At 53.0% G+C, this 55905-nt stretch carries 59 protein-coding genes and 2 tRNA genes (1 of these 61 cut by a window edge); 35 read left to right on the forward strand and 26 right to left on the reverse strand.

All coding sequences use genetic code 11. From position 1 onward, the window contains the following. Positions 1–117 precede the first annotated feature (117 nt). Positions 118–501 carry a hypothetical protein gene (locus AC1WNR_RS06210; protein WP_481643654.1) on the forward strand — a complete coding sequence of 128 codons (384 nt, stop codon included), beginning with the start codon at positions 118–120 and terminating at the stop codon, positions 499–501. A gap of 15 nt (positions 502–516) precedes the next feature. Here the strand turns inward: AC1WNR_RS06210 and AC1WNR_RS06215 are convergent, their stop codons facing one another. Together AC1WNR_RS06215 and AC1WNR_RS06220 are read right to left on the reverse strand one after the other, a co-directional pair. After that, positions 517–666 (reverse strand): hypothetical protein, encoded by a 150-nt coding sequence (locus AC1WNR_RS06215; protein ID WP_481643655.1) that lies wholly within the window; start codon positions 664–666, stop codon positions 517–519. A gap of 73 nt (positions 667–739) precedes the next feature. Beyond that, the gene (locus AC1WNR_RS06220; protein ID WP_481643656.1) at positions 740–1309 is read right to left on the reverse strand and encodes a TIGR04211 family SH3 domain-containing protein; all 570 of its coding nucleotides are present in this window, start codon (positions 1307–1309) and stop codon (positions 740–742) included. A gap of 172 nt (positions 1310–1481) precedes the next feature. Here AC1WNR_RS06220 and AC1WNR_RS06225 point away from each other — a divergent pair, with 172 nt between their 5' ends. Further along, positions 1482–2294 carry a mechanosensitive ion channel family protein gene (locus AC1WNR_RS06225; RefSeq protein ID WP_481643657.1) on the forward strand — a complete coding sequence of 271 codons (813 nt, stop codon included), beginning with the start codon at positions 1482–1484 and terminating at the stop codon, positions 2292–2294. 106 nt (positions 2295–2400) lie between these two features. Here AC1WNR_RS06225 and AC1WNR_RS06230 read toward each other — a convergent pair whose 3' ends face one another. The 3 genes from AC1WNR_RS06230 to mqo form a co-directional block, all read right to left on the reverse strand. Next, a complete protein-coding gene (locus AC1WNR_RS06230; RefSeq protein WP_481643658.1) occupies positions 2401–4578 on the reverse strand; it encodes an SLC5/6 family protein in 2178 nt (725 codons plus the stop codon). 16 nt (positions 4579–4594) lie between these two features. Further along, positions 4595–4900 (reverse strand): membrane protein insertion efficiency factor YidD, encoded by a 306-nt coding sequence (gene yidD / locus AC1WNR_RS06235; RefSeq protein WP_481643659.1) that lies wholly within the window; start codon positions 4898–4900, stop codon positions 4595–4597. 116 nt (positions 4901–5016) lie between these two features. Further along, complete coding sequence (gene mqo / locus AC1WNR_RS06240) at positions 5017–6507, reverse strand: malate dehydrogenase (quinone) (protein WP_481643660.1); 1491 nt, start codon at positions 6505–6507, stop codon at positions 5017–5019. A 262-nt stretch (positions 6508–6769) separates the two neighbouring features. On the opposite strand from mqo, the gene AC1WNR_RS06245 reads away from it, so the two are divergent. Further along, positions 6770–7303: a pyridoxamine 5'-phosphate oxidase family protein gene (locus AC1WNR_RS06245; protein ID WP_481643661.1), complete on the forward strand. Its 534-nt coding sequence runs from the start codon at positions 6770–6772 to the stop codon at positions 7301–7303. A gap of 13 nt (positions 7304–7316) precedes the next feature. On the opposite strand, the gene AC1WNR_RS06250 is transcribed toward AC1WNR_RS06245, so the two are convergent. After that, a complete protein-coding gene (locus AC1WNR_RS06250; RefSeq protein ID WP_481643662.1) occupies positions 7317–8702 on the reverse strand; it encodes a PhoH family protein in 1386 nt (461 codons plus the stop codon). A gap of 205 nt (positions 8703–8907) precedes the next feature. Here AC1WNR_RS06250 and ppnN point away from each other — a divergent pair, with 205 nt between their 5' ends. Next, entirely contained in the window at positions 8908–10275 is a 1368-nt protein-coding gene (gene ppnN, locus AC1WNR_RS06255; RefSeq protein ID WP_481643663.1) for a nucleotide 5'-monophosphate nucleosidase PpnN, read from the forward strand. A gap of 12 nt (positions 10276–10287) precedes the next feature. Here the strand turns inward: ppnN and AC1WNR_RS06260 are convergent, their stop codons facing one another. Further along, positions 10288–12687 (reverse strand): proline dehydrogenase family protein, encoded by a 2400-nt coding sequence (locus tag AC1WNR_RS06260; protein WP_481643664.1) that lies wholly within the window; start codon positions 12685–12687, stop codon positions 10288–10290. A gap of 119 nt (positions 12688–12806) precedes the next feature. On the opposite strand from AC1WNR_RS06260, the gene AC1WNR_RS06265 reads away from it, so the two are divergent. From AC1WNR_RS06265 to AC1WNR_RS06300, 8 genes are all read left to right on the forward strand, one after another. Next, entirely contained in the window at positions 12807–13976 is a 1170-nt protein-coding gene (locus tag AC1WNR_RS06265) for a M23 family metallopeptidase (protein WP_481643665.1), read from the forward strand. 32 nt (positions 13977–14008) lie between these two features. Further along, entirely contained in the window at positions 14009–14407 is a 399-nt protein-coding gene (locus tag AC1WNR_RS06270) for a bactofilin family protein (RefSeq protein ID WP_481643666.1), read from the forward strand. Positions 14408–14416: 9 nt separating this feature from the next. Continuing rightward, the gene (locus AC1WNR_RS06275; RefSeq protein ID WP_481643667.1) at positions 14417–15211 is read left to right on the forward strand and encodes a class II glutamine amidotransferase; all 795 of its coding nucleotides are present in this window, start codon (positions 14417–14419) and stop codon (positions 15209–15211) included. Between the two features lies 1 nt (position 15212). Beyond that, positions 15213–16850 carry a class I adenylate-forming enzyme family protein gene (locus AC1WNR_RS06280; RefSeq protein ID WP_481643668.1) on the forward strand — a complete coding sequence of 546 codons (1638 nt, stop codon included), beginning with the start codon at positions 15213–15215 and terminating at the stop codon, positions 16848–16850. 87 nt (positions 16851–16937) lie between these two features. After that, positions 16938–20834: an ATP-dependent RNA helicase HrpA gene (hrpA, locus tag AC1WNR_RS06285; RefSeq protein WP_481643669.1), complete on the forward strand. Its 3897-nt coding sequence runs from the start codon at positions 16938–16940 to the stop codon at positions 20832–20834. Between the two features lie 83 nt (positions 20835–20917). Next, a complete protein-coding gene (locus AC1WNR_RS06290; protein WP_481643670.1) occupies positions 20918–21631 on the forward strand; it encodes an MlaA family lipoprotein in 714 nt (237 codons plus the stop codon). A gap of 10 nt (positions 21632–21641) precedes the next feature. Then, a complete protein-coding gene (locus AC1WNR_RS06295; RefSeq protein ID WP_481643671.1) occupies positions 21642–22805 on the forward strand; it encodes a PP2C family protein-serine/threonine phosphatase in 1164 nt (387 codons plus the stop codon). Then, positions 22802–23290: an STAS domain-containing protein gene (locus AC1WNR_RS06300; RefSeq protein ID WP_481643672.1), complete on the forward strand. Its 489-nt coding sequence runs from the start codon at positions 22802–22804 to the stop codon at positions 23288–23290. Before AC1WNR_RS06295 ends, AC1WNR_RS06300 begins: the two co-directional genes overlap by 4 nt. Before the next feature lie 104 nt (positions 23291–23394). Here AC1WNR_RS06300 and AC1WNR_RS06305 read toward each other — a convergent pair whose 3' ends face one another. The 5 genes from AC1WNR_RS06305 to AC1WNR_RS06325 all read right to left on the reverse strand — a co-directional run bounded on the left by AC1WNR_RS06305 (position 23395) and on the right by AC1WNR_RS06325 (position 26924). Further along, on the reverse strand, positions 23395–24117 hold the full coding sequence (locus AC1WNR_RS06305; RefSeq protein WP_481643673.1) for a 5-oxoprolinase subunit PxpA: 723 nt from the start codon (positions 24115–24117) through the stop codon (positions 23395–23397). Between the two features lie 151 nt (positions 24118–24268). Beyond that, positions 24269–25219, reverse strand: a complete 951-nt coding sequence (gene tal, locus AC1WNR_RS06310) for a transaldolase (protein WP_481643674.1) — start codon at positions 25217–25219, stop codon at positions 24269–24271. A gap of 34 nt (positions 25220–25253) precedes the next feature. After that, positions 25254–26237, reverse strand: coding sequence for a tRNA dihydrouridine(20/20a) synthase DusA (gene dusA, locus AC1WNR_RS06315; RefSeq protein ID WP_481643675.1), 984 nt, complete (start codon positions 26235–26237; stop codon positions 25254–25256). A 106-nt stretch (positions 26238–26343) separates the two neighbouring features. Continuing rightward, positions 26344–26673, reverse strand: coding sequence for a type II toxin-antitoxin system PemK/MazF family toxin (locus AC1WNR_RS06320; protein ID WP_481643676.1), 330 nt, complete (start codon positions 26671–26673; stop codon positions 26344–26346). Continuing rightward, on the reverse strand, positions 26670–26924 hold the full coding sequence (locus AC1WNR_RS06325) for an AbrB/MazE/SpoVT family DNA-binding domain-containing protein (RefSeq protein ID WP_481643677.1): 255 nt from the start codon (positions 26922–26924) through the stop codon (positions 26670–26672). Before AC1WNR_RS06325 ends, AC1WNR_RS06320 begins: the two co-directional genes overlap by 4 nt. A gap of 235 nt (positions 26925–27159) precedes the next feature. Between AC1WNR_RS06325 and AC1WNR_RS06330 the strand changes: the two genes are divergently transcribed. Then, on the forward strand, positions 27160–27594 hold the full coding sequence (locus AC1WNR_RS06330; RefSeq protein ID WP_481643678.1) for a hypothetical protein: 435 nt from the start codon (positions 27160–27162) through the stop codon (positions 27592–27594). 78 nt (positions 27595–27672) lie between these two features. Beyond that, complete coding sequence (locus tag AC1WNR_RS06335; RefSeq protein ID WP_481643679.1) at positions 27673–27855, forward strand: hypothetical protein; 183 nt, start codon at positions 27673–27675, stop codon at positions 27853–27855. Here AC1WNR_RS06335 and AC1WNR_RS06340 read toward each other — a convergent pair. After that, positions 27852–28310 carry an ion channel gene (locus AC1WNR_RS06340; protein WP_481643680.1) on the reverse strand — a complete coding sequence of 153 codons (459 nt, stop codon included), beginning with the start codon at positions 28308–28310 and terminating at the stop codon, positions 27852–27854. The genes AC1WNR_RS06335 and AC1WNR_RS06340 overlap by 4 nt on opposite strands. A gap of 143 nt (positions 28311–28453) precedes the next feature. On the opposite strand from AC1WNR_RS06340, the gene AC1WNR_RS06345 reads away from it, so the two are divergent. Then, the gene (locus AC1WNR_RS06345) at positions 28454–28981 is read left to right on the forward strand and encodes a hypothetical protein (RefSeq protein ID WP_481643681.1); all 528 of its coding nucleotides are present in this window, start codon (positions 28454–28456) and stop codon (positions 28979–28981) included. Positions 28982–29249: 268 nt separating this feature from the next. Here the strand turns inward: AC1WNR_RS06345 and AC1WNR_RS06350 are convergent, their stop codons facing one another. After that, positions 29250–29756: a hypothetical protein gene (locus AC1WNR_RS06350; protein ID WP_481643682.1), complete on the reverse strand. Its 507-nt coding sequence runs from the start codon at positions 29754–29756 to the stop codon at positions 29250–29252. A gap of 170 nt (positions 29757–29926) precedes the next feature. Between AC1WNR_RS06350 and AC1WNR_RS06355 the strand changes: the two genes are divergently transcribed. The 3 genes from AC1WNR_RS06355 to trhO all read left to right on the forward strand — a co-directional run bounded on the left by AC1WNR_RS06355 (position 29927) and on the right by trhO (position 31533). Then, complete coding sequence (locus AC1WNR_RS06355; RefSeq protein WP_481643683.1) at positions 29927–30247, forward strand: hypothetical protein; 321 nt, start codon at positions 29927–29929, stop codon at positions 30245–30247. Next, complete coding sequence (locus AC1WNR_RS06360) at positions 30244–30474, forward strand: hypothetical protein (protein WP_481643684.1); 231 nt, start codon at positions 30244–30246, stop codon at positions 30472–30474. The genes AC1WNR_RS06355 and AC1WNR_RS06360 overlap by 4 nt, the downstream gene beginning before the upstream one ends. A gap of 72 nt (positions 30475–30546) precedes the next feature. After that, complete coding sequence (trhO, locus tag AC1WNR_RS06365) at positions 30547–31533, forward strand: oxygen-dependent tRNA uridine(34) hydroxylase TrhO (RefSeq protein ID WP_481643685.1); 987 nt, start codon at positions 30547–30549, stop codon at positions 31531–31533. Positions 31534–31605: 72 nt separating this feature from the next. Here trhO and AC1WNR_RS06370 read toward each other — a convergent pair whose 3' ends face one another. Together AC1WNR_RS06370 and AC1WNR_RS06375 are read right to left on the reverse strand one after the other, a co-directional pair. Further along, positions 31606–32460 (reverse strand): LysR family transcriptional regulator, encoded by an 855-nt coding sequence (locus tag AC1WNR_RS06370; protein WP_481643686.1) that lies wholly within the window; start codon positions 32458–32460, stop codon positions 31606–31608. A 227-nt stretch (positions 32461–32687) separates the two neighbouring features. Further along, positions 32688–32873, reverse strand: coding sequence for a hypothetical protein (locus AC1WNR_RS06375; RefSeq protein ID WP_481643687.1), 186 nt, complete (start codon positions 32871–32873; stop codon positions 32688–32690). A 3-nt stretch (positions 32874–32876) separates the two neighbouring features. On the opposite strand from AC1WNR_RS06375, the gene AC1WNR_RS06380 reads away from it, so the two are divergent. Both AC1WNR_RS06380 and AC1WNR_RS06385 read left to right on the forward strand, forming a co-directional pair. Beyond that, the gene (locus tag AC1WNR_RS06380; RefSeq protein WP_481645368.1) at positions 32877–33128 is read left to right on the forward strand and encodes a DUF4442 domain-containing protein; all 252 of its coding nucleotides are present in this window, start codon (positions 32877–32879) and stop codon (positions 33126–33128) included. Positions 33129–33162: 34 nt separating this feature from the next. Further along, positions 33163–33843, forward strand: a complete 681-nt coding sequence (locus AC1WNR_RS06385) for a LysE family translocator (RefSeq protein WP_174805067.1) — start codon at positions 33163–33165, stop codon at positions 33841–33843. Between the two features lie 134 nt (positions 33844–33977). On the opposite strand, the gene AC1WNR_RS06390 is transcribed toward AC1WNR_RS06385, so the two are convergent. Next, complete coding sequence (locus tag AC1WNR_RS06390; protein WP_481643688.1) at positions 33978–34460, reverse strand: Lrp/AsnC family transcriptional regulator; 483 nt, start codon at positions 34458–34460, stop codon at positions 33978–33980. 131 nt (positions 34461–34591) lie between these two features. Here AC1WNR_RS06390 and AC1WNR_RS06395 point away from each other — a divergent pair, with 131 nt between their 5' ends. After that, entirely contained in the window at positions 34592–35218 is a 627-nt protein-coding gene (locus tag AC1WNR_RS06395) for a LysE family translocator (RefSeq protein ID WP_481643689.1), read from the forward strand. 176 nt (positions 35219–35394) lie between these two features. Further along, positions 35395–36270 carry a DMT family transporter gene (locus AC1WNR_RS06400; protein WP_481643690.1) on the forward strand — a complete coding sequence of 292 codons (876 nt, stop codon included), beginning with the start codon at positions 35395–35397 and terminating at the stop codon, positions 36268–36270. Positions 36271–36351: 81 nt separating this feature from the next. Here AC1WNR_RS06400 and AC1WNR_RS06405 read toward each other — a convergent pair whose 3' ends face one another. Continuing rightward, complete coding sequence (locus AC1WNR_RS06405) at positions 36352–37305, reverse strand: GlxA family transcriptional regulator (RefSeq protein WP_481643691.1); 954 nt, start codon at positions 37303–37305, stop codon at positions 36352–36354. Positions 37306–37449: 144 nt separating this feature from the next. Here AC1WNR_RS06405 and AC1WNR_RS06410 point away from each other — a divergent pair, with 144 nt between their 5' ends. The 4 genes from AC1WNR_RS06410 to AC1WNR_RS06425 all read left to right on the forward strand — a co-directional run bounded on the left by AC1WNR_RS06410 (position 37450) and on the right by AC1WNR_RS06425 (position 40922). Then, a complete protein-coding gene (locus tag AC1WNR_RS06410) occupies positions 37450–38328 on the forward strand; it encodes an MBL fold metallo-hydrolase (protein ID WP_481643692.1) in 879 nt (292 codons plus the stop codon). Positions 38329–38371: 43 nt separating this feature from the next. Further along, entirely contained in the window at positions 38372–38914 is a 543-nt protein-coding gene (locus tag AC1WNR_RS06415; protein WP_481643693.1) for a cysteine hydrolase family protein, read from the forward strand. A 453-nt stretch (positions 38915–39367) separates the two neighbouring features. Continuing rightward, positions 39368–40261, forward strand: a complete 894-nt coding sequence (locus AC1WNR_RS06420) for a dihydrodipicolinate synthase family protein (RefSeq protein ID WP_481645369.1) — start codon at positions 39368–39370, stop codon at positions 40259–40261. A gap of 55 nt (positions 40262–40316) precedes the next feature. Then, the gene (locus tag AC1WNR_RS06425; protein WP_322853759.1) at positions 40317–40922 is read left to right on the forward strand and encodes a LysE family translocator; all 606 of its coding nucleotides are present in this window, start codon (positions 40317–40319) and stop codon (positions 40920–40922) included. 100 nt (positions 40923–41022) lie between these two features. Here AC1WNR_RS06425 and AC1WNR_RS06430 read toward each other — a convergent pair whose 3' ends face one another. Genes AC1WNR_RS06430 through gmtY form a run of 4 tightly spaced genes read right to left on the reverse strand, consistent with a single transcriptional unit; the run spans position 41023 to position 47100 of the window. Continuing rightward, entirely contained in the window at positions 41023–41289 is a 267-nt protein-coding gene (locus AC1WNR_RS06430) for a hypothetical protein (RefSeq protein WP_011783462.1), read from the reverse strand. After that, positions 41282–41917, reverse strand: a complete 636-nt coding sequence (gmtX, locus tag AC1WNR_RS06435) for a gamma-mobile-trio protein GmtX (RefSeq protein ID WP_011783463.1) — start codon at positions 41915–41917, stop codon at positions 41282–41284. The genes AC1WNR_RS06430 and gmtX overlap by 8 nt, the downstream gene beginning before the upstream one ends. After that, positions 41910–45731: a gamma-mobile-trio integrase GmtZ gene (gmtZ, locus tag AC1WNR_RS06440; protein WP_481643694.1), complete on the reverse strand. Its 3822-nt coding sequence runs from the start codon at positions 45729–45731 to the stop codon at positions 41910–41912. The genes gmtX and gmtZ overlap by 8 nt, the downstream gene beginning before the upstream one ends. Beyond that, the gene (gene gmtY / locus AC1WNR_RS06445; RefSeq protein WP_011783465.1) at positions 45721–47100 is read right to left on the reverse strand and encodes a gamma-mobile-trio recombinase GmtY; all 1380 of its coding nucleotides are present in this window, start codon (positions 47098–47100) and stop codon (positions 45721–45723) included. Before gmtY ends, gmtZ begins: the two co-directional genes overlap by 11 nt. A 244-nt stretch (positions 47101–47344) precedes the next feature. Between gmtY and AC1WNR_RS06450 the strand changes: the two genes are divergently transcribed. Together AC1WNR_RS06450 and AC1WNR_RS06455 are read left to right on the forward strand one after the other, a co-directional pair. Further along, on the forward strand, positions 47345–48046 hold the full coding sequence (locus AC1WNR_RS06450) for a pirin family protein (protein ID WP_481643695.1): 702 nt from the start codon (positions 47345–47347) through the stop codon (positions 48044–48046). 70 nt (positions 48047–48116) lie between these two features. After that, positions 48117–48494, forward strand: coding sequence for a DUF2237 family protein (locus AC1WNR_RS06455; RefSeq protein WP_481643696.1), 378 nt, complete (start codon positions 48117–48119; stop codon positions 48492–48494). Positions 48495–48511: 17 nt separating this feature from the next. Here the strand turns inward: AC1WNR_RS06455 and AC1WNR_RS06460 are convergent, their stop codons facing one another. Genes AC1WNR_RS06460 through AC1WNR_RS06470 form a run of 3 tightly spaced genes read right to left on the reverse strand, consistent with a single transcriptional unit; the run spans position 48512 to position 50323 of the window. Then, on the reverse strand, positions 48512–48832 hold the full coding sequence (locus tag AC1WNR_RS06460) for a DUF1905 domain-containing protein (RefSeq protein WP_481643697.1): 321 nt from the start codon (positions 48830–48832) through the stop codon (positions 48512–48514). A 24-nt stretch (positions 48833–48856) separates the two neighbouring features. Beyond that, a complete protein-coding gene (locus AC1WNR_RS06465) occupies positions 48857–49678 on the reverse strand; it encodes a M48 family metallopeptidase (RefSeq protein ID WP_481643698.1) in 822 nt (273 codons plus the stop codon). Positions 49679–49714: 36 nt separating this feature from the next. After that, the gene (locus AC1WNR_RS06470; protein ID WP_481643699.1) at positions 49715–50323 is read right to left on the reverse strand and encodes a dioxygenase family protein; all 609 of its coding nucleotides are present in this window, start codon (positions 50321–50323) and stop codon (positions 49715–49717) included. Positions 50324–50442: 119 nt separating this feature from the next. Here AC1WNR_RS06470 and AC1WNR_RS06475 point away from each other — a divergent pair, with 119 nt between their 5' ends. Both AC1WNR_RS06475 and gltX read left to right on the forward strand, forming a co-directional pair. After that, on the forward strand, positions 50443–51747 hold the full coding sequence (locus AC1WNR_RS06475) for a ferredoxin reductase family protein (RefSeq protein WP_481643700.1): 1305 nt from the start codon (positions 50443–50445) through the stop codon (positions 51745–51747). Positions 51748–51824: 77 nt separating this feature from the next. Continuing rightward, the gene (gene gltX, locus AC1WNR_RS06480) at positions 51825–53306 is read left to right on the forward strand and encodes a glutamate--tRNA ligase (protein ID WP_481643701.1); all 1482 of its coding nucleotides are present in this window, start codon (positions 51825–51827) and stop codon (positions 53304–53306) included. Positions 53307–53446: 140 nt separating this feature from the next. Here gltX and AC1WNR_RS06485 read toward each other — a convergent pair whose 3' ends face one another. Beyond that, positions 53447–54205, reverse strand: coding sequence for an IclR family transcriptional regulator (locus tag AC1WNR_RS06485; RefSeq protein WP_481643702.1), 759 nt, complete (start codon positions 54203–54205; stop codon positions 53447–53449). Positions 54206–54369: 164 nt separating this feature from the next. Here AC1WNR_RS06485 and AC1WNR_RS06490 point away from each other — a divergent pair, with 164 nt between their 5' ends. The 5 genes from AC1WNR_RS06490 to AC1WNR_RS06510 all read left to right on the forward strand — a co-directional run. Next, entirely contained in the window at positions 54370–54741 is a 372-nt protein-coding gene (locus AC1WNR_RS06490) for a diacylglycerol kinase (protein WP_481643703.1), read from the forward strand. A gap of 62 nt (positions 54742–54803) precedes the next feature. Continuing rightward, a tRNA-Glu gene (locus tag AC1WNR_RS06495) sits at positions 54804–54879 on the forward strand. A 30-nt stretch (positions 54880–54909) separates the two neighbouring features. Beyond that, positions 54910–54985 (forward strand) — tRNA-Ala (locus tag AC1WNR_RS06500). A 232-nt stretch (positions 54986–55217) separates the two neighbouring features. After that, complete coding sequence (locus tag AC1WNR_RS06505) at positions 55218–55697, forward strand: (2Fe-2S)-binding protein (RefSeq protein WP_481643704.1); 480 nt, start codon at positions 55218–55220, stop codon at positions 55695–55697. Positions 55698–55699: 2 nt separating this feature from the next. Continuing rightward, a protein-coding gene (locus AC1WNR_RS06510; protein WP_481643705.1) for a xanthine dehydrogenase family protein molybdopterin-binding subunit crosses the window boundary here: on the forward strand, positions 55700–55905 show its beginning. The gene runs 1996 nt beyond the window's last position; the window shows 206 of its 2202 coding nt (coding positions 1–206); its start codon is at positions 55700–55702; its stop codon lies beyond the right edge, outside the window.

Here is a 55905-nt window from a genome sequence, read left to right on the forward strand (position 1 = left end):
TGGAGAAGCGGTTCTTATTAACCCTTTCAGTCTAGCACCGAATCCAGAGACTGGCTGAGGTGGGGGAGTTGCTTTAAACTTGGCGCTCAGAACCAGTTTTCTTAAGAAGGCAATTGAGTGAAGTCCTACCTCTTTACGACTGATGATGGGCGCGGCGGCGTTATTCTCTGTGACATCGACACAATGGAGGATGTGGTACCGTATCTACAGCAACGCTTCAAAGGCGTTGTACGTGTGGAGCAGGGGCACTCGGAGTGGACCCTTGAAGGTGGTTTTGCCGAATTTACACCCGTACCAGTGACTGAGGCGATGGTAGATGGAGGAGTCAGTTCAGAGCCTGTGGACGGCGCTGAGTTGGAAGTACAGACCGGTGAAGGCGCTCTACAAGAGGCGGATCCGCAGCTCCAAGATGCCGGGATCAGGGTTCTGGAAGCAGAGGCAGTTGTACAACCTAGCCCAAGCGATCCCGAAGAGGACTCGATGACAGGATCGCTGTTCTAACTTTGAGTGCTAGGTTTATCGCCGGCGCTGACGCAACTGACGTTGACGTTGCTCATCCTCAATGCGAATAGGTTGCAGTGCCGCTTTTTCAGAGTTTGCCTTCAGACTTTTCAGACCAACCCAAACAACTGCAGCCAGAGCTGCTGTAACCAGTAACAAAGACATAATCGCCTCCATTGGATACTTCTCCTTATACCTAACTCTTTATCCCTAGCTTAGACCAACATCTGCAGTCGCGTTAGAACCACTCATCACGTGGCTTTCGGCGTTTCGGCAGGTTTGGAATGATCAAACCAATAATGACACCGGCTAGGGCGATGATGCCGCCATGAGTGAGCCAACGCATCAGATTGGACTGATCCATGTTCTGCAGTTCAAATTGCAGATCTCTAATTTGGGTATCACGCTTCACGACCTGTTCGGTGAAGTCACCATTTTCGCTCTCTAGTGTTGTAACGCGTGCGCGCAAAATTTGGATCTCGTCAGCCTGCTGTTTTACCTGCGCTTCGCGCTCTGAAAGCGTTTGCTGCAGCACCGGAAGCTGCTCCAGCGCGCTGCGGCCCTCTGCAACGTAGCGACTTGGGACCCAGCCCTCGCGTTCACTCTCGAGTCGGATCTTGGTGTAGTCTCCTGAGGTTTCGAGGATCTCCACCGCTTCACCGCTGCGTACACGCCCACTGATACGGTACTCGTAACTGGGTCCTGAGTGCATAAACAGTTGTACATCATCAGCGATGAAAGCAGCCTGAACGGGAGCTACAAACAGGGCGAAGGCGAGGGCAGAAGAGGAGATAAGACGTTTTAACATAAACAACCCAGAAAAAATTAACCAAGCAAATCAAACAACAATAATCGAAACTTTGAGTGACCAAACAGTTGTTGACTAAACTATACTGCGACGTATGAGTCAAACCTTAACAACATTTGCCGCATGCAGATAAGACAGACTATTTTAGCCCGACTGGAGATAGAAACGAACCATGCCTGAACTAGATGTGTTACTAGAGACTTACGTGGTGCCCTGGGGGATCAACTTTGGCCTGGCGCTCGTCATATTTATTGCCGGTCGTTGGATAAGCGGTCTGCTGGGCAAGGTGCTGAAGAGAGTGCTCGAGCGCACCAAGCTCGATCAGATGTTGGTGCGCTTTATTCTGTCGATAGTGTCTGTACTTCTGACACTGGTGGTCGTAGTTGCCTCGCTCGGACAACTGGGTGTTGATACTACTTCGCTGATCGCCTTGGTGGGCGCTGCAGGTCTTGCTATCGGTCTTGCGCTACAAGATTCACTGAAAAACTTCGCCGCGGGTGTGCTACTGATCTTCTTCCGTCCATTCAAAGAGGGAGACTTTGTTGAAGTTGCCGGTGTATCAGGCATTGCTGAAAGTATCACGATTTTTAGTACGGTAATGCGTACCGGAGATAACCGTGAAGTGATAGTGCCAAATGGAGCGATCTACTCAGATACTATTACCAACTATAACCGTCGCCCTACACGGCGTGTCGATATGGTGTTTGGCATTAGCTACGATGATGATCTGCGCAAAGCGAAAGCTATTCTGATGGAGATCGTAAAGGCAGATCCGCGAGTATTGCCTGAGCCAGAACCGGTAGTTGCGGTGGGTGCTCTAGCAGACAGCAGCGTTAACTTTATCGTGCGCCCCTGGGTGAACACTTCAGACTACTGGCCTACCTTCTGGGATATCACCGAGAAAGTGAAGCTGCGCTTTGATGAAGAGGGTATCTCAATTCCCTATCCCCAGATGGATGTGCACGTGAAACGCGACGCAGAGTAATTCTGTATGAGGGAGAAAGCGCGCAGCGCTATTTCCCGATTTGTCCCCCTGATGGTTATCGCGAAATAGCGCTACGCGCTACATCGTTCCTACTGATGTTGTGGCGTTACTCCGTGGGCTTGCCGCGCCGGTCCAGCTTCTTGATCAGATCCTCGCGCTCTACCTGCAGACGCTGGGCCGTCACTCGGTAATCGAAGATCTCTTTGTACTGACGGTCCACTGTCTCCTCAAGCTGTTCCACGCGACGCTGAAGGCTCTTGAGCTTCTGCGTCTGCTCTTCGTTGGACTCCTGCAGGCGGGCTAGCATATCAATCCCTTCGCCGTCTGAATCGTTCTCGATAACTGAGGCGTTAAGTTCGCTTGCGAGGTGGCTGAAGAGCGAGCGCAGATCAGCTGCTTCACGCTCAGAGTAGTCAATCGCCTCTTCAATCGCCGAGTGGGCCGAGGCCGCGCCTATAGAACCCGCTAGGCGCTGCTCGATCATGCGGTGAAGCTCCATTAGCTCGATAATAGTTAGGGTCGACTTGCTACCCAGTTGTAGGTCCTCACAGACGCTCTGCAACATGAGATCTGCTTTATCGCCGGTTAGGTAGCGTTTGAGTAGTTGCTCAACCTCAACCATCTTCGGTTCGCGCAGGATGTAGGACTCCAGGCCCGTCGGTCTGGCGTGGCGGAACACAGTAGACTCACCTTTCTCCATCGTATCGAAAAGTTCGACTCGTAGGCTGCGCTCCATCTTGTGGGGACGGTAAGCGAGGCTACCGACAATGTAGAAGAGAAGATTAAAGCCCAATGACCAGAATACTGAGTGCGCCAACGACGGTAGGCCTTCATAACCAAACAGGGCTTCGGGACGTAGCCAGAACTGGCCAAACAGGCCGTCGGTCATCAGCGAGGCATCAATCCAGCCCTCACGCACCATCGCGGGTATTACTAAAGTGAATGCCCAAAGACCGTAGCCCACGAGCAACCCTAGGGCTGCGCCGAGCGAGTTGCCTCCACGCCAAAACAGCCCTACCAATCCGGCAGGTACGAGTTGCAGGATAGCGGCAAAAGAGATTAGGCCAAGCGCGACTAGAATATAGCTCGCATGCAGGCTAGCGGCGAAACCGTAAGAGAGCATCAGTATCAGTACGACTAGCGCCCAGCGAATCTCTAGCAGTGAGCTGGCGAGGTTAGTACCGGGTCGCAAGCGGCGCCAGATAGGTATCACCAGGTGGTTGGATGCCATTGTGGCCAATGTCAGTGTGGTGACAATGATCATGCCGGTGGCTGCCGCAAAACCGCCGATATAGGCGATGAGAGTAAGCGCGGGTGAGTTAAGTAACTGCGGTATCAGCAGCACAAATTGATCTCCCTGTTCGGCCGGTAATCCGAGCAACAGGCCGGCGCCAGCGAGTGGGATAACAAACAGATTGATCAGAATCGTATAGAAGGGGAAAAGGCCGACCGCCGTGCTTAGATGTTCCGGGTTGGAATTTTCGACTACAGTGACGTGGAACTGACGCGGCAGTAACACAATGGCAGCGGCGCCAAGTAGGATCAGCGCTACCCAACTGTAGCCGGCACCCTCCGAGCCAAAGGAGTAGACCTGCTGCAGTCCGGCTTGGTCGAGTTGACGCAGTATATCGCTGAAGCCATCAAACACCCCGTAGGTGACATAGGCACCGAGTGCGAGCAGCGCAAAGAGCTTAACTAGGCACTCGGCAACCAGAACTGCGATGATCCCCTCGTGGCGCTCGGTCGGATCCAAGCGGCGTACCCCAAAGATGATAGTGATCAGCGCCATCATAAGTGTGATCAATACGCCATCAAGGCTCCAACCAATGGTTTCGGTGCTAGGCGTGAGTAGATCAACAGCACTGCCAATGGCACGCAACTGCAGCACAATATAGGGCATTAAGCCGATCAAACAGGCCAGAGTTACCAGTGCGGCGATCCGCTGAGAACGACGGTAGCGCGTAGATATCAGATCCGCTACTGAGGTGAGGCGCAGGTTCTGTTTTGCCAGAATCATCCGCTTAAGCGCTTTGGCACCGAAGATTAAGCCGGCTATTGCACCGACGTAGATTGCGAAAAACTGTAGGCCGTTATTAATCGCAAAGCCGACACTGCCGTAAAAGGTCCAACTGGTGAAGAAGACTGCCAGCGACAGTGCATATACCCAGGGCGAATTGGTAAAACCGCCACGCACGCGTGCGCGCTTCTCCACATAGACCGCCAAAACAAAGAGCAGCCCGAGGTAGCTAAGTGTGATGATCGACAGTGTTAGGGTTGAGAACATTGGTCGGCGTCCTTATTCAAGCATCGTCGCGAGACTTTTTGCGTTCATCACAGCAGGGCTCTTCACAGCTGGGCTCTTCAAGCCGGTACTGTTCTTCGGTGCCCGGTACCGGGTCAATGCCCCCATCCGAGCCAGGATGGCAGCGGCTGATCCGTTTGATTCCTAGCCATAGCCCTTTGAATGGGCCATAGAGTTCTATCGCTTCCATAGTATAGCTAGAGCAGGTTGGATAAAAACGGCAGTTCTGGCCCATGATTGGGCTAAGAAAGAGCTGATAACCACGTACCAGTAAGATTAGGAATGCGCTCAGTAGCTGCTTCAAAAGAGGATCTCCGCGTTGGCTCGTATATTAGCGGTAGGGACCCCAAATGCCAACGAGAGTTGCCAACGAGAGCAGCCAACGCAGAGGTGGTGGATTTGGACAGCAGATACAGCGGCTTAGTTAGCCGCTGAATCCAGTCGCAGTGTCGACAAGGTGTTCTGCCGGATGGAATTGAGCAGTTCAGCGTTCTCAGTCAGAGATTCACCGTAGGATGGCACCATCTCTTTGAGGCGCTCGCCCCAACCCTGGTCCAGACGCTCTGCAAAACAGCGCTCGATGATCGAGATCATCGTTCCAGCTGCCGTCGATGCACCCGGAGAAGCACCAAGCAAAGCGGCTAGAGAACCGTCCTGAGATGAGATCACCTCGGTACCGAACTCGAGTTTACCCTTGGTATCTACACCGGGCTTGATAATTTGCACGCGCTGGCCGGCGAATGAGAGCTCCCAGTCCTCCTCTTTCGCGTCGGGGAAGAAAGTGCGCAGCGCCTCAACCCGTGAGGTATGCGTCTGCATCACTTCAGAGACGAGGTATTTGGTGAGGTCGAAGTTGTTCTTCGCGACTGACATCATCGGTAGGAAGTTATCGGCACTGATCGACATCGGCAGGTCCATCAATGAACCTTTTTTCAAAAACTTGGTTGTGAAGCCGGCGAAAGGTCCAAACAGCAGCGCTTTCTTGCCGTTGATCACACGTGTGTCCAAGTGAGGAACCGACATCGGTGGTGCACCGATCGGAGCCATACCGTAGACCTTGGCTGCATGTTTCTCAATTACATCGTCATTCTTACAAATCAGCCACTGGCCGCTGACAGGGAAGCCGCCATAGCCGTTGCCCTCAGGAATGCCAGACTTCTGCAGCAGTGGCAGTGCACCGCCACCTGCGCCTAAGAAGACGAACTTGGCACGCACTTTCTCGGTTTCGGGTTTAGAGCTGTGCTTGAGGCCAACAGTCCAGGTTTTGTCGGCGTTCTGTTTCAGATCGGTTACGTAGCGACCGAGCATCAGTTCGAAGTTCTGTTTAAGCTCAAGGTAGTTAACCAGGTAACGCGCTAGTTCCCCGAAGTTGACGTCCGAGCCGTAACGTACACGTGTCGCTGCAATTGGTTCGCCGGCTGGACGGTTCTGCATGATCAGCGGCATCCACTGCTCAATCACCTCAGGATCGTCGCTGAACTCCATGTCGGCAAACTGATGATGTGCCGAGAGTGCAGCGTGGCGCGTACGCAAGAATTCGACGTTCTCCTGACCCCAAACAAACGAGCAGTGCGGCGTCGGGTTAATGAATTTGCTCGGGTAGGGCAGAGCGCCCTTGTTAACCAGATATGACCAGAACTGCAGGCTCACTTCGAACGACGCGTTGATCGCGTAGGCTTTATCGCAGTTTACGCTGCCATCGGCTTGTTTGGGTGTGTAGTTCAGCTCACAGTAGGCTGCGTGGCCTGTGCCAGCATTGTTGAGACCGTCCGTGCTCTCATAGGCAACATGATCAAGGCGTTCTACCATAGCAACTTTCAGCTCAGGATCTAACTCCTGCAGCATTACACCTAGCGTAGTGCTCATGGCACCGGCGCCCACTAGCAGGACGTCTACTTCACGCTCATTCATACCTGTTGTACCCCTTTGCAGTTACACAAGTGAGCTGGCTTAGTGTGGCGGTACACTTTTGATGCACGCTCGGCTAAACCACTCTTCGCGGGTTTGCGAATTTTGGCGCATTATATTGCGCCGCAGCATTGAGTATAAGTCGACTTATTATTGATATTTGTTATTAACCAAGTCTGAAAGAATCTAACGCCCGTATTTGTTGAGGTTACAGCTGTAATAAAGTTGATCTCTTACACCAATGTATAGTTCGTTCGGGGCGCTGATGGATCCTTTTTCGATCGCTAAACCTGACTTTCTCTGGGGGTATCTTGCTGATATCGCAGCGGATTCATCCAATTCAGCTCGAGTGATCACACTTGCGACGATCGATTGCGAAGGGCTGCCTCAAGCGCGCTCGGTGATACTGCGCGAGGCCGACGCTTGGTCGCTAACTGTATACACTGACAAGCGCTCACCGAAGGTGGATCAGCTTAGGCGTCAGCCTCGGGCGCAGCTACTGTTGTGGGATCGCGAGAAACGCTGGCAGTTGCGCTGTGAAGCAACGACTGAGGTGATCGCCCACGGTGTAGAGACTGATCAGCTTTGGGAGAGAATCAAGGATACTCACGCCGCTCAAGACTATCTGACGCCGCAAGCACCTGGTGAAATCTTGGACGTTAATTCTGTCGCTCACGTCGGCCCCCAGTTAGCGATTTTGAGGTTTCATCTGACCGAAATTGATTGGCTCGAGTTGCGACGCGAAGGGCACAGACGCCAACGCCTGACCCCGGATGGGATACAGGCGCTGGTTCCTTAGGCGTATACAGCGATTAGAGGTGCTCTTCGGCGTATTCGGCCAGAGGTGAGCGGAAGATACCCTCGAAGTGGATGCTCGCCGCACCCTCGTAGTCGCGGAAGCGCTCCACAATGTAGGTCAGACCCGAAGTGGTCGCTGTCAGGTAGTTTGAATCTATCTGTGCCAAGTTACCGAGGCAGACCATCTTAGTATTCTTACCACAGCGGGTCAGAATCGTTTTGAGCTGCTGTGGGGTTAGGTTCTGTGACTCATCGATCAGTACAATTGCGTTCTGAATTGAACGTCCACGAATGAAGTTGAGTGATTTAAACTGAATATTCGCCTTCTCGATCGCATACTTCACACTGCTCTGTGGGCGCTCATCCTGTTCGTGCATCGCTTCTAGGTTGTCCTGAATAGCGCTCAACCAAGGGGTCATCTTCTCCTCCTCGGTGCCGGGCAGGAAGCCGATATCCTCAGCGACGGGTGGCGTGGAACGGGTCACAATAATCTTGTTATAGCGCTGCTCTTCGATAACGAGCTCTAGGGCACAAGCTAGTGCGATCAAGGTTTTACCCGAACCTGCAGCACCGAGGAGTACGGCCAGATCGATCTCCTCATCAAGCATTGCCTGCATCGCGAACGCTTGCTGGATGTTGATCGGCGAGATCCCCCAGCAGCTCTGATTCATCAGGTGATCGTAGCCGAGATCTTCAAGAATGACGTTCTCACCATCGACAATCGAAGTACGTGCGGCAAAGTCTTTGGTGTCGTCGTAGATATACTCGTTAGGGTAAGTGTCCGGCAGCACAGAGCGGGCGACCTTGTGGTAGGTGTGTCCCTCTTTGTTGATGCTCTCGACGTTCTCTACATCCTCCCAGAAGGGGTGGTCGAGATGCTTATGTCCGGCGGGAAGTAGATCAATATCCGAAACCAACTGATCGGTGCGGTAATCCTCACAACGCTCAAGCCCTGCACCCAGGGCCTTCAAGCGCATGTTGATATCTTTCGTAACCAGTATCACTTCGCGCTGTGCTAGCGTCGACTGCAGGTGCAAAGCGCAATTGATAATGCGGTTATCTTTATTGTGATCACTCGGCAAAAACCCTTGGCGCGCGCCAAGCTCGTGGTCTGGGAAGATACTTAATTGGCCATGCTTGTCGGACGGTTGACCTTCAAAGCTGATCTGTACCCCCTTTTTGATCTGCTCGGGCTTGGTGGCTGCTGAGATAATGCGATCGATTTGGCGAATCGCAGCGCGCGCTTCGCCGGCAACACTTTTCTTTCGGTCTTTTATGTCGTCGAGCTCCTCGAGCACGGTCATTGGGATGCAAATGTCTTGCTCTTTAAACTCAAAAAGGCACTTGGGGTCATGGAGAAGTACGTTGGTATCGAGGATATACAGCTTGGTTGCAGCCATCAGCAGTTCCTTATCGGCGGTAGGCTAGGAGTGTTCCGTCACTTACAACCTAATCCAATGCAGCGACTTTTACAAATGTCATCTTAATGTAATTTTGATGGGCTTAACTGCGGCCTAAATAACTTGCTAAATAGTGCGCTTGAGTCATAGTTATAGAGAAGCGCAGCTTCGTATCGAGGGCTTTTTTGAGCCGAAGGAGAGATACATGAATGAAGCTTTTGTAAACGCCAGCGTCAAGCCGCTGGAAAGTCTGGATATGCTCTCGCCGCATGAGGTTGAACGCCTGCAGGATCGCAGCGATTCTGGGGTTTATCCGCTATTTCGTCAGTGTGCACTCGCGGTCCTAAATACCGGCAGTGATATGGATAGTACGCGTGAAGTCCTCGAGCTATTCAAAGATTTCGACGTCCACATCTCGCTCAAACACCAGGGCGTCCAGCTAGAGCTGGAGAACGCACCGGCGCGTGCTTTCGTTGACGGTGAGATTATTCAGGGTATCCGCGAGCACCTCTTTTCAGTCCTGCGTGACCTGATCTATGTGGTTGATGAGCTCGATGAGGTGGGGCAGGGGCTGGCTCAAAGTGCTCAGCTCACCAACTTGGTGTTCCATATTCTGCGTCACGCCGATGCGCTGGCGCCGCATGTGCATCCTAATATTGTTGTCTGCTGGGGTGGCCACTCTATTGGTGAGTTTGAGTATGACTACACCAAGAGTGTGGGTTACGAGTTGGGCCTTAGAGGCCTGAACATCTGTACTGGCTGCGGCCCTGGCGCGATGAAAGGCCCGATGAAAGGGGCGATGATCTCTCACGCAAAGCAGCGTGTTAAAGATGCGCGCTACATTGGCATCACGGAACCTGGGATCATTGCGGCGGAGTCCCCCAACCCGATTGTGTCTGAGCTGATTATCATGCCAGATATCGAGAAGCGCCTGGAGGCCTTTGTGCGCTTGGGCCACGGCATCATCGTATTCCCCGGCGGCGCGGGTACAGCTGAAGAGATTCTCTACATGCTTTCGATTCTGCTGCGAGAAGAGAACCGGGATATTCCCTATCCGTTTATCTTTACCGGTCCAGAGGGGAGCGAAGCCTACTTTGAACAGATCGATGAATTTATTGCTGCCACTTTGGGCGAGAGAGCACGTTCGATGTACGAAGTGGTCGTTAATGATCCAGCGCGCGTCTCCAAACTGATGAAGCAGGGACTGGATGCAGTCACCGAACATCGCAAGGCGGCTGGGACTGCCTACCACTACAACTGGGAGTTGTTTATCCCGGATGAGGTACAACATCCATTTGACCCGACTCACGCCAACATGGCGGGGCTGAATCTTCATAAAGATCAGCCTGATTACCTGCTGGCCTCAGAGCTGCGCCGAGCACTGTCAGGCATAGTCGCTGGCAACGTGAAAGAACCCGGTGTTCGGGCAATTGAGCAGTTTGGCCCGTTCCAGTTGGACGGTGATAAAGAGATCATGCAGGCGTTGGATAAGCTACTCAAAGCCTTTATCGAACAGCGCCGAATGAAGATCGACTACAGCTCGTACGTTCCCTGTTTCGAACTGGCCTGTTAGACCTTGCGTACCTTAAGAGCGCCTGTAGGTTACGACGGTGCGTTCGCTGGTGAAGTGGCGTAGATAGTGGGGGCCACCGATCTGCGGCCCAGTGCCCGATGGGCCTGTGCCCCCCATGGGCAGTGCGCCGCCACTGGCGCGTGGTTCAGGGTGATTGAAGTTGAGATTGCCGACGCGCACCTGACGCTCAATTTTGTGCCTCAATACTGGGTTGTCACTAAACAAGCTCAGACTCAACCCGTAGCCCGTACGATTGATCTCGTTGATGACGCGGTCGATATCGTCTCGACTGAAGCGGATCAGATAGAGTAGCGGGCCCGGAATCACCTCCTGCAGCTCATCGAGTGTGTAAAGTCGAATAACAGTTGGCGAGACATAGAGACCCTGTTCGTTCTGCTCCTGAGTGGGCTGCTCAGCTAAGATCCGACCTTTAACCCGCAGTCGCTCGATCAAATCATGCAGGGCGTTCATCCGATAGATACTGCTTACCGGGCCAAGGTCTGTCTGCAGACTCAGCGGTGAACCCAGCTGTATCAGTGACACCGCATTGATGATGGCTCTCTCGTACTCCTCAGCAATCTCCTCCTCGAGGTAGACAACATGTGAGCAGAGAGGGTACTGGCTCGATGCGCTGAAGGACTCGTGTAGCAGGCGTGGCAGGTTGGCGTGGATCTCCTGATCACGATCGATCATTACCAGTGACTGACCTTCGGAGTTAACGGCTACAGGGATCAGCTGGGCGCCGGGTCGGTTAGCCAGTTGTGCACTGATCTCTGAGCCCTTGACCCCCAGCCCAGTGTAGATCACGCCGTTGACGCGGTAGTCCTCTAGCAACCAGTTTCCGATCTCACGCAGACCTCCGGGTAAAAAAGCAACCAACGCTGTCGGAACCAAAGCCTGTAGCAGGAGCTCAAACAGTCGCATCGAGGTCATTGAGGCGTTTTCAGCCGGCTTGACGACCAGCCCATTACCCGCAAGCAGCGCCGCGGTGCCCGAGCCAACCAGCTCTGCGACAGGGGTTTCGCTGCTTGGGATCGCGAGTATCACTCCGCGACCGTGCAGCTCGAGCTGATGTTGTGAGAACTGATCTTCAAACAGCGGTCGGTCGGCTAGTTGTTCCTTGGCAGCGCTGCAGTAGTAATAGGCGAGGTCTATTGCATCGCGCACTTCACCCAGCGCATGTTTGATGGGTTTGCCGGTCTCATAGGCGAGCAGTGTCGCGATCTCCAAGCGCTTCTCATTAACCAGGCGAGCGAACTCCATTAACCGTCGACTGCGCTCCTCCACACTCAGCAGATCCCAAGCTGTCTGTGCCTCCTCAACCACGGCAAGGGCCTCGCGCACTTGATCTTCGCTGGGGATCATGCGCTGACCTATAATTTGATTCACATCCTGGGTCGCGCAGATATCAACAATCTCACTGCTCTTGCGCAGGGTGCCATTGATGACTGGCTGAACAGGTCGATCATCAGTGCATAGTGTTTCGACCTGAGTCGCTATTGCATCGGCCAAGCCGGGCTGGCTCAGCATAAAACCCTCAGCGCGCTGGCGTTCGTCTGCGAAGAGCTCCGGTGGCGTAGGTAGGTTGTCCAGCTGCGGATCGATTGCACTCCAGTGTGGTGCGCAGAAACAGGGCCACTGGTTTGCTTGAGCCCGTCCGAGCAGATCGGCGGGAGGGTCGATTAACATCGGCTTTAGCTCAGAGCCGGATTCACTGGCTAAAAGTTCGAAAGCGAAACGGTATTGGGCATCGATAAGTGCGCGGGAGCGCAGAATCGGATAGTCCGGCAGTGCTTCAATGAGTGCGCTGCGGCTCTGTTGCTCTAAATTGTCTCCACGCAACAGACAGATCGGAATCAGGATCCCTTCGCTCTGGGCCAGCTTCTGTAACCAACCCAGAGTGGGAATCGCGCGCTTTGACGCACAACTGATGCAGATCCCGATTCGATCGCGATAGGCGCCGGACTGGATAAGCTGCACGAGCAGTTGTAGTTCAACCGATAGGCGCTCCTCATCAATCGGTGCCAGATAGACGGGGTCATCGCTCTCATCCGGGATCAGTGGCATCAGACGCTTGAGCAGGTCCTTCTCGATGCGAGGGTATATCAACGCGTTAAATCGCGGATGCAGATGCTGTGGGTATATAAAGAGTGGAGAGGTATCACTTGCCTCAGTCAGATAACGGTTAAAGTTTCGATTGGCCTCTGCGTGATCGATTGGCTCGTACATCTCAAGCTCTGCGAGCGAGGGCAGTTCGGAGCTTTGGGGCTCGAGCGGGTAAATAAGGAAGGCCCCTAACGCCTCTTCGAGCTCAGGATCCGGCATATACAGATAGTGCTCAATAGCTCGGTAGAGAGTCTTCAGATCCAGTACTGAGTATTCATCTGACAGATAGATAGATAAGGGCAGCATCGACGTTGATTGGCCTGTCCGGATTATTTCTATTCAGTGTAGACCGGAACTTTCAGGGCGGTTAGTTAATCTTTATAGTAGAGGGCTATTCTTCGGCACTTCAGGCAGGCTGGAACAACGTGCGCCGCAAACTGGTAATCACACTGACAACGCTCCATGGTACTCGCCAGATAACATTGGGGCAGGTTGCACGCTACGCTATCCTCATCCTATTGATAGTCGCCGGTGGCGCCTTTGCGCTTTCCAACTACCTCCTTATCCGTGCGACTGACGACTTGCAGATTCTGGAGTCTGAACATCTGGCCCTGGGTTCTGAATATGACCAGCTCAATATGACGTTGGAAGAGGTAACGGAGCAACGTAACCTACTTGAGGTGGAGCGCGAGGCACTGGAGGTACGGTATCAAGAGGCCCTCGGTAGCCAGCAGCTCTACTTGTCTGAGTTAGATAGTCTGACTGGCCGGCTCGAATCCTTAGCGCAGGATCGTGAATCGCTCGAAGCACAGATGGAAGGTATAGCCAGCGAGCGTGAGACGCTCGAGGCTGAGATGAAGGAGTTGGCCCAGGCGCGCTTGCAAGATAACGAGTTGATGGATCAGCAGCTCGCGGCACTTGATGAATTAGCCCGCGCGCGTGCTGCGCTGGAGAACCAGAATGAGGAGCTGACGCAGAGTCTGACTGAGCTGGGCGCAACTCTGGGTCTTACCGATCAGCTTCAGGGATTGGATGCAGCCGCCAGTGCCGCATTAATCGAAGCGCGTGCCCGGGAGCGAAGGTTGCTGCTGAATATGATCCCTAATGGGCTGCCAGCACAATTTGAGCGGGTAAATAGCGACTTTGGCTCACGTATCCACCCAGTGACCAAGAAGAAGGCGATGCACCGCGGGGTCGACCTGAAGATGGCGAGGGGGACACCGGTCTACGCGACTGCAGATGGTATAGTGGAGACCGCCGGTACCGATAATAAGGGCGGGTTCGGTAAGATAATCCGCATTCAGCACAGTTTTGGTTTTAGGACCTACTATGCTCATCTAAACAAGCTGTTGGTGCGCCCGGGCGAATATGTGGTTAAAGGGCAGCAGATCGCTGAGAGTGGCAGTACCGGGCGTTCTACCGGGCCTCATCTACACTATGAGGTACGACAGCTCTGGACGGCACTGGACCCGGCGCCCTTTATGAGCTGGTCGCTGGATAACTACGAGCAGCTGTTTGAGCAGGTTGGAGAGATCAAGTGGGATTCCTTAGGAAAGCAATATCCGCTTCGCATGGCAACAACAGCATCACAATAGTACCCAAGGGCGCGCGCCTTGCAGGTGAGTTGTTGATTGACGGCTCACTGCATATCAATGGCGAGTTCGATGGTCTGCTGGATACACACTCTAGTCTTATTGTAGGGCGCGGTGGTGTATTCAAAGGGCGTGCCCGGGCGCACGAGGTGCTGTTAACCGGTCAATTCGACGGTGAGCTGCAGTGTGACCGATTGCATGTTTTCAAGGGCGGCGTATTTCGCGGGCGCGTGGCGTGCGAACAGCTCCAGATCGAAGAGCATTCCGAGTTTTTAGGGGAGCGTATCTACCCCGGATTGGAAGCGACTGTGATCGAAGAAGTGCATGAGTTGCTGGAACAACCCATGTCCGCTCAGCAAGACGCTGACCCTGAGGTGACGCTGGATAACCTGCTGGATTCGCTGCCCACTCAAATAACACTCAAGGATGGTTAAGAAAGATCGATGTGTGAACTGCTAGGTATGAGCGCCAACGTCCCGACCGATATCTGTTTTAGTTTTGCCGGTCTGATGCAACGCGGGGGTGCCACAGGTCCTCACCGCGACGGTTGGGGTATCGGCTTTTATGAGGGGCATGCGCTGCGTGCTTTCCATGACCCCAATCCCAGTTTTGACTCGCCCATAGCGCAGTTGATCTGCAACTATCCGATCAAGAGCCACACAGTAATTAGTCATATTCGTCAGGCAAATGTCGGCGGTGTGAATCTAGAGAATACCCACCCGTTCAGTCGCGAGCTCTGGGGCTTTACCTGGACCTTTGCCCACAATGGTCAGCTTGATAAGACCCTGTTCGATTGGCCGCTAGAGTTCTACAAACCGGTCGGTACCACTGACTCTGAGTACGCCTTCTGTTGGTTGATGGGGCAGATTCGTAAAGAGTTTCCCGAGCGGCCGGCAGATATGGCAAAGCTGATGCACTTTATCGAGACTTGTGCAGCGAAACTCCGTGCTTTGGGTGTGTTCAATATGCTGTTGAGTGAATCTGAGTACCTGTTCTGTTACTGCACCACTAAGCTGCATTGGCTGACCCGCAAAGCCCCTTTTGGCGAGGCGCAGCTTAAAGATACCGAATTGGTGGTGGATTTCTGTAGCGAGACCCACGCGGATGATGTGGTCTCTGTCATCGCAACTGAGCCGCTGACCGATAACGAGCAGTGGCAAGCGCTGCAGACCGGAGAACTCCTCGTTTTCCGCCACGGTGAGCTGTCGCAACGTATGCAAAGCAGTGAGGTAAGTTAGGTTGGCCTTCACCAACCTCTCCGATTTCGTTAGTTGGCTGGCCGAGCGCCAAGCCGATGCGACAGCGCTGGTCTGTGGTGATGATTCGTTAACTTTTGAACAGTTGGATGAGTACTCCCGCAGCCTAGCGCTCTGGTTTAGCCGTGAGCTGGGCCTGCAACCGCATTCGCGTATTGTTGTGCGCCTGCCCAACGACCTGCATCTGCCAGTTACACTCTTCGCCGCGATACGCGCAGGTTTGGTACCGGTGCTTGTGTCGTCTAACTCCAGTGCCCAGGAGGTTGAACGCGTAATTCGTGAAACGGGCGCGAAAGCTACCATCTCAGTACCTCAACAGGCGGAGCATCTGGCATTTTTTAACGCGTTTGAACAACCGCCGAAAATTATCTTTAGCGGCCGGCTCGATTTTGGCAACCTCCTGGAGCGCCGGTTAGGCCAGGCGATGCGGCCGTTTAAGATGCGAGTCGGAGACCACCCGGTGCGGTGGTTGTCGGAGGGCTTGGAGTACGGTCGTTCGATCTTCCACGCCTGGCCCAACACCCAGAGCAGTGACCTGGCACTGATTGAGTACACCAGTGGTACTACGGCCGCTCCCAAAGGGGTGATGCTGTCGCATGCCAACCTGGTTGCCAATATGATGCAGCTCAGCGAGTGCATGAGCCGTGCGGGCTCCAGCCGCCAAGAGCGCATGCTGATCTCATTGCCGCTCTATTTTTCGTACCCCCTAATGCTGATGCTAACCAACTGGATGCGCGGTGGGGCTGTAGCGCTGGTGACGAACATCCGTGACAGCGCGCTGATCGCCGAGCAGTTTGATCGCTTTGTGCCTGAGGTGTTTGTGGGAATTAGCCCGGTCTTCATGGCGCTCTGTCAGGATCCGCTGTTCCCGCAACTGAGCTTTAAAGAGCTGCAGTACACTATCTGCGGCGGTGCCACACTGAACGAGCGCGCTGCGCAGCGTTGGCGCGAAATTACCCGCTCGCCTATTGCTCAGGGTTACGGTTTAACCGAGGCGTCGCCGGTGATCACCTTCGATATCGAGATGCGTGGCGTGGCAGGTTATTTGGGTAAACCGCTCTACCAAACTCAAATTCGTATTGTTGATGATGCGGGCGAGGTGCTTCCCACCGGTGCCAAAGGTGAGATACAAGTGCAGGGGGCGCAAGTGATGCGGGGCTACGTCGGGCAGAGCGAACGCGGTCTCTTCCCGTTTACCCCTGATGGTTGGCTGCGCACCGCGGATATTGGTCGACTTCACTCCGATGGCGAGCTCGAGTTGATTGAGCGCCAGGCCGAAGTGATTCGCGTGCCCGGTTTCAGGGTCTACCCCTCGGAGGTCGAGACTATCGTCAGCAAACATCCTAGTGTGTTGGAGTGTGCGGTGGTGGGCTTGCCCAATGAGGATGGCACCCAGCGGATAAAGCTCTTTGTTGTCACCAACGATAGGCGTCTCACTCAGCGGCAGGTGCGTGAATACTGTCGCCAGCGCCTGACACGCTACAAGGTGCCGGATCTGGTTGAGTTTAGAAACTCGCTACCCCACAGCGCCTCGGGTCGATTGCAACGTGCTCGCCTAGTGCAGGAGAGTCTGCCGGAGCCCTCGCTGACGAAGGTTCTAGCTGACGAAGACTCCGGCTGACGACGAGCAGCCCGTTAAAACTGAACTGGGCGTAAAACTGTGAGTACGGTAGAATCCTGCCCCTTATTTTTGCCGTATAGCTGAGCCATGTCGCTAAAACCCCTCTACAACCAACTTGATGCCTGTCGTATCGCCGACCGTTTTCCGTTGCGCCAAGCTATTGGACGCCTGCAGGAGGGCGATGACGAGGCGCGCGCCAAGGTTGAGGATCGTATTCTTGCATCGATGGAGCGGGTGCAGGCGTTTGAACTGCTAAATCAGCAGCCGATCAACTACCCTGATCTCCCTGTCTCTGAGCACCGCCCGGCAATACTTGAGGCGCTGCGCAACAATCAGGTGATTGTGATTGCCGGCGAGACGGGCTCAGGTAAAACCACACAGCTACCCAAACTCTGTCTGGAACTGGGATTGGGCACCAAAGGCCTTATTGGTCATACCCAGCCGCGCCGCCTGGCTGCGCGCACTGTTGCTAACCGAATCGCAGAGGAGCTACAGACGCCGCTGGGCGGGCGTGTCGGCTATCAGGTGCGCTTCCACGATCAGGTTAGTGACGAGACTCAGGTTAAACTGATGACCGACGGTATTCTGCTGGCCGAAACGCAGAATGACCGCTATCTGGAGAAGTATGAGGCGATCATTATCGATGAGGCGCACGAACGCAGCCTCAATATCGACTTCCTGCTTGGTTACATCAAACGCATCCTGCCAAAACGCCCTGATCTTAAGCTGATCATCACCTCAGCCACTATCGATTTGCAGCGCTTCTCTGAGCACTTCGACAATGCGCCCGTGATTGAGGTCTCGGGACGCACCTTCCCGGTGGAGATGCTCTATCGTCCCTTACTGGATCAGCAGGATGAGGACGAACGAGCAATCGATATGCAGCAGGGGATTCTCAAGGCGGTTGATGAGCTGATTGAGATCGACCGTGCTAAAGGTGGCTCGGGGCCCGGCGATATTCTGATCTTCCTGCCGGGTGAGCGCGAGATTCGTGAGACCGCAGAGGCGCTGCGCAAAGCGCAGCTGCGCCACACCGAAGTGATGCCACTCTATGCACGTCTATCACTGGCAGAGCAGAACAAAGTGTTCAGCAATTCTGGTCGATCGGGTCGACGAATTGTGCTCTCCACTAACGTGGCCGAGACCTCAGTCACTGTGCCCGGCATTCGTTACGTTATCGATCCGGGCTTGGTGCGCATGTCGCGCTACTCCTATCGTGCAAAGATTCAGCGCCTGCCAATCGAACCAGTGTCACAAGCGAGTGCTAACCAGCGCTCGGGTCGCTGTGGTCGAGTTGCCCCCGGCACCTGTATCCGCCTCTACTCGGAGGAAGATTTCAAAGCACGGCCTGAATTTACCGATGCCGAGATCCGTCGCACCAACTTGGCTGCTGTAATCCTGCAGATGCTACAGCTGCGCTTGGGTGATATTCATAAATTCCCGTTCATCGACCCGCCTGATAAACGCTTCATCAATGACGGTTATAAGCTGCTGGAAGAGCTGCAGGCGGTTGATAGTCGGCGTAACATCACCGGGCTAGGTAAACAGCTGGCACGCCTGCCGGTGGATCCCCGTGTAGCGCGCATGCTGGTGGAGGGTCACCGTCAGCGCGCACTCAAAGAGTTGGTGATTCTTGCCAGTGCCCTGAGTATTCAAGATCCGCGCGAGCGCCCGGCAGAGAAACGCCAGGCGGCTGACCAGCAGCACAAACTGTTTGAAGATGATCATTCGGACTTCATTACTCTGCTAAATATCTGGAACGCCTACGAGGAGCAGCGCCAAGAGCTGAGCCAGTCGCAGCTACGCAAATGGTGTCAGAAGCACTTCTTGTCGTTTATGCGTATGCGCGAATGGCGCGATCTGCACCGTCAGCTGCACATCAGCTGTAAGCAGCTCGATCTTAAAGAGCTTGAGAGCGAAGCGAGTTACGAGTCGATCCATAAATCGCTGATCTCAGGCCTCTTGGGTAACCTCGGTTTTAAACACGAACGTAATGAGTACCTGGGTGCGCGTAACCGGCGCTTTAAGATATTCCCGGGTTCGGGCCAGTTTAAGAAGAATCCCAAGTGGCTGGTATCTGCAGAGCTGCTAGAGACCAGCGCGCTCTACGCCCATACGGTGGCGAAGATTGAGCCTGAGTGGATTGAACCCATCGCCAAACACCTGGTGAAGCGTACCTATCTGGAGCCGCACTGGGAGAAGAAGCGCGCGCAGGTGGTAGCTCAGGAACAGGTGCGCCTGTATGGCCTAACAATCGTGCCCGGTCGCACTGTGCACTACGGCGCGATCGATAAGCCGGTATCGCACGAAATATTTATCCGCTCCGCGTTGGTGGAGGGGGAGTACCGCACCCATGCGCCTTTCTTCGCGCACAACCAAGCGCTGCTGGAGCAGGTCGAGGCGCTGGAGGATAAGTCGCGTCGGCGTGATATTGTTGTTGATGAGGAGAGTCTGTACCAGTTCTACGCCGACCGTCTAGATGAGAATGATGGTGCTGAAGTAGTCAACGGCATAGGCTTTGAGGCCTGGCGCAAACAGGCTGAGCGCGATAACAAAAAACTGCTCTTCTTTACCGAGAAGGATGTAATGCAGCGCACGGTTGAGCACGTCTCCGCCGAGCAGTATCCGGATCAGGTGCAACTGGAAGGGGTGGAGCTGGGGCTTGAGTACGCCTTCGAGCCCGGTAAACAGCATGACGGCATTAGTATCGATGTGCCTCTACCTCTACTGCCGCGCCTGGAGACCGAAAAGCTCGACTGGCTAGTACCCGGAATGCTGGCAGAGAAGCTTGAGGCAATTCTGCGAGGTCTGCCTAAACAGGAGCGCAAACACTTTGTGCCGATTCCCAATTACGTCAAAGAGCTGAGTGAAAAGCTCAGTTTTGGCGAAGGCGATCTGTGTGAGGCGATTTCTCTACAGCTTCTGCGGCTGTCAGGACGCCGTGTGCCCGCGCAGCTTCTGCGAGAGGTGAAGCTCGACCCGCTCTACAAAACCAATATTCGCGTGCTGGATGCCAGCGGTAAGTTGCTGGGACAGGGGCGCGATTGGGAAGAGCTACAAGCGAAGTTTGGGGGTGCGGCGCAGGAGGCTTTGGACCGAGCGCCTAAGCAGCACTGGGGCGAGACCGGTCTAACGGATTGGAGCTTTGGTAACCTCGATAAGCAGGTGGTAGTCCGTCATGCTGGGGGTATTGAAGTTGAGGCCTATCCTGCACTGGTAGATGCAGGTGACTCGGTAGAGCTGAAGCTAGAGATGAATCTGCTGGATGCTGAGCGGGCGACCCTGCGTGGTGTGGCAAGGCTCATGTTGATCAGTATGCAGGCGCACGTTACCCAGGTGCGTCATCGCCTTCCCAAGCTGGCTCAGGCAGTGCTATACACCAATAAAGTCTTTAACGAGCGTCTGCTTCAGGATCAGCTGATGATCTCGGCGGTACTGCAGTTGATTGCTCAAGCAGAACTGCCAAGGTCAGAGGCGGCGTTCAAATCGCTACGTGACACAGTGCGCGCCGAGCTGTTCGGCACCGCTGTTGAGCGGGTTAAATTTGTGACTGAGCTGCACGCCAGCTATCACCGTATCAATAAGCAGTTGAGTGGCAAGGTGAACCTGCAAACCGTGCCGGTGCTGAATGACATACGGGCGCAGCTCAGTGCCCTGATCTATCCGCATTATTTGGCCGAGACACCACCGGAGTGGTTGGCGCAGGTTCCACGTTATCTGCAGGCGATTGAGGTGCGTTTGGAGAAATATCAGCGCAATCTGCGCCAACAGGTACTCTGGAGCGAAGAGCTAGGGCAGTGGGCACAGCGCTTGCAGTCTGCCAAGGCAAAAGCCGAGACACGCGGAGCGGTTAGCGTTGAGCTGTTAGATATACGCTGGTGGCTGGAGGAGTACCGTGTTTCACTCTTCGCCCAGGAGCTCGGTACCAGTTTTAAGATCAGTGAGAAACGTCTTAAGCAGCGGTTCACTGAGGTGACCGAATAATGCCCAATAATAGGTCTTAGCTGCATTGCACAATATGGCGCAATGACTACAATCAGAATTCAGATAGGTTTTAGGTATACCCGATGGCGTTCCCAACCCGAAAAGCGACACACACAGCTGGAGTGATAGCGCTCTCAATTGCACTGATCTCCTCACCCGTGCTGGCTGAAGAGACGCATGAGACTGACCCCTGGGAGGGCTTCAACCGTGCAATGTTCAGCTTTAATGAGGGGCTTGATCGAGCCATCGTAAAACCGGTGGCTCAGGGCTACCGCTTTATTATGCCCGATTTCGCTGAGCAGGGCGTGCACAACTTCTTTGAAAACATTGGTGACGTTAAAACGTTTTTTAACAATGTTTTACAGGGTAAACCTAAAGAGGCAAGTGAGGATTTGGGTCGTGTGATTGTGAACACAACTATCGGCATCGGTGGCCTGTTCGACGTCGCAACAACCTTTGGCATACCGAAGCATGATGAGGATTTTGGTCAGACACTGGGCACCTGGGGTGTAGAGTCTGGTCCCTATTTGGTTCTCCCTCTCTTCGGTCCGTCTAGTGTTCGCGACGGAATCGGTCGCATTCCTGATATGATGGTTGACCCGGTGCAGCAGGTCAGCGACGACGATACGCGTTTAGGCCTGCAGGTATTGCGCGTGATCGATACCCGCTCACAGCTGCTTGAAGCAGAGGGTGTCATTAGTGGTGACCGCTACACCTTCATCCGTGATGCCTACCTGCAACGTCGTGAATTCGAAATAAACGACGGTCAGGTCAAGTTCAACGCTGACGATTTCTAGCCAACACCGAATGAACCCGCAAGAACAGCGTATTCTCATCTACTCGGACGATAACGATACTATCGACCGAGTGATTGAGTTGTGTGAACGTTGTGAGGGCGGACTGTTGAGAATATCGGTCTGCCGTGACCAGAGCGAGCTGCAAACCCTCTTTGATCACCACGACTGCGCACTTGCATTTGTCGATATGGAAAACGACGTCTCAGCCCAAGAGATTGACCGTATCGCCTACAAGTTGAGTCCCAAACCGACCATAGCGATCGTTAGAGCGGGCACGGCTGAATCGATGCTGATGGCAATGCGTAATGGCGCTGATTCGGTTTTTACTCAGTTTGAAATGGCCGAGTCCCCCGCGCAACTGGTCTATTGTATCGAGCGACAACTGATGCGTGCCGCGCGGATTGATGAGACTGACTATCTTCGTGATACGCTAAGTAAAAGCCTAGAAGAGCTCAAAGCGGATCAGCGCGCTGCGCGCGAGATTCAGGAGCGCATATTGCCGGATGATGTCGAAGATATTGAAGGTTTGCATATTGAGTATGCAATGCAGGCGTCCTTGGTACTTAGTGGCGATTTCCTCGACATCCTGCGTCTACGAGATGGGAGGGTTCTCTTCTATCTGGCGGACGTCTCCGGTCATGGTGCGTCGTCCGCGCTGGTGACTGTACTACTAAAAAACATCACCAGCCGTGTGATGCGCTCCTACCACAACGAGAAGTCCACCACACCGGATAACCCCGATGCACTTTTGGCGCTATTCAATCGCGAATTGCTGCTGACCAGCTTAGGCAAACACCTAACGATCTTTGTCGGTCTGATTGACCAACATGCCAATTCGCTCGACTACGCGATTGGTGGCCATCACCCGATGCCAATACTGGTCCAGGGTGGCGCAGCACGCTCTTTAGGGGGGCGTGGTATGCCGATAGGGCTCTTTGAGGAGCCTAGCTTCGAGCGCCATCAGGTAGAATTAGATGAGAAGTTTGAACTCTTCCTCTTCTCCGATGGCATTCTTGAGGTACTAGGGGGTGACAATCTCGACGAGAAGGAGCAGAATCTGCGCACTTTGTGTGAACGGGCGGGCCAGACACCGGAAGCCATACTGCAAACAGTAACGGCCGAGGTGGAGACACAGCCTGATGATGTTGCAGTAATGATGGTTTCACGTAGATGATCGCCGACTCAGGTCAAATTCTTTTTGCAGTTCAGGATGGGCACTATGTGCTGAAGTTTCTGGGGGATGTGCGCTTAACGCTCTGCTCTAATCTAGATGAGCATCTGCGTTCCATTCTGCGCCGTGACGATATCACTGAAACCCTGATCGACCTGACCGAAACGAAGAACATCGACAGCACATCCCTTGGCCTCATCGCCAAACTGGCCATCAAAAGCGCCAAATGTAACCTCCCAAAACCGACCCTGGTATCAACCAATCCCGACGTGACCCGTATCTTGCACGCGATGGGATTCGACTCGGTATTTCTGCTTTTGGAGGAGATGCCAGCAAGCTGTAAGGACCTGATCCAGGTGCCAGTGGTGCAGGAGTCAGAAGAGCAGGTGAAGCAGCGCATCATAGACGCCCACCGCGTATTGATTAGCCTCAACGACGCCAACCGCGACGAGTTCAAAGACCTCATCACCGCCCTAGAGTGCAGTTAGTAGGAGGGATGTGCGCACAGCGCATTTCCCGAAATATCTACTGCATGAAAAGCCGTGAATGGACGTGAAATACGCTTCGCGTACATCACTCCTACAAACATCTCCTACAACGCTTCTCGAATTCTCTTAACGAGTGCTAAGGCCGCAGGATTATCTCCATGCACGCAGAGCGTATCTGCACGCACTTCGAGTCGGTTGCCTGACTCAGTCACAACGAGCTGATCCTGAGCTAAGAGCAGTGCCTGCTCTAACGCCTTATCTTCACCGTGTACTGCATGCGCCTGTGAACGCGCAACTAGCTTACCCTCATCGGTGTAAGCTCGATCAGCAAAGGCCTCAAACAGCAGTTCCAAACCATGATCCTGCGCTTCTATGAGATGTTGTTCCTGCTCGGCGGTGGCTAACAGCATCAGTTTGAGCGGGCGGTAGTAAGATGAGAGCGCACGCATCACACTGGCGCGAATAGCTGCGTCGGCCATCATGTCGTTATACAGCGCACCGTGTGGTTTGACGTAAGCGAGCGGGTGATTGAGGCTCTGGGCGATGCCGTCCAGCGCACTAATCTGAAACAGAATCTGCGCCTCAAGCTCGTCGTCGCTCATCTTGATTGAGCGCCGGCCAAAACCTTGCAGATCGGGGTAGGAGGGGTGTGCACCCGCTTGAACGCCAGCCGCTTTGGCTAGCTCAAGCGTGCGTCGCATCGTCAGCGGATCGCCAGCGTGCCCGCCACAGGCGATATTGGCTTGGTCGAGCAGCGGCATAAGTTGCTCGTCCATACCCATCGTCCAAGCGCCATAGCTTTCACCGAGATCTGCGTTCAGTAGCATCAGTTCGTCCAAATTTTTTGTAGGAGCGAAGTACGCAAAGCGTATATCGCGACCAACTCATTGTCGCGTCTTGCGGCTGCGCCGCACAACCCTCCTACACAAACGCCTTTCTAGGAGGGATCTGCAGCAAAGCTACAGGTCGCGACTGGTGTTACGACTTCGCCAACAACTGTTCCAGCTTAACCTGATCCGCCGCAAAACCACGGATACCCTCAGCCAGCTTCTCAGTCGCCATGGCGTCATCATTCTGCGCCCAGCGGAACTCGCCCTCAGATGGACCATGTTTCACATCGCTGCTAGAAGCCTTAGCCGCGTCCAGACGACGCTCAACCTCACCCTGAGTTGCTGCCAGCTCTTCAAGCAGGCCAGGCCCAATTGTCAGACGGTCACAACCAGCCAGCGAGACAATCTCGCCCGTGTTGCGGAAGCTCGCGCCCATCACAACCGTGTCATAGCCGTTCGCTTTGTAGTAGTTGTAGATGCGCGTAACCGACTGCACGCCTGGGTCGTTATCACCGCTGAAATCTGCATCTGGAGACTGCTTTTTGTACCAGTCCAGAATACGGCCGACAAATGGAGAGATTAGGTAGGCACCTGCATCAGCACAGGCCTGGGCCTGAGCAAAACCGAACAGCAGAGTGAGGTTACAGCGGATACCCTCTTTTTCGAGTTCACGCGCTGCCTGAATACCTTCCCAAGTAGAGGCGATCTTGATCAGAACACGATCTTTGCTGATACCCTGAGCGTCGTAGAGCTCGATCAGGCGGTGTGCTTTGTCTAGTGTCGCTTTGGTATCGAACGAGAAGCGCGCATCAACCTCAGTAGAGATGTAGCCCGGAACGATCTTTGTTATCTCAGTGCCGATCAGCACCGCCAGGTAGTCGGTCATATTCGCCAGCATCTCAGCGTCTGAGCCGCCTTGTGTCTGAGCCCAAGCGCGCGCTTGGTCCAGCAGTGGAGCATATTTAGGGTCCTGGCTCGCTTTAAGTAGCAGTGATGGGTTAGTGGTTGCATCCTGCGGTGTGAACTGACGAATCGCGTCGATATCACCGGTATCTGCTACAACGGTTGTCATCTGCTTTAGAGCACTTAACTGGTCCATTCTAAATCCTTACCTTGTTGGGTCTTACAAGAAATTACTTATCTTCGACAAATTTTAGCGCTTCGCGGAACACTTCAACGCCCGCTTCGCGCTTGTGGCCGTTCTCACTCAGGTAGCGACGGAATTGCTTACCGCCGCGCTGCCCGTGGAACAGGCCCAAAAGATGTTTCACCACACCGTAGAGCGACCAGCCATCAGCCATACGTCGCTCAATGTGTGGAATAAACAGCTCAGCCACCTCATAGCGGCTGGGTATTGCATGATTATCTGCAAACAGAGTGCCATCTACCTGGCTCAGGAGCGGGTAGGGGTTCTGGTACGCCTCGCGTCCTATCATCACACCATCCACCTGTTGCAGATGTGTGACACACTCATCCATAGTTTTTATGCCGCCATTTATGACGATTTCAAGCTCCGGGTAGAGCTGCTTAATGCGGTAGACATAGTCATAGATCAGCGGCGGAATCTCACGATTCTCTTTGGGACTCAGGCCCGCCAGAATCGCCTTCCGCGCATGGATGGTGAAACTATTACAGCCCGAACCTTTTACGATCTCAACGAACGCCTGCAGCAGCTCGAAGCTATCAAGGTCATCGATGCCCAAGCGATGCTTAACCGTCACAGGTATATTGGTGGCCGCCTGCATCTCTCCCAGACACTCCGCCACCAATTGCGGATGCGCCATCAGACAGGCACCAATCATATTGTTCTGCACCCGGTCCGACGGACAACCTACATTGAGGTTCACCTCATCGTAACCAAACTCCTCAGCCAGCTTGGCACACTGCGCCAACTCAGCTGGATTTGAGCCACCGAGCTGCAGCGCAATCGGGTGCTCGGATTCGTGGTAACTCAGAAACCGAGCCGGATCATTGTGCAGCAGCGCACCCGTCGTTACCATCTCTGTGTAGAGCAGGGTGTGGCGCGACATTAGACGATGGAACACACGGCAGTCGCTGGTGGTCCAGTCCATCATCGGAGCGACAGAGAATCGGCGGGAGAGCGTTGTGTCAGTCAAAATTCGCGTTCAAAAATCGGATTCAAAATAAAAGAGCGTAAGTTTAACGAATTCCGCCTCTGAGTTCTGCAACTCTGATGCGTTTTCCTGCACCGAGTGCGAGTATCTACTGAATGATCACACCTGCCAGTTGAGTGACTTTGTCGCTGACTTGTTGCGGAGCTTGTTCGACAAATTCAACTTCACGGCTATCAACATCCAGTGAGCGCAACTGATGTACCAACACCACACCTTGTGTCGTTGTCCTCTCGAGCGGAACCTCAAGCGCTATTCCGCGTTTAGTGCTGTTGATCGGTGCCACAATGGCAAAGCCGGTATGAGCATTAAACTCTTTGCGTGATATCACCAGAGCGGGTCGACGCTTCATGATTTCGCTACCCGCGCTGGGATTGAAATTCAGTTGCACAATGTCGCCTTTCTCAGGGACGTAACTCATAGCTCGCGACCCTGTGACGGTGAGTCGAGCCACTCCTTATCTTCATCTGTCATAGCCAAGTACTCTTTTGGACTCGCTTCGAGCACCTGGTTGAGTGTCAGTTGATCGCGTATGGGGGTCAGGACGATTCGGTCATCAATAATGCTCAAATCAAGCTTCGAACCGACCTCTAGCCCAAGGCTTTTTACAATCGCTTTGGGGATACTAATTATGTTCGCACCACCGGATTGACGCACTGCAACAGCTGTCATAGATCTCTCCTTCTAGTTATACCAATGTAAAACAATAGAAAGTGTTATACAAAAAGATCACCTTAATAAATTTCAAGTTGTTCGACTGGTTTCTAGCGAATCCGGGCATAAACATTGCTGCGTCGCTACCAATAACCAATCGAATAGTTTTGTGGGAGTTAGGTATTTATGTTTGGTCGAAAGTTCGTCACGGCTGCAGTTCTGCTGGCGGTTACTGTTACAACGCGACAAAACCATGGTGGTAGGAAATGGCCGCCAGGTGGTAAGCCTTTACCGCAATGATAACAAATACGGATATATCACGGTTGCCGCCGGTCGCGAGCCGCGCGTTAATCTGTTTGAGGTGGAAGGGAAAAATAAAGGGGTAGCGCTGGTGCTAAAGGATATTCGCATCTGTTTGGTTGAGGGTGCAGATCGAGCGCCGCGTTGGACGGGGCAGCAGCTGCAACACTCTAACCGCGAACCCGGTAAGTTCGAGTGCTCTGGTCAGACCCGCACTTCACTTTTTCAGCCCTATTCGGGGATGCCGCGAAATCTCGGCTACTACTATGAAGATGGCGACACTGTGCTATTTGATGAAGACCGCCGGCGACTTGAGCGTATTGCGAAGCAGCTGCGTCGGCAGTTCAGGCATACCCAAGTAGGTCCAAGTGCTAAGATTCGGGGCTAGCGAGAGTTCCTCCTCAACGGTCCTCGGTTAATCCTGATGCGCTTCAGAAGCGTATGTATGACCGATTGAGGAGGTATCATGCAGCGATTTTTGAATCGAATACTCAAGAGTGATGAGGAGAAAGAGGCAGAGCGCAAGAAACGCCTGCAGAATCCGCATCATGTTAAGTCAAAACGTCATTGGGATTGGGATACCGGGTATGGTGATTTAGATATTGAATCGACCTCTGACGACGAGCTGATCAACCGCAATAAGAATTAGCTCTCTAGTCTCTGAATAATCTGATCGAGTTTGCGCTCCAGCGCCTGGTTGTGCTCAAGAAGTTCCTGGTTTTGGCGGCGCAGCTCACGGTTCTTAACGCTGGTTTCGGCAAAGCCAAAGAAGCCATTAGCCAGAATCGCACCAATAAAGCCCACCAAACCCACACCGAAATAAAACACTAGGGCGACTAGCGACCGCCCGCCAAGTGTTACAGGATAGAAATCTCCGAACCCAATGGTTGATGCAGACATCTGTAAGGTCCAGAACGCGTCTGCGTAAGTGAGTATATTAGCGCTTTCGCCGCCCTGATGGGTTTCAAACCAGAGCAGGGGCAGGGCAAGTACGGCGATCAAAAGGTACAGCAAGGCAAAAGCTGCTAGGAATAGAAAACCGTTGTGGTAGTTGGTTACGCCAAACTCATCCTGATGTTTCAGTTTTGCTTTAATACGCTCCACCACGACTGTCACTCTCCGTCTCTAAACCGTAATTGGAGCTTGAGATTAACAAATCTAAATCCAGTATCAACTCAAGAGGCGATCTGGCAAGCTCAGTTTTTCGAATAATGAGAAGATACAGTGAACAGTTGGAGCATCTGCAGATGAATACCCGAATCTTAGAAGGCTATGAAATCAGTGATGAGGCGGTTTACGCCTTTGGCGATCTGACTGCAGTTGTTACTTTCGAGAAAGGGGCCATGAAAGATGTGATTGTTGGCTCAACTTATGGTGATTTTTCGGACGCCGCTTTGATGGATGTGCTGACAAATGGCAAGCCGATCGGTGATGTACAGCAATGGCTTGCATATATTCAGCCTGATCTGGATCTTTCGATTGGAGCCGGCGGGAGGCAGGCCATAGATGCGGTGATGCCTGAAGCGGTGCAGACCTTTTCTGGCTCAGACGGTAGCGGTAAAGCCTGGTTGATCGGTTTTGATGGCGAAGCTTTTGCCTTCGCACCTCGGGACAGCTCTGCAGCAGCACACTACGTCTCACTCGATGCATTGAACGTAGTCGATGATATTGCGATCACCTCTCGTCGTATCGATGTAGACAGCTTCGTTGTCAGCGGCCCATCCACGGAGATGCTGAAGTGGCTGCGTGCAAAGCTGGCTGAGACCGCTCGTTAACTTTTATCAACTCCCGACGTTGCAACGAATACCCAGTTCAAAATCGTTCAATGTTGTACGCGCTACGAGCGCGACATGAACTTCATCATCGACTCGTGGCTACGATCAAGCTCAACCTGAATTTGCTGGTCGGTAAACCTACGGCCATCTGATACCGCGCTGATAAAGTGGCTCGATCTCATGCGCTTCTCGCGCTCTTCGTGCAGTTTACGACGGTCAACAATGGTCTTACGTCGCTCTGGCCCCTCATACAGGGAAAAGTGTTTTTTCAGCCACCACTCTTCTGCCTCTTTAAGTCAGGGTGGTCCATATCGATACCGGTATCTATAATCCAAGCGCGCGCGAGAAACGGAGTGACCGCAGATTGGCCATTGGACACGTAGGAAACACCCCAGGGGGTTACCTGAGGCGGAAGGTTTGAGTCGTTACCGCCATCCGTCGTGTCCTTACCTTTACCAGGCGGTTTGGCCGACGCATACGCAATGCCATCCGACTCGATGTAATCAATCATCTGATTTTTTTGAAGGAGTTTCTCCATGGCTTGTCGTGGCGCCTTGATTGAAAAGCCTTTGATAGAGTTCTTATAGACAAATTTGAGTTTGCCTCGTGACTCCGATGCCATGGATCTAGCCAGAGATCTAACATTCCGTTTCTCCACCTCGTCTTTGAGCACGACTATCCAGCTATCGCGAACTTCATCTTCAACGCTCGCTTGAGCATAAATGGATTGAGATTGGATGAGGGCAAGTGAAACGGCTAAAACTTTGAACTTCATGTTTCCTCCAAGTGAATTAGAGGAGGCGGCGACAGGGATCGCTCCTTCGGGCGGGTGCCACAGGCTCGGCCTCAAGCCCTTTTGCTTTCAGTTTAGTCTCATATCGGCTAGATAGTATTAAATGTGAGATATTTTTAGGGTGCGTAAGTTTGTTATATCAGAACGGTCGGATGATCTACTGGCTAATTGTGTTTGCGGGCATTCTTTATGGTGCTGTGCGTCATTACCGCTCGGAGATGCACGGTATCTTGCGTCGCCGCCAACTGCGACAGATTGAGAAGGGGTACCGTCAGGAGATCGCAGTCTGGGAGGCCAAGATCGACGCGCTTAAGCTCAAGCATAAAGAGCTGGACGAGGAGTTAACGGCCAAGGTGCTGGAGCTGGGTGAGCTAAACGAACCTGAAATCAGAGAGGAGCCTAAGCCGCGGCTACTAACTCGACTCAATCCGTTTGCCCAGAGCTCAGGCAAGAAAGACTCAATTTCAAAGTGAACCGTTCATCATGGAAGGGTTTGGAATCAACTCATTGCGTAAAGTTATTAGCTTACAACGTCAAAGCACGGACCGACTTTGAGCGCGAAGTCGCGGGAACTCACGCCTCGAAAGTCGCTTGCTTTGCGACATTTCCGACCGAGTGGGACGCGCCTCAAGCGGTGGGGAACTGGCAGCAGACCACCGAAGTGCACGCCTATCTAATCGTACAGAAGCCCGCTGTTTAGATTCTGATCACATCAGAGTTTTCTGATATACTGCGCGCCGCTTAAATTTCGTGTCAGCGCGTCAAGGGTATTATGGAAAACATCGTCGTATCAGCACTCTACAAATTTGTCACACTCGAGCAGCCAGAGAGCCTGCGCGAACCCCTGTCGGATTTTCTCAATCAGCAGGATATTCGCGGTACGTTGATCCTCGCAAACGAGGGTATTAACGGCACAGTTTCCGGTTCGCGCGAGGCGATTGATGCGCTCTACGACTGGTTCCGCCAACACCCGCCGTTGGATAGCGTCAGCTATAAAGAGTCCTTCTTTAACGAGCAGCCCTTCTACCGCACCAAGGTAAAACTTAAGCGCGAAATCGTTACCATGGGTGTTGAGGGTATCGATCCGCGCAAAGCTGTGGGTACCTATGTGAAACCTAAAGATTGGAACGCCCTGATCTCTGATCCAGAGGTGCTGCTGATCGATACGCGCAACGACTATGAAGTTGATATAGGTACATTCAAAGGTGCCATCAATCCTGTCACTGACACTTTTCGTGAGTTTCCGGATTACGTCAAAGAGCACCTGAACCCTGAGAAGCACAAGAAGGTCGCAATGTTCTGTACCGGCGGTATCCGCTGTGAAAAGTCGACGGCCTTCCTTAAAGAGCAAGGCTTTGATGAGGTGTATCACCTTGAGGGTGGCATTCTGAAGTACCTCGAAGAGGTACCGGCTGACAACTCCAGGTGGGATGGTGAATGTTTCGTCTTTGACAACCGTGTCTCAGTCGGTCACGGCCTTGAGCCGGGTGACTACGAGCTCTGCCATGCTTGTCGTAAACCGCTTTCACCTGAAGATCGTCAGCATCCGCACTTTGAAGAGGGACTCAGCTGTCACCACTGTTATGACACAGTGACAGAGAAGCAGCGTCAGCGCTTTAAAGAGCGTCAGCATCAGCTTGAACTCGCGAAAGAGCGTGGCGAACATCATATCGGTAAAGATGCGCTGAAAGATTTCGAGCAGCGCCGCGCCGAGAAAAGAGCGAAACGCGAAGCGCAGCGCCAAGCTAACCAAAAGTAACAAGGTACACCCAGCTAATCTGATGTACGAGCGATGCACGGCAAAGCCCTGTTTCGCGACCGGTATCAGCAGTTAAAGCTCAAACTCCCGCTGAAAAAAGTCGATCGCCTCGCGCACTTTGCGCGGGGTGTAGTTGCGCGAGACGCGTACCGCGTAGACTGACTCTCGCCTTACCGGGCACCCCTGCAATATTTCGAGCAGATCACCCTGTTCCAGAGCCCTAGTCACAATAAAACGGGGCAGGGCGACAACTCCTACTCCTTGCTTTGCGGCTTCACAAAGAGCTTCGCCGTTATTAACGCTTAGTCGTCCTCGAGTCTCCACCGGATTAGCAGCGGTTCCCCACTCGCTGGCGCGACTAATAAGGCTGTAGTGCAGGCATTGATGATCGTTTAAGTCTTGAAGGTCCTGTGGCTCGCCATTCTGCTTCAGGTAGCAAGGCGAGGCGAAGTAGCCGAAGCTAATCTCACCGAGTTTCGTGGCGATCAGTGAGGAGTCGCTTAGAGTTCCTATACGCAGCGCGAGATCAATACCGTTGGATAAGAGATCGGTCTGTGTATCTTCCAGGCGCAGATCGATACTGAGGTCGGGCTGCTCAGCCAGCAGCTTGGGGATCAGTGGCGAGAGTATTTCGAGGCCGAAGCTCATTGGGGCTGCTAGCTTTAACTCACCCGTCACAAGACTGCTGCTTTGTGAAACTCGATCATGCGCCTCTTCCAGCGCATCGAAGATATTATCGATATCCTGATAGTAGCGCTCGCCGGCTTCAGTCAGGTTGACTCTGCGGGTCGTGCGCTGAAACAGTCGAACCCCTAAATCATCCTCTAGCGCCGACACTTTTCGGCTGATAGAGGCAGATGTGGTATCGAGTCGGTCGGCTGCTTGAACGAAACTTCCGGTTTCAACCACCGCCTTGAAAGCGGCCATCGTCAGACTATAACAATATAAAATATCCCAAATGATCGTATGAGTGAGTGAATAAGCGTTTTTAGGTTTAGTAAACATACTAATCTAAAATCCTAAAAGTTAGCTGAAAGAAACCATGGCGTGACTTCTGTTCATGTAGTAGCACGCAAAAAAATCACCCCACTTTTGCGTCCACTCGGTTTTCAAAGCGGACCTTTCTGGACGTTCAGTTAAGCTCAAGCTCTTTTTTAAACAAAAGCGAACATTCGTAGCGCCTCTTCACGTGCAGCATTAGCATTCAACGCCTCTGGGGGAGAAAGCTTTTCAAACATGGTGTGCCAGCAGGCCCAGTACTTCAGCACCATCGAGCCAACACTTACCGATCTGAAGCCGGGGTACGCGGAAGCCAAAGTACCTTTCAGTAGATTCCGCATGTGATGACGGTGAATTATCTGGCCAAGGCCAAAACAGACCTGCGTGCGATTGCAGACGGAGACGGTATTGATTGGGAAGCAGCCGGTGAAAAAGTGGTACCGGTTTCAATGATCGATGAGGATGGGCAGACAGTATTTACTGCCCAGATCACGATGAATGTGCGCGGTGTCTTTATTCATAAGCTCAAGCCTGATGGCCACGGGCCAGAATGTATAAGAAATATTATCAATAAGTCGCTGAGAATATGGTATTAATGCCCGCAACACGCATATCGAAGGTAATATTTACATGCAAGATATTGGGGTATCCGTCAGTGGGCTGGTGGGGCTAATTATTACCAGCTCGATACTCATTGCTGTACCTGGCCCAAGCATCATGCTTTTTATCGGGCAAGTTATTATGAAGGGCAGAAGTCATGCATTGCGTGGCGTGATCGGTAATGCAATTGGCATGTTAAGCATTGCGATACTTCTTTCTTTTGGACTTGGCCCTCTTATATTGAAATCCGATTTTGCTTTGCCTGCTATCCGAATGCTGGGTGCGGTCGCCTTGCTGCTTATCGGCATAGGGTATCTTGTAGCCTCAAAAGCGGCGAGTCCGGCTGCAACTGACCGGCCAGCAAAGAGAAAGTCACCGCTCACTGCGGGAGTGATAGTGGGTATCACCAACCCCAAGGCATTGATCATGTTCGGAACCATAGTTCCAAGCTTCCTCAGCGGCAATCTTGCGAGCCCCACGAACGTCCTGATCATGTACTCGATGATACCTATCCTATTGGGTATTGCGATCGATAGCGTGTGGGTTGTCGTTGCTCACAGCTTAAGCTCCCGCCTTTTTTCCAACGCAGACAGTGTGAGAATAGTAAACCGTATCGGAGGAGGCTTAATTATTCTGATGGCCCTTATGTTGGCACGCGAAGCTGTTTCTGGTTTTTTGTCAATCAACAGGTGGCCGGCACCGTGGGCGTGACCGAACTGGGGGAAGCTTTCGCTATTTTTTGAAAAACTGAGTGTGCCGTGGAACAGAACCGGGCCGCTGTTTTTCCCTCCGGTAGTGATCACGGGTATTCCGTATCTGAAGATAATCGATGTCTGGTGGCCGGTTTACCCCGGCAAATGAATCAGCGGAAGTGGCGATTGGGGTTTGACGGTCTGGATCGCAAAGTTGCTTCGAATGTCCCGAACCCCAGGTAACTTGAGCAGCGTATTGCTCAAAAACTCCTTGTAGGCGCGAAGATCGGGCACCACAACCTGCAACAGGAAATCCGACTCCCCGGACACCAGGTGAGCCATCACCACTTCCGGCATAACACTCACCGCCTCGCAAAAAGCCTCGGCTTCCTTTTCCTGATGACGCTCCACTTTGATGCCAACGAATACGGTTAGCCCCAAACCCACTTTTTCCTGATCCAGGATGGCGCTGTAGCCCTTGATCACTCCGGATTCTTCAAGCAGCCGCACCCTGCGTGAGCAAGGCGACGGGGACAGGTCTATCCCCTCGGCCAGATCCGTGTTGGGCGCGCGGCCATCCGTCTGCAGTGCCTCCAGAAGCTTTCGATCAAATCGGTCTAACTTATGGGTTGGCATTAGAATCTCCATATAAGAATAAAATTAGCGAATAGCACCAATTTTATATTCTTTTGTGGCTGATAACGCAACCATGCGCTAAACAACGGACGGTATAATCAAGGCTTTAATACCGGCAAGAGACATGACCCGTGGCTGACCTTCTACTGTTCCTGACTGCGCTCGTTGCGATTTACCTTACGCCAGGACCGGACATGTTCCTGGTGCTCGGCACCTCCGTGAGCAGTGGCCCCAGAAACGCCATGGCCGTCGCTGTGGGCCTTGCCATTGCCCGGGGCTGCCATGTCCTGCTGGCGGCGGTGGGGCTTGCAACTCTGTTTGCGACTCATCCCTGGACCTACCACACGGTACGATTACTGGGCGCGGCCTATCTGCTCTACCTGGGTTGGCAATTCTTCCGGACAGGTCATTCTCTCCCTGATCAACCCCAGTCAGCGGCAGGTACTCTGCCATCCGTGGGATATCTGGCTGATTTCCAAAGAGGGCTGGCAACCAACCTGCTCAACCCCAAATCCCTGATCTTCTGCTCTGTACTGCTTCCGCAGTTCATCCACCCGGACCTCTCAGGCATTGCCGGACAGTTCGCCATACTGGCACTGATTCTGGTGTTGACCGGACTGGTCTTTGATTTTACCTACGCAGTTCTGGGGCGGGCACTCTCGGCAGCTACCAGCGGCAACGCCCGATACCACAGAGTCCAGAACAACCTCTTTGGCTGTCTGCTGACAGGCATCGGGCTGAAGGTTGCGCTGGGTTGATGCAGCGAAAGCGCCTGGCTATCACACCCTGCATGGGGAAGTGTATACTTGTGCCAGCTTAAGGCATCTGTACTGGTCCGCTCTAACGTTAGAGAAGAAATTGGGAGCGACACCGGGCCTTTTTGCGGGCTCCGCATACTCTAACCAATTTGTAATCCCAACAAATGGTTAGAAACATGCAAAAGCCTCACGTATTCCTCCTGTTACTCATACTCGGAACGGCCTTCTGGGGAGTGTCGTTCTCTTTCGTCAAAGTCGGTGTGGCAGACGGCTCACCTTATGTCTTCCTGACCTATAAATTTGCCCTGGCAGCAATAGTCCTCTCAGTACTGTTCGCGAAAAGATTCAACCGCCTGAACCGGAAAACCATTGTCGCCGGCGCGTTGATTGGACTTCCGTTGCTCTTGGGGAACGTGTTTCAGACTATTGGGCTACAACACACCAGTGTCACCAACACCGCATTTATCACCGGCCTGGATGTTCTTCTGATTCCGCTATTTAAGTGGGGCTTATTCCGAAAGCCAGTGCAAAACCGCATATGGATTTCCTGCTCAATTGCACTTTTCGGGCTTTATTTGATAGTCGCGCAATACGGTTTACACCTGAATGTTGGCGATCTATGGACGATGGCCTGTGCAGTGTTCTTTGCTTGCTATGTAATGACTGTAGGGTATTTCTCACATCGATGTGACGCAATGCTGACAGTGACAATTGCGATGACGGTATGCAGTCTCGGCAGTGGTCTCGCGGCACTGTTCGATAAGCAAGCAGTATGGATGCCTTCAGATACGCACTTTTGGGAGGGGGTTATGTTTGCGGGCCTGCTTGGTACTGCTTACATGTATGGCATACAAAGCTCCGCGCAAAGGTATCTTGAAGAAGAGAAAGTAGCATTAACCTATCTTTGCGAGCCTGTTTTCGCAGCCCTCGCCGGCATGATCATGCTCGGGGAGCCTCTCAGTCTTCGGACCATGGCTGGCGGGGGGTTGATCTTGATCGCGCTGGTAGTAGCAGAACTTGATTTCAAGCGCCTGCAACCGCGAGATGCTTAACGGATCAGGGATCATGCCTCTTGAGTTTGGCAGACTGGGTTAACGTCATTACCGCAGTGGCATTCCCGAACACTGGGACTGTCAGGCATTCTCACCAAACGTTTTGCGCCAAACCCGAGGGCTTACATGGTGACGCTGCTTGAAGTGCTGCCGGAACGACGTTGCTGTATGGAAGCCGATTCTTTCCGCGATGGCTTCCACCGAAAGTGATGTGCTTTCCAGCAGCTCACGTCCTTGCCGCAGCCGCTCACCGATCAACCACTCTATCACCGTCATGCCGGTTGCCTTCTGAAAATGGCGCGTGAAAGTGCGCCGGCTCATGGCGGTGCGGGTGGCCAGCTCATCGATGCTGTGGGTTTCGGCCAGATGTTCCCGCAAGTAATCCAGTAGGCGGTTGATGTGGGCATCCTGGGTGGAAATCGCGACCGGCTGTTCGATGAACTGGGCCTGGCCACCTTCCCGGTGGGGTGGGACCACCATCAGACGGGCAATGGTGTTGGCCGTCTTCGCGCCGTAATACTCCCGTACCAGAAACAGGCAGCAATCCAGCCCGGCGGCGGTTCCTGCGGACGTAACCAGCCGGTCATCTTCTACATAGAGGGCGTTGGTATCCAGGTTCACCTTCGGAAACCGCTGTAGGAAGTCCTGTTCTGCCAGCCAGTGGGTCGAGGCTCTCTTGTTATCCAGCAAACCCGCATAAGCCAGCGCATAGGTGCCGTAGCAAAGGCCCACCACATGTGCGCCCCGCTCATGGCAGCGGAAAAGGGCTTCAGACAACTCAGGGGGTGGTGGTTCGTTCAGATCATGCCAGCCGGGTACCAACGCAATATCAACCGCATCCAATAGTTCCAGCCCGCCATCCGGCTGCACGGTCATGGCCCGCTCGGACTCTAGGGATTTTCCGTCCGGGGTGATAATCAGCAACTCGAACAAGGGGCCCTCAGGCAGGGCAATGCTGAACACCATGTAAGGAACGGAAAAGTGGAAGGGGCTGAATTGTGGATGAAGAACAAGCCCGACTCTGGGTAGTGCCACGGTGTCACTCCTGGGGTTCATTTAACCTGATGATAACTGCTTGGCCCGATTCTTTCGATCATTGTCTTTCAGGTCAATATTGCTAGTGATCAGATCTCCGTAGACTTATTCCATCAACGAACACCCTGTTGGAGGATGAATACCATGTTGATTAAAACCTTCGCTGGCGCTCTGGTGCTGGCTTCGACTGTTTTCGCTGGCGCTGCTTTCGCCGAATCTGGCACTCAGGCATCCAGCCACCAGATACAGCAAATCCGTAATGCCACCATTAAAGTCACATACGGAGAGACTACCTTTCTGATCGACCCCATGCTGGCGGAGCAGGGCGCTTATCCGGGCTTCCCGAACACGTACCGTAGTGAGCTGCGGAACCCTCTGGTTGGCTTGCCCATGGCGGCAGAGGACGTGATCGAGGGTGCCGATGCGGTGATTGTGACCCATACCCACCTGGACCATTGGGACGATGCCGCCCAGAAGTTGTTACCAAAAGAGCTTCCCCTGTTTGTGCAGAATGTGGCGGATGCCGAGATGATCCGTTCACAAGGCTTCCAGGATGTACGTATCCTCGATGGCCAAGCGGAGTTTGGCGGCGTGACACTCCACAAAACCGGCGGGCAGCACGGCTCCGATACCCTCTATGCCATTCCCGAGCTGGCCAAGGCGCTCGGTGAAGTAATGGGCGTGGTTTTTGAAGCCGAGGGGCGAGAAATCACGTACGTGGTCGGCGATACCGTGTGGCGTGATGAGGTGGTGCAGTCGCTGGAGCGCTTCCAGCCGGATGTTGTTGTACTGAATGCCGGCGCTGCGGAGTTTACCGGCTTTGAGGGCGACCCGATCATCATGGGCAAAGAAGATACCCTGCGCGTACATCGAGTTTTACCGGATGCGGACATTGTCGCCGTGCACATGGATGCGGTGAACCATATGACCCTGAGCCGCGAGGAGCTGGCAGAGTTTGTAGAGAACGAGGGTATTGCCCATCAGGTTTTGATCCCGGCGGATGGTGAGAGTCTTTCTTTCTGACCAGAACACACCTGAAATAAATGACCAAATGAGGAACCGTCTAATGAGTAAACGAGCCGTTATTGTTGTCGATATCCAGAATGAGTATTTTGCCTCCGGCAAACTGCCACTGGTGAATATTGAACAGGCAGCCGCCAAGGCGGCACAAGTGATCGACGCAGCGCGTCAGAACAAAGACCTATTGGTGCATGTTCACCACGAGTTTCCGGATCCGAATGGGCCTGTGTTCACACCTGGCTCAGACGGCGTCAAGATCCACAAATCTGTGGCACCGAAAGGCGATGAGCCGGTTATTCTGAAGAACTACCCCAACTCATTCCTGAAAACCAACCTGAAAGAGCTGCTGGACTCCAACGATATTGAGGAAGTGGTGGTGATCGGTGCCATGAGCCACATGTGCATCGAAGCCACCAGCCGCGCCGCTTCAGACTTTGGCTACAAGGTCACTGTGCTGGAAGATGCCTGCGCCACGATGGACTTGGAGTTCAACGGTGTGACCGTGCCTGCGGCACAGGTTCATGCCACGGCCATGGCGGCTCTTGAGTTTGCCTATGCGAGTGTCCAGTCCACCCGGAATTACCTGTGAAGATCCTGCTCTTCGTGTCTGTCGGGCGGTTGCTATCGTAAACTGAGGCCGACCGGCTAGAAACATTTCAGCCGGTCGTTTCAATGGTATCGTTCTGCCTGGATCTATTGCTGGACGACCTCATTTGTGGGGTGCAGATTCCAAAAATCTGAATGTCCGCTTTGCGACCCCAGTGCTTTCTGGATTTGACGAAACATGCCAACCACTCAGAGCGATCTGAGTTTGTAGTGCACCTTCAGGATGACAATCTGGGATGCCTATTATTGCTCCTCATGGGAAAGATTTTTCGTCGAATGACACTCAATCGCCAGCCAGGCCTGTAAATCGTTGGTAGCCCAGTCTCTGGCAAGCGGCATTTGAATTAGCATATGGGCACTAATCGGCCTCTGTTCTGATAGGCTGGCTTTAAAGGGTAAGACATCCGTCATGTTCCATGATTTCGGAGGATTCATCATGTTTTCGGGCCTCAGCGCATTTCCTTTAACCCCTATGAGTGAGCAAGGTATAGACGAGGCGGCATTTGTTCGATTGATCGAACAGCTCGTTACCGCCAACGTTGATTCAATAGGCGTGTTGGGCTCGACTGGAAACTATGCCTATCTGACCATGGACGAGCGTGCACGTGTCGTAAGACTTGCCATTGAACACGCAGGGGATGTCCCTGTGATGGTAGGTATCGGTGCGCTGCGCACGCGCGATGTACTTACGCTGGCCGAGGATGCCGAGGTAGCTGGTGCCTCCGGGGTACTGCTGGCGCCAATGTCCTATCAGAAACTGCTTCCAGATGAAGTTTTCGGGCTCTATGAAACAGTAACGCACGCACTATCGCTTCCGCTTTGTGTCTACGACAATCCTGGTACCACGCAGTTTGTTTTCAGCGACGAGCTTCACGGACAAATTGCGCATCTCCCGAACGTGGCGTCGATCAAGATTCCCGGAGTGCCTGAAGACCCTATTGAAGCAATGGCGCGGGTTGAAAGGCTTCGTGCACACATTCCATCAACCGTCACTGTGGGGGTGAGTGGAGATGCCTTCGCCGCGACTGGCCTGAATGCCGGCTGTGATGCCTGGTATTCTGTGATCGGGGGCGTGTTTCCCGCCGCAGCACTTGCGATTACGCGCGCAGCTCAGGCCGGGAACGCGCAGGAAGCGACACGGTTATCGAAACGATTACAGCCCTTATGGGAATTGTTCAACGAATCTGGAGGAAGCCTGCGGGTTGTCGCAGCTGCTGCGGAATTGCAGGGACTTGCTGAGTCTCCGTGTTTACCGCTGCCGCTCAAAACCCTTGGTAAAGAGGGGCGTCGACGACTGGCGAACTTGATTGATGAGCTGGATTTATCGTGACGCAAATGTCGCTCCACGACGGTCAATACAACGGGGTAAAAGCGGAGGGTTTTGAGTGGATTGGGGACTTTTAATCACTTTCGCTACAACCTTCGCGTCAATCCTGGCTCTGCCTGGGCCGAACGCTGCATTTGCCGTAGGACAGTCCCTTAGGTATGGCGCACGGAAGTCGCTGGCAGTCGCCGTAGGTTTTATGTTGGCAACCTGCGTCCACGGGATACTCGTGTTATCCGGACTGGGCGTACTGATACAACGCTTTGCAGGTGCATTGGTATTGCTGAAGTGGTGTGGGGTTGCTTATTTGGTGTATCTCGCCATAAAGGCGTTCAGGTCCGGGGTAAATATTGTAACTGTTTCCTCTCAGACAATGACCGTAAGCAAAATGATGCTAAGTGCAATGGCAGTCTCATTGACAAATCCTAAAGCACTGCTGGCGAGTCTGATGATCTACCCGCTATTCATCACGTCTTCCGGCGCTTATATCTCTCAAGCGGTAGCATTGGTGGCAGTCGCAATGGCGATTTCTTTTTCCATATACGCAACCTACATAGTGGGAGCATCCAAGTTGGGCAAGCATTTGCGGAGGAGCGAATGGGCCAATAAGATCGTCGCGTCGTTCTATTTGGGTGCAGCTGGTGTGTTGGCTTCCAAATCAACATAACTCAAAGCGGGCCCTTCGGCCTTTGATCTGAATGTCCGCTTTGCGACCTCAGCGTGCTTAATCTCCCGGAATCTCGGCGACAAAAAAGGTCCGCTTCTTATCAAAAAACGGACGTAGCCTCGATTTCAATTGAGGGCTCTGCCCTCTCGCCGCAAGCGGCGATTCGCCCGAGGTATTTAAGGACCAGCGATTTTATCGCCGGATTCTGGCGCACGGCGCTCTCTCCGATACCGATAGCGTTGGCGACTTCGCCACGGTTTAGCTGGCCCCGAAAGACGATTTGCTTTAAATCGTCATCGGTTTTCGTAGCGGCCCAACGCTGAAAGGCAACAAGGTTTTCGCGAGCTTTTTCTTGTCCGTTAGTCATTCCCGATACTCAACGCTTTTTCAAGGGCATCCACAAAACCGTTTCTGAGGACAACCTTGCCGTTTTGGTCCTTGATGCTGCCGCGTTCTGTTTTAGTCCAGCCCTTTAATTTAAGGGACTCCTCAGAGATGGCGTCTCTCAATGCATCAATCTCGTGACTCAACAGGCTCGGTAACCTCGATTCAGATTTGTCTTCAGCACCCGCTCGGTAGTCAATTTCCAATTTCTTGATCGATGCAAACCTTTTATTTTCGGCCCTCAATTTACGGACCTTCGAAATCAGGTCGAGTATGAGGAAGCGGTGAGTTTTATTGCTTACCTCATCAACCCAATCGTACTCGCCCGAGGGCGTGGTCTGTGCTTTGATCGCTTTCTTTTTCTGGTCTCCAAGCGCCTGCCAAGCCTCAATGACCGCTCTATAATGTTCTCCGGTTTTGTTTCGGATGGTCTGCTCGCTAGGAGCGCCACGACTGGCCCCAAGCTTCGCAATCGTTGAGATTCTGAAATCAACCGAGCCTGACTCATGATGTTCCTTGCAAACGGCGTGAAGGGCCTCCAGGGACTTCCTGGAACGAGAATTTTTCAGTTGGCCCAGTATGGCCTCGTAGACTTCGTTCGGTTCACTCATTGCAGCTCTCGATTTCTAGCGGGAATTTCAAAGACCCGTTCATGGCTGACTCGATCTCTTGGCGCACATCACCTAGCTGTAGTGGTTCGGCGAGATCTTCCAAGGTGATTTGCCCATTGATCAACTGGTCAGCGACGTGCCAGTTATTCTGTGTCACTTGCATAATCAGCCGGACGACCTGATTGGCAGCTTTGAGCTGCTGATCCTCGGTCAACCGAAATATCGCGGGTGCAATCCCATTGGTGTCCGCCAATTTGTCGAGCATCTGACTGAGCAGGGGGCGTGCTCTGGAGGCACTGGCGCTCTCGTAAATCTCAGCGTTGGCACAGACCTCAGCGAGCAACCGAAATTCGCTGCTTTGCTCCTCCAAATGCATCTCCATTTCCACGTAATTGCCGCTGACGATCAGCTGGTGCTGGCCTGTCTCGGAGGTCTTCAGCAGTTCGGTAGATTGAGAAATCAGGCGGTATAAGTGCTGGAGATCCGTGAGAAGCATGTCGAGCTTTTTGGCTTTTTCCTCATACGCCGAGGTGATCTTTTTCAGCGTTCGCTCTTTACCAAAAAACTGTCCCGAAGACTCGGCATCGTACCGCTCGTCATCGAGCATCTGCCTTTTTTCTTCGAGTTCGTGGTATTCATTGCGGGTGACATTGATTTCCAGAATGATTTCGTTGGCAATGGCCGACAAACCGCCCAGAAACGCCGGGCCGGTAATGAAGAAGCGGCACTGGGGACAATTTCGAGTCCCAAGGTAGCCATTGGGCACGGGCGCGTACTGTGCTTCAACCTTCCGCTCAACCAGTGCCATGCCACCTTCGTCACACTTGTTGCCGCTCATGGGGCAGATTCCGAAACTCATAAGTTGGAAGGCTCCAGAGGGCCAATTAGGTGTCAGACACTGATCCATGATGCTTCGGTCTGTGGCGATTAATTCCGGACGCGCCTCTTCGATTTTCTTCTGGAGGATGAGGTCTTCGTAACGATAATGACTCTGCTCAAGTGCCCGTTTTTCAGCCGCCGCCATCTCCAGCCGCATTTTGCTGGCTCCTACCTTTGTGTAGTAAATCGTCATCACCAGAGAGGAATGACCAACCAGCTTTGAAATCACGGCTATGGGCGCTCTGCCGTCGACAATGTAGGCAGTGATAAGGCTGACGCGGAGAGCATGAGGTGTAAATTGGCTCTTGTAATCCACGCTGCTCTTTTTTTCGATTTTCTCAGCGAGGTCCGCGCCTGGCCTCTGACTATGGAACAACAGAGCAGGCAGGGTTCGTGTAAACGCGGTTGTCGTACGCATGGGCGACGCCTTCTCATCACAGGCGTGTGAGGCCGGGTCGCGGAACAGGAACGATTGTTTACCGCGCCTTTTGAGGATGTCTTTGTGTATCCTTTGCTGCGGGTTGATTTGCGTCCACAGTGTCAGTTCTTCGATTGGGTTGTATTTGGATTGCCACTCCCGAAGCTGGATAATCCAATACGCCAGATCTTCCGGCATGAACGGAATATCGTAGCCGCCCAATTTCTTTCCGGTTTTGTTCGTCGTGATGTAGGCGCTCAACTCACCGTCATTGTTCCCTTTCTGAATAAAGCCCTTATTCCGCTTTCGGGTCGCAAGCGGACTTGGATTTTCGATCCAGTGAACCTTCCCATCACGCCATAACGGAACGAATTCATCTCCCTCTCCGCTGTCGAGCCAACAGATTTGCTGTCCTCGCAACGGAATGGATAGCAATGTGTAGTTTGCGACAATTTTTACGGGCGACCATAACTCGTGCATCTCTTCAAAATAGCGCTTGCGACCTCGCTTCCGCTCTTTTTTGACCACTCGATAAATGCAGTTTGGGTCATTGTCATCAATTAACTGTGGATCAACCCCGAACCAGCAGTCTTCGAGGAAGGGATGCAATTGATAGAGATCGCGAAACGACGTCGCCTCTAGCGGAATCAGATGCTGCTTGGCTCGTACAATGGCATCCATGGGCAATGGAGGCTTGTCTGATTCACTGCGCTTGTAACTGGGTAACTGATCTAACAAACCCTTGAGAACGGTTCTAAGAGGATTGCGGTAGCCGGGCAGAACTATCAACTCACCGTTCTCGTCCTCGTCAGAGCAATAAGTCTCCAAAATCCACTCGAAAAAAGCGGAACAGGCGTTATGCCGTGGTTTTTTTACAGTATCTGCGGTGACATTTATGAAGTTTTCGTACGCTCGCTCATCAAACGGGATATCCCTTGACAGCATGGCTCCCGGGTCGTCAACCAAGCCCAGCTTGTCCACGTAAAATCTAAGGAGTGCTCTCAAATGTGAGTATTTGTTGGATTGGCCTGTACCAGCCTCTACATAACACTGAATGGCTTTCCAAAACTCGGGGTATTTGCTGGTCAGTTCTCGATTAATGGCGTTTTCGTTGCCCAGGAAGTGAGGCCAAGATATCCAATGTTCGGAATAAGTTTTATTCGGCTGCGATGGCAACTTCGGGTCTTTTTCGTAGCCCCTGAAGTATTCCGCACCTGTTTTTAACCCCAAGCATTGAGCGGCTTCGGACGCCTCGGCGAGCGTCGCGTACCTCTTAACGGGGCGCTCAATGCCAAGGTAGCTGTACCAATCATCCCAATCTTCGGCATAGAAGTCGAAGGGACTTACTGTCAGCTTCGGGTCTTGTTTGTAGCCCTCGTAGAATTCCTTCTGTGTTTTGAATCCCAAGCGCTGGGCTGCTTCGGACGCCTCGGCGAGCGTCGCGTACTTTTCTTTGGGACGCTCATTGCCAAGAAAACTGTACCAATCAGCCCAATTTCTGCGATACATTCCGTCGGGATGGCGTGGCAGCTTCGGGTCTTGTTTGTAGCCCTTAAAGTATTCTGTGGACGTTTTGAATCCCAAGCGCTGAGCGGCTTCGGACGCCTCGGCGAGCGTTGCGTACTTCCCATCGGGGCGTCCAGTGCCAAGGAAGTTGTACCAACTACTCCAATCTTCGGCATAAAAGTCGTTGGGAGAACCTGGCAGCTTCGGGTCTTTTTGGTAGTCCTCATAGTATTCCGCCTGTGTTTTTAACCCCAAGCGTTGAGCGGCTTCGGACGCCTCGGCGACAGTGGCGTGCTTCTCACTGGGGCGTTCAGTGCCAAGGAAGCTATACCAATCATCCCAATCTTCGGCATAGAAAACAGAGGGTTGTGATGGCAGCTTCGGGTCTTTTTGGTAGTCCTCATAGTATTCCTGCTGCGTTTTGAACCCCAGGCGCTGAGCGGCTTCGGACGCCTCGGCAAGCGCCGCGTACCTCTCGGGGCGCTCAACGCCAAGAAAGCTATACCAATCATCCCACTCTCCGGCATAACTTCGTTGGGGATTCGATGGCAACTTCGGGTCTTTTTGGTAGCCCTCATGGTATTCGGTGCGTGTTTTGAAGCCCAATCGCTGAGCGACTTCGGACGCCTCGGCGAGCGTCACGTATTTTTCTCTAGGGCGCTCATTGCGAAGGAAGTTGGGCCAATCAGCCCAATCTTCGGCATAGTGTTTGTCGGGAGCTGCTGGCAGCTTCAGGTCTTTTTTGTAGCCCTTGTTGTATTCATCTCTTATTTCGAATCCCAAGCGTTGAGCGGCCTCGGACGCCTCGGCGACAGTGGCGTACTTCTCACCGGGGTGTTCAGTGCCAAGGAAGCTATACCAATCATCCCAATCTCCGGCATAGAGTTGGTTGGGATTTGCTGGCAGCTTCGGATCTTGTTTGTAGCCCTTCTTGTATTCCGGCTGCGTTTTGAATTCCAAGCGCTGAGCGGCTTCTGAGGCTTCGGCGAGCGTGGCGTACTTAGTCGCCATGAGTGAGTCCTTTCTTGATTGGAGAAATTAAGCCGTGCTCGGGCGACAATCTGCTCAAATGCGCACGCATCTGCTTATCAGTGAGTTCGGTGTAGACCTGCTGACTTTCTATCGATTTATGGTGTAGGGCGTTTTTAATGATCAGAGAATCAGCGTTTGCATCAGCCAGAGCTTGCCCATACGAGTGTCGGTGGGCGTGTGCTGTCGTTCCCGCTTCTTTTGAAAACGGTAAACCAATTCTCTCAACGGCTCTTTTAAGCGATTGGTTATAGCCTTTGATTGAGTGCGGAGCGCCTGATTGCGTCGTGAATGCAAACGGATGTTTACCGCCATCGGGGTATCGCTGGTAGGTCAGGTAAAGCCGCCAAAGGTCGTTAAAGGTTTCACCAGCACTTCTTGGAAACCACCAAACCTGAAGAAAGTGGCGACTTTCATTGTCCTCTTTGGGCGCTTTCCAACCTGCATGCAGCGTATGGGATTTCGAATATTCAAATCGCGGTTGCATCCCATACTTGTTGAGCAACTCTTCGCGCCTGCTGGGGCCGTTTGGACGGGGCCGCCCTTTATCGGGATGAAAAATTTTGACCAGTGCGGTTCCGTCCTCCCACGGCACGACATCTTCTACCCAAAGGTGAAAGCACTCGCTGAGCCTGAGTCCGCCGTAATGCATCAGCATGGTAATGAGCACATTCTTCAGGTCCAGGCGCTCATAAACTACGTCGCTCGTTTCAAAGCCATATCGCGTAAGGCCATTCCACAAGAGGTCGTCAATTCGTCCAGGAGGAAAGCTTTTCTTACCCTCATTGCCGTTAGAACGCGACACCGTCCTGGGCATAACCTTCCGGAAATAAGCAGGGGCTGGTTTGTTAGCCCAAAGGTGGGAAAGAAAAGCCCGCCGTTTCTTTTGGTAGAAGGCTGCGAGGCCCATCCACTCCTCGTAACGAGTCGGTTTCACCGTTGGGTTTATCTGAAGCTTTTTCTCTTCATACTGCTCAGAGAGCCAGTCTGTGTATTGTGTTATCAGGCTGATTAGAAAGTTCGCGTCCTTATCCTCGCGTGGTTTCCACCGCAGCCAACTCGGATCGCTACCGTCCTCGCCAATCGTTCCGGTGTAGAGGCTGTTTGAAAACTCCTGAAACAGTTGGTGAGGAGTTTCAAAGCAGTCTTTATTCTGATTCGTGTAATCGATGAGGAGTCGAACCGCAAACGCGCTCCTGTCTTTCCAGCTCCGAGATTTGTATCGATGAACGATCAAATAATCCAAATAACTTTTCAGCAAACCATCTTGGGTGACGATCACCGGAAGACTTATCTTCGTCCCCGTGTTGTCTACTTTGATATTTGCCTCTATACAGACGCTGTTCAGCACGCAATTTCCAATTGGTAAAATAGTATGTTCGTAATTCCACTATATATGCATGTATGCTCAAGAAAAACCAGATTTCGATTTCTGGCATAGGTTTTTGATGCTTTTTAGGATATTTTTTCTATTCCACTAATCAGTAAACGAATACTCTTTCATAATTTGTAATTATTAATTGCATGATTCGATATTTATTACATATTTATAATCAATGACACTGGGTCCATCAAGCTAAGTGGAGGTTTTAGCCATGTTGAAAGTCAGAGCAGCAAATGAACGGGGCCATTTTCAGAACGCGTGGCTCAACAGCTATCACAGCTTTTCATTCGGGGAGTACTACGATCCAGCCCACATGGGTGTCTCTACCTTGCGCGTGATCAATGAGGACAGTGTAACGCCCGGTGCCGGTTTTCCGACGCACGGACACCGCGATATGGAGATTGTTAGCTACGTCCTTGAAGGCGAACTGTCACACAAAGACAGCATGGGCAATGGCAGCGTTATTCGCCCGGGCGATGTGCAGCGCATGTCGGCAGGTACTGGTGTCTCGCACTCTGAGTACAACCCATCAAACAGCTCAGGCACGCGATTCCTGCAGATATGGTTGCTACCCACGGAGCGAGGCATTGCACCGGGTTATGCGCAAAAACACTTTACCGAGGCCGAGCGCAGCGGGCGGTTAAAGTTATTGGTTTCGCCTGATGGTCGCGAGGACTCGATCTCGGCCAATAGCGATGCGCTGATGTATGGATCGATTTTGAGTGCAGAGGAGCAAGCAAGCTACACCTTAGCGGCTGGCCGCCAGGGCTATGTGCAGATTGCCCGGGGTCGCGCGCTGGTGAATGGCATTCCCGTTGAAGCGGGTGATGGTGTCACTATTCGGTCAGAGGATGAGATACACCTCGGCACAGACTCCACAGCCGAAGTTTTGCTGTTTGATCTGCCCGCTTAAAAGTAGGTTTAAATCTTTTCTAGCGGGCGGTGCGTAAAGCCTGGAAAGTCCAACTGCGGAGTGAGCTTTAATGGCTGAGAAACAGAAAAACGTGATGGGAGAGGATCTGGACCAGTGCGGTTGCGACCCGATGACTGGTTACTTTCGTGATGGCTGCTGCAATACCGATGCCTATGATCGTGGTTCACACACCGTTTGTGCGATTCTTACCGACGAGTTTCTTCAGTTCTCATTGAGTCGCGGTAATGACCTGATTACCCCTCGGCCGGAGTATGACTTCCCGGGACTAAAGGCTGGCGACTCATGGTGCCTCTGCGCCTCGCGTTGGCTTGAGGCGGAGGCTTTCCACTGTGCGCCGCCGGTAAAGCTGAGCTCCACAAATATCGCTGCGTTGGAACGAGTCGATCTAGAGATGCTCAAGCGATACTCGCATGAACAGATGCACTAGCCAGAGTTTGGTGGTCGCTAAGGAGAGACGGTCACTTCCACAGAGATGTCGTCTCCCTCTCCAAAGCCTTCCTTGGTTCGAACTGGCGCCTTGAGTGGGAGGATAAACGAGCCCGACTTCTTATCGGGGAAAATGGAGGTTTTCCAGCGGCTGGAGCCTATCTGCACCTGAACCGGAATGCTGCCAAAGCCGCGTCTTAATGGAAAAAAGAAGCGAATCTGCTCGGCGGTCTCGATGGGCAGGGTGACGAAGAACCAAGAGGCTTTCTGCGACTCCCAGCGCCAGACTTCGCCAGTGAATTCAAAGCCGTGTGCCTCGTGCGAAGAGCTCGTTTGCATTTCATGCGTTCCTGTCTTTGCAACCTAGTTAAATGAGTAGGTAGGGGCCGCTGTAGTTGAGTTGTATAAGCCCATCATTTGCGGTGCCAAAGTTGCTAGCCTCTGTTGGCGGTTGCCTGGGGCAGGGTGGGTACTTAGAAACTCGGGCGGAGCACCTTTGCTATTAGCGCCCATTTTCCGCCAGAGAGTTCCAGCAGCGCTCGGGTTGTAACCGGCGCGCGCAGCCAACTCCATGCCAAGACGATCGGCCTCAAGCTCGCCTGTACGACTGTTGGGCAGCGTAATCGCGACTGCAGCGGCCAAAGGTGCGCCTGTAAGCGCAAGATTGCGGTATTCACTGTTCTCGGTTGCAACACTCAGTGCCACCATCCCGAGTTGAGTCGCCATCGCCACAGACATTCGCTCCGCCGTGTGATTGGCCAACGCATGAGAGACCTCATGTCCAATCACCTGAGCCAGTTCATCATCGGTTGGATTTAGCTTCTCAATCAAGCCCGTATAGATTGCCATGCGACCGCCCGCCATACACCAGGCGTTTACAGTCTCCGGGTCATCAATAACGCTGATACTCCAATCCCAGTTACGGGTGTTGGGAAAGCGCTCGATCGCTTGATAGACAATACGCCCCGCGATCGTCTGTACCCGCTTAACCAACTCTGCGTCAGTGTCTACTTTGCCTTCCTCTTTGAGTGGGGCCAACATCTGGGTATAGGCCGCTTTGGAGGCGTTGATAGCCTGCGAGGGTGAGACCAGCATCAGCTGGCTGCGACCGGTGGGGCTGGTACTGCAAGCGCTGAGCATCGCAGCTAGCGAGAGTGTTAAGCCAAGCTTGGAAAATTTTGTCATTGAAGGGCTCTCGGGCGAACTTAATTCCAACGAATGTTAAACCACCAGTAACACCTCTGTCTGCGCCGGATCCTGCTCAAAGCGCATACTGACCTTTTGCTGCTGTTCGCTACTCATACGGTTAAATAAAAAGTCGCGCGTATTGCCGGGGTGACCCTCGAGGTAGAGCTGGCTGGTGAGCAGCTCAAACCCTTGGTCGATCACTTTCACGTGAATATGCGGTGTGCGGCCCGGGTAGGGCACCGGCTTGATGGTTCTAAACGTAAAGCGCCCTTCAGCATTCGTGCGTGCGCGGCCAAACCCTTGAAAGCCTGCATCGCGGGGCTCGGCGCGGCGATCTGCGGTGTGCAGGTATCGTCCCGTTGCGTCGCACTGCCAGATCTCCACAAACGCGTTGGCAATAGCGTCCCCATCGCTGTCTACCAGCTTACCGTTCAGCTGAATAACTTCACCACCGGCAGCCTTTACCGCACCTTCAATTTTTACCAAATCATTATCGACATCATCGAATCGCATTGAAGAGATGGGATAGAAGGGGCCCTCCATCGCTGGGGGTGTGGGTGCAAGCGCATGGGCAACGGGCGCCAGCGGTAGCAGGGCCGCAGCGGTTAGCAGGGAGCGGCGTCTTGTGTTGATCTTCGACATTTAAAAACCTCCTGTCACTGTTTCCTACTGCTACGTCGGTTTCGCCAGTTGGATTTCAGTTTAGCCGGATAGCTCAGATTTGACCTATAGTGGTAGTAGTTGATAAGGAGGTGAAATTGATGCGCAAAGTGGCACTGCTTGGTTTGTATCTGCTGATCGTCGCTGTTCCGCTAATCGCCTCTTGGTATTTTGTTGGCCATCCGCGCATCTTCTGGCAAGAGCTTGGGTCAGTATTGGGTATCCTTGCGTTCGCAATGATCCTCTCTGAATTTGTGCTGTCTGGTCGAGTTAAATCCTTCTCCCGCAAAGTGGGAATGGACGCAACGATGAAATTTCATCGCATCATCGGCTGGTGTGCACTGATCGCTGCACTGCTTCATCCCTTTCTTTATGAATCAACACCGACAACAGGCCCTTGGCCTTGGGACAGCACACGTCAATTTGCAGTGGTCACTGACTTTACCGCCATCTCCACGGGTGTTATCGCGTTTATCTTGCTACCTGTGCTTGTCGTGTTGGCAGTCTGGCGCTCGTCGCTGGATTACCGCTATGAGACCTGGCGTCGATTGCACGGCTTAATCGCCGCAGCCTTGGTTGGACTCCTTCTGCACCATACCTTGGCTGCGGGGCGGTATGCGGCGCACGAAACAGTGGCGCTAATATGGCAAGTCATGGCGCTGATTGCGCTTTTGACGCTAGTGTACCGCTATCTGATTTCGCCTATTCAACAACTGGGCAAACCCTGGAAGGTGAGTCGGGTGGAGAGGTTATCAGAGAAACAGTGGCGCTTGAGTCTGGTGCCGGATGGGCACCCGGGGATGGATTACAAAGCCGGGCAGTTCGCCTGGTTGAAGCTCGGTCACTCAAGTTTCTCCCTCAGCGAGAACCCGTTCTCTATCGCGTCGGCACCCGCAGAGGGGCCTGAGATCTGTTTTGTGATCAAGGAGCTCGGTGATTTCACCTCAACGCTCGGTGAAACCAAGGTGGGTGCGCGTGCTTATCTGGATGGCCCTTATGGTAGTTTGACCGTCGATGGCCGCTCGGAACCCGGTGTTGCATTGATTGCAGGTGGGGTGGGTGTGGCACCGATGCTTGGAATACTTCAGCAACTCAAACAAACCGATGATCCGCGCTCGTGCCGCCTGATATACGCTAACCGGACTGAAGATCAGATTGTCTGTCGTGACAAGCTGGCTGATGACAGTTCAATACTTGTGCTGTCAGAGCCAACTAAGGGTTGGCAGGGTGAGGTCGGTTTAATCGATCAGAAGCTGATTGAACAGAGCTTTTCCGACGCTGAGTTTGACACTTGGCTCTTTGTAATTTGCGGGCCTGAACCGATGATGGATCAGGTGTATCAGGCACTCAGGGAGAAGAGTGTTTCTGAGGATCGGATCCTGCTGGAGCGGTTTAATTACGATTAGTAAACGGGTCTGACCGTCATCCGGTTTTTAGCATATAATGCTCCCCTGAAAATTCACCAACCGGATTTAGCTCAGCTATGACAGTTCGCACGCGCGTTGCGCCTTCGCCAACCGGCGATCCACACGTAGGCACCGCCTACATCGCTCTGTTCAACCTCGCTTTTGCCCGTCAGCACGGCGGTCAGTTTATTTTGCGTATCGAAGATACTGATCAGACGCGCTCTACTCCTGAGTCTGAACAGGCGATCCTCGACTCTATGCGTTGGTTGGGGCTGGAGTGGGATGAGGGTCCGGATGTCGGTGGTCCGCACGGTCCTTATCGCCAATCTGAGCGCAAAGATTCGTACAAAGACTTCGCGATGCGTCTGGTGGAGGAGGGCAACGCCTTTATCTGTTACCGCACCGGCGAAGAGCTGGACGAGTTACGCGCGTCTCTCAAAGAGCAGGGTATTAACCGTGCACTGAAAGAGATTGATCTGGCGCTGCCTGCAGACGAAGTTGAGAAGCGCCAAGCGGCGGGTGCGCCATTTGTTATCCGCATGAAGGTGCCAGTTGAGGGTATCTGCGAGATTGACGATATGCTGCGTGGCACCATCGAGCTGGACTGGGCCTTGGTAGACGCGCAGATTCTGTTGAAGTCTGACGGTATGCCAACCTACCACCTGGCGAACGTAGTTGATGATCACCTGATGGAGATTACACACGTCATTCGCGGTGAGGAGTGGATTAATTCGGCGCCTAAGCACAAGCTGCTCTACCAGTACTTTGGTTGGGATATGCCGAAGCTGTGCCACATGCCGCTGCTGCGTAACCCAGACAAATCTAAGCTGTCGAAGCGCAAGAACCCAACATCGATCCTCTACTACCAGCGCATGGGCTACCTCCCGGAGGCGCTGCTGAACTACTTGGGTCGTATGGGTTGGTCGATGCCGGACGAGTCTGAGAAGTTCACGCGTGCGCAGATGTTCGATAACTTTGATATCCAACGCGTATCACTCGGCGGACCTGTATTCGATCAGGAGAAACTGAGCTGGCTCAATGGCCTGTGGATCCGTGAAGAGCTCGACCCGGCAGCCTTTGCCGCTGAGTTCCAGAAGTGGGCGCTGAATCCTGAGTACCTGATGCAGATCATCCCGCTGATTCAGCCGCGCGTAGAGAAGTTCTCTGATGTGGCCCCGCTTGCGGGTATGTTCCTGTCGGGCATGATGCCAATCACGCTAGAGAGCTTCGCTCACAAGTCACTGGATGAAGAGGATGTGCGCCGCATCCTGCAGTTCTCTGTGTGGCACCTTGATCAGCAGCGTGAGTGGGATCGTGATTCGCTGTTCAATAGCCTGAAGGGGTTAGCGGATGGCATGGAGTTCAAGATCCGTGACTTCCTGTTTCCGCTGTTCGTAGCCATTGCTGGTACTTCCCAGTCGGTATCCGTGGTGGACTCCATGTCGATTCTCGGCCCCGATATGAGCCGTGCGCGCTTGCGTCATGCACTAGATATCGTCGGTGGTCCGTCTAAGAAGCAGACCAAAGCTTGGGAGAAAGAGTTCAAAGCGCTCTCGTAACCCCCGGGTAGGTACTATCTACGGTAAAGCGGCATGTTCGCGACCTCAGAGATCTTGGTGATGTACTTTCGGGAAATACGGCTGCGCCGTACATCCCTCAAACAAGGCCCGGTTTAAGATCGGGCCTTTTACATGACCCTCTAACCCTGATACCCCAACTGCTCTGAAATCAGTCGGCCTGCAGTTCGAAGATCTTCAATCCACTCAGGTTTGCGGCGTTCGATGGGCGCAGATACCGATAGGCCGGCGCAGACGTTGCCGGAACGGTCATGGATCAGCACGCCGATACAGCCTACGCCGATCTCAGCCTCTTCATCGTCGAAAGAGTAGCCCTGTTCCGCGGCCTGGATACAGACGGGCTTGAGTTTTTCTATTGAGGAGAGGGTGTTGCGAGTGTAGGCCGGCAGGTTGGTGCGCTTTGCGTACCCCTCAATCGCGGTTTCGCCGCCCAGGCCGAGCATCAACTTCCCGACCGCGGTAACGTGCAGCGGAGCGCGGCTGCCGATCAACTGGTTGACGTGCATCATTCGATTCGGTGTGGCCTTCTCAAAGTAGACCAGTACATCGCCTTCGCGCAGCGTTAGGTTAACGGTCTCATCAACCTTGTCGCGAAGCGCCTCCATGTGTGGACGCGCAACCGCTCTGAGATCAATCTCGTTATGCAGACCGAGGCTCAGTTGTGAAAACTTTTGCCCCAAGCGATATTCGCCATCGCTATCTCGCTCGGCCAAACCGTTGTCGATCAGAGAGTGCAAAATGCGGTGCACTGTTGAGGGGTGCAGACCGGTCTCCGCACAGATGATCTTCAGCTTTACCGCTTTAGGGTAGCGCGCCATCGCCTCAAGGATGTTCACCGCTCGATCGATCACCTGTATGCGTGCTTGGCCAGATTCTGGCATTTGGGTTCTCCCACCAAAAAAGTTTGCTAATAATGCATTAACGTTCATATTGTAGATATGGATTTATCACATAGTGAAAATTTTACGAAGTGAAAGAATCTCTTACCTCAAGAGAATTTCTCATGGGGTTTCGCTAAACTGAAGACAGGACTTTAGGATGAAATATGGACTTCGACAAATCTGCTCTAAAGCAACGTGGACTTAAGCGGTTCTGGCTAGCGACTAAGTACTCATGGTTGGGGGCAAAAGCCGCTTACAAAGAGGAGCCAGCTTTTCGGTACGAGGTTCATGCAGCGGTTGTACTCGTGCCATTAGCGATTTGGCTAGCAGATAGCGTTGCTGGTGCTGCGGCGATGATTGCAGCAGTGCTCTTTGTCATGTTGGTTGAACTGATCAATAGTGCAGTTGAGGCCGTGGTTGACCGCATAGGGCCAGAGCGGCATGAGCTTTCTGGGCGTGCAAAAGATCTGGGTTCAGCTGCCGTTTTTATCGCTATTTGTATCGCAATTCTAGTTTGGGCAGCCGTTCTGATTTGATTCGCCATTCAGGGTTGCAAACCCTTAGTCGCTACGACATAATGCGCGCCGTTAGACACGACGTCCCATTCGTCTAGTGGCCTAGGACACCGCCCTTTCACGGCGGTAACAGGGGTTCGAACCCCCTATGGGACGCCATTTTCTCAGTACATCTCATGTACGCGACATGGGGCCTTAGCTCAGCTGGGAGAGCGCAACACTGGCAGTGTTGAGGTCAGCGGTTCGATCCCGCTAGGCTCCACCAAATTTCATATTTCTCTTCGTTAAAGCACTCGTCGCATATTGTATATATGCTTCCCAGCGTACTTTTCGCTTCCTTGCATCGCGCCTTGCTAAACGAAAAACTTCATTCCTCCTTGGTAACTCAAACCGCGTTGGTCAAAACCTCCTGCACTGACTAGTCTAGAAAACGCCGCAGCGCGTAATTTATGCTGTGTGTTTGCGCGACAATAATCGACTGAAACCGGAGCTTTTTGATGATTGAGTTCAGCCTGAACGGGGAGAGCGTTCGAACTGATGTGGATCCCAATACACCGCTTCTTTGGGTGGTGCGTGATGTTTTCGGGTTGACCGGGAGTAAGTTTGGGTGCGGTGCTGGGCTCTGCGGGGCTTGTACTATGCATGTTGACGATGTTGCGCAGCGCACCTGCATTTTGCCGCTGTCGGCGGTGGCGGGTAAGCAGATAAAAACGATTGAAGGTCTGGGTGATGTAGAGAACTTGCACCCGCTACAGCAGGCTTGGATAGAGCACTCGGTACCGCAGTGCGGTTACTGTCAGAGTGGGCAGTTGATGAGTGCTGCAGCGCTGCTGGATCAGAATCCAAATCCCACACCGACTCAAATTGACCAAGCTATGTCTGGCAACATCTGCCGCTGCGGTACTTATCCACGAATTAAACAAGCGATTCAAGCAGCTGCGCTCGCCTTCGATGCAACCGCAAAAGAGGGGGCGTAAATATGAGTATCAAGAATCTCTCTCGCCGCCGTTTCCTTAAAACCACAGCCGTCGTTGGTGGCGGCCTTGTGGTTGGTTTCTCACTCTTTGGTTTTTCTGATGAGCCGTTGCCGGTCGTGACCGAATCTGGCGGTTTTGTTCCCAATGCCTTTCTGCAGTTCACCGCTGATAACCGCATTATCTTCTACTGCCCACGCGATGAGATGGG

The organism is Marinobacterium marisflavi, from assembly GCF_982447095.1.

Excerpts from the sequence above, each read along its gene's own strand:
- gltX (WP_481643701.1), top strand. The coding sequence starts at position 51,825 with ATGACAGTTCGCACGCGCGTTGCGCCTTCGCCAACCGGCGATCCACAC.
- AC1WNR_RS06220 (WP_481643656.1), bottom strand. The coding sequence starts at position 1,309 with ATGTTAAAACGTCTTATCTCCTCTTCTGCCCTCGCCTTCGCCCTGTTT.
- AC1WNR_RS06230 (WP_481643658.1), bottom strand. The coding sequence starts at position 4,578 with ATGTTCTCAACCCTAACACTGTCGATCATCACACTTAGCTACCTCGGG.
- AC1WNR_RS06320 (WP_481643676.1), bottom strand. The coding sequence starts at position 26,673 with ATGAGTTACGTCCCTGAGAAAGGCGACATTGTGCAACTGAATTTCAAT.
- AC1WNR_RS06420 (WP_481645369.1), top strand. The coding sequence starts at position 39,368 with ATGTTTTCGGGCCTCAGCGCATTTCCTTTAACCCCTATGAGTGAGCAA.
- AC1WNR_RS06305 (WP_481643673.1), bottom strand. The coding sequence starts at position 24,117 with ATGCTACTGAACGCAGATCTCGGTGAAAGCTATGGCGCTTGGACGATG.
- AC1WNR_RS06260 (WP_481643664.1), bottom strand. The coding sequence starts at position 12,687 with ATGCTGCCCTTATCTATCTATCTGTCAGATGAATACTCAGTACTGGAT.
- AC1WNR_RS06415 (WP_481643693.1), top strand. The coding sequence starts at position 38,372 with ATGAGTAAACGAGCCGTTATTGTTGTCGATATCCAGAATGAGTATTTT.
- gmtZ (WP_481643694.1), bottom strand. The coding sequence starts at position 45,731 with ATGGCGACTAAGTACGCCACGCTCGCCGAAGCCTCAGAAGCCGCTCAG.
- AC1WNR_RS06410 (WP_481643692.1), top strand. The coding sequence starts at position 37,450 with ATGTTGATTAAAACCTTCGCTGGCGCTCTGGTGCTGGCTTCGACTGTT.
- AC1WNR_RS06290 (WP_481643670.1), top strand. The coding sequence starts at position 20,918 with ATGGCGTTCCCAACCCGAAAAGCGACACACACAGCTGGAGTGATAGCG.
- mqo (WP_481643660.1), bottom strand. The coding sequence starts at position 6,507 with ATGAATGAGCGTGAAGTAGACGTCCTGCTAGTGGGCGCCGGTGCCATG.
- AC1WNR_RS06430 (WP_011783462.1), bottom strand. The coding sequence starts at position 41,289 with ATGACTAACGGACAAGAAAAAGCTCGCGAAAACCTTGTTGCCTTTCAG.
- AC1WNR_RS06345 (WP_481643681.1), top strand. The coding sequence starts at position 28,454 with ATGAATACCCGAATCTTAGAAGGCTATGAAATCAGTGATGAGGCGGTT.
- AC1WNR_RS06295 (WP_481643671.1), top strand. The coding sequence starts at position 21,642 with ATGAACCCGCAAGAACAGCGTATTCTCATCTACTCGGACGATAACGAT.
- AC1WNR_RS06225 (WP_481643657.1), top strand. The coding sequence starts at position 1,482 with ATGCCTGAACTAGATGTGTTACTAGAGACTTACGTGGTGCCCTGGGGG.
- ppnN (WP_481643663.1), top strand. The coding sequence starts at position 8,908 with ATGAATGAAGCTTTTGTAAACGCCAGCGTCAAGCCGCTGGAAAGTCTG.
- AC1WNR_RS06475 (WP_481643700.1), top strand. The coding sequence starts at position 50,443 with ATGCGCAAAGTGGCACTGCTTGGTTTGTATCTGCTGATCGTCGCTGTT.
- AC1WNR_RS06245 (WP_481643661.1), top strand. The coding sequence starts at position 6,770 with ATGGATCCTTTTTCGATCGCTAAACCTGACTTTCTCTGGGGGTATCTT.
- AC1WNR_RS06505 (WP_481643704.1), top strand. The coding sequence starts at position 55,218 with ATGATTGAGTTCAGCCTGAACGGGGAGAGCGTTCGAACTGATGTGGAT.
- AC1WNR_RS06335 (WP_481643679.1), top strand. The coding sequence starts at position 27,673 with ATGCAGCGATTTTTGAATCGAATACTCAAGAGTGATGAGGAGAAAGAG.
- gmtX (WP_011783463.1), bottom strand. The coding sequence starts at position 41,917 with ATGAGTGAACCGAACGAAGTCTACGAGGCCATACTGGGCCAACTGAAA.
- AC1WNR_RS06400 (WP_481643690.1), top strand. The coding sequence starts at position 35,395 with ATGCAAAAGCCTCACGTATTCCTCCTGTTACTCATACTCGGAACGGCC.
- AC1WNR_RS06490 (WP_481643703.1), top strand. The coding sequence starts at position 54,370 with ATGGACTTCGACAAATCTGCTCTAAAGCAACGTGGACTTAAGCGGTTC.
- AC1WNR_RS06370 (WP_481643686.1), bottom strand. The coding sequence starts at position 32,460 with ATGGCCGCTTTCAAGGCGGTGGTTGAAACCGGAAGTTTCGTTCAAGCA.
- AC1WNR_RS06470 (WP_481643699.1), bottom strand. The coding sequence starts at position 50,323 with ATGTCGAAGATCAACACAAGACGCCGCTCCCTGCTAACCGCTGCGGCC.
- AC1WNR_RS06380 (WP_481645368.1), top strand. The coding sequence starts at position 32,877 with ATGACGGTGAATTATCTGGCCAAGGCCAAAACAGACCTGCGTGCGATT.
- AC1WNR_RS06350 (WP_481643682.1), bottom strand. The coding sequence starts at position 29,756 with ATGAAGTTCAAAGTTTTAGCCGTTTCACTTGCCCTCATCCAATCTCAA.
- AC1WNR_RS06460 (WP_481643697.1), bottom strand. The coding sequence starts at position 48,832 with ATGCAAACGAGCTCTTCGCACGAGGCACACGGCTTTGAATTCACTGGC.
- AC1WNR_RS06450 (WP_481643695.1), top strand. The coding sequence starts at position 47,345 with ATGTTGAAAGTCAGAGCAGCAAATGAACGGGGCCATTTTCAGAACGCG.
- AC1WNR_RS06275 (WP_481643667.1), top strand. The coding sequence starts at position 14,417 with ATGTGTGAACTGCTAGGTATGAGCGCCAACGTCCCGACCGATATCTGT.
- hrpA (WP_481643669.1), top strand. The coding sequence starts at position 16,938 with ATGTCGCTAAAACCCCTCTACAACCAACTTGATGCCTGTCGTATCGCC.
- AC1WNR_RS06215 (WP_481643655.1), bottom strand. The coding sequence starts at position 666 with ATGTCTTTGTTACTGGTTACAGCAGCTCTGGCTGCAGTTGTTTGGGTT.
- AC1WNR_RS06455 (WP_481643696.1), top strand. The coding sequence starts at position 48,117 with ATGGCTGAGAAACAGAAAAACGTGATGGGAGAGGATCTGGACCAGTGC.
- AC1WNR_RS06375 (WP_481643687.1), bottom strand. The coding sequence starts at position 32,873 with ATGCGGAATCTACTGAAAGGTACTTTGGCTTCCGCGTACCCCGGCTTC.
- trhO (WP_481643685.1), top strand. The coding sequence starts at position 30,547 with ATGGAAAACATCGTCGTATCAGCACTCTACAAATTTGTCACACTCGAG.
- AC1WNR_RS06485 (WP_481643702.1), bottom strand. The coding sequence starts at position 54,205 with ATGCCAGAATCTGGCCAAGCACGCATACAGGTGATCGATCGAGCGGTG.
- tal (WP_481643674.1), bottom strand. The coding sequence starts at position 25,219 with ATGGACCAGTTAAGTGCTCTAAAGCAGATGACAACCGTTGTAGCAGAT.
- AC1WNR_RS06325 (WP_481643677.1), bottom strand. The coding sequence starts at position 26,924 with ATGACAGCTGTTGCAGTGCGTCAATCCGGTGGTGCGAACATAATTAGT.
- AC1WNR_RS06355 (WP_481643683.1), top strand. The coding sequence starts at position 29,927 with ATGATCTACTGGCTAATTGTGTTTGCGGGCATTCTTTATGGTGCTGTG.
- AC1WNR_RS06250 (WP_481643662.1), bottom strand. The coding sequence starts at position 8,702 with ATGGCTGCAACCAAGCTGTATATCCTCGATACCAACGTACTTCTCCAT.
- AC1WNR_RS06465 (WP_481643698.1), bottom strand. The coding sequence starts at position 49,678 with ATGACAAAATTTTCCAAGCTTGGCTTAACACTCTCGCTAGCTGCGATG.
- AC1WNR_RS06385 (WP_174805067.1), top strand. The coding sequence starts at position 33,163 with ATGCAAGATATTGGGGTATCCGTCAGTGGGCTGGTGGGGCTAATTATT.
- AC1WNR_RS06300 (WP_481643672.1), top strand. The coding sequence starts at position 22,802 with ATGATCGCCGACTCAGGTCAAATTCTTTTTGCAGTTCAGGATGGGCAC.
- AC1WNR_RS06390 (WP_481643688.1), bottom strand. The coding sequence starts at position 34,460 with ATGCCAACCCATAAGTTAGACCGATTTGATCGAAAGCTTCTGGAGGCA.
- AC1WNR_RS06330 (WP_481643678.1), top strand. The coding sequence starts at position 27,160 with ATGGTGGTAGGAAATGGCCGCCAGGTGGTAAGCCTTTACCGCAATGAT.